This window comes from Geobacter hydrogenophilus (assembly GCF_018501225.1).
Lineage (GTDB): Bacteria > Desulfobacterota > Desulfuromonadia > Geobacterales > Geobacteraceae > Geobacter > Geobacter hydrogenophilus.
The window spans coordinates 57,672-113,018 of record NZ_JAHCZI010000003.1 but is presented as its reverse complement, the minus strand read 5'-3'; the positions used below and the strand labels follow the sequence as shown (position 1 = coordinate 113,018).

Below are 55,347 nucleotides of genomic sequence, written 5' to 3'. Positions count from 1 at the left end.
TCGCGTGCATCATTGTCGAGCCGATTGCCGGCAATATGGGGACCGTCCCTCCCCGCGCAGGATTTCTTGAAGGGCTCCGAGAGATCTGCACCAACGAGGGAATTATCCTCATCTTTGACGAGGTCATGACGGGTTTCCGCGTTGCATACGGCGGCGCCCAGGAACGCTATGGCATAACACCTGACATGACCACCTTGGGAAAAATTATCGGCGGAGGTCTTCCTGTCGGGGCATTTGGTGGCAAAAGAGAGATCATGCAGCAACTTTCGCCCTCGGGCGGGGTCTATCAGGCAGGGACTCTTTCAGGCAATCCGCTTGCCATGACCGCGGGAATAGAAACTCTCAAGCTACTCCAAGAAGACGGTTTCTACAGTCGCCTTGAAGAAAAGAGTCGTGCGCTGGCCGAAGGGATTGCAGACGCAGCCCGCCGTGCAGGCTACCCAATCTACTCGACACGGGTCGGCAGCATGTTTTGCGCTTTCTTCACAAACGGTGAAGTGCATGACTGGACGTCGGCTGCCAAGTGCGACACCAAGTCTTTCGCCACCTTCTTCCGATCGATGCTTGAAGAAGGTATCTACCTGGCACCATCGCAGTTTGAAACCGCCTTTGTCTCCATTGCCCACTCCAGTGAAGACATCGAAAAAACCATTGCAGCGGCATTCTCGTGTTTCAAAAAACTCTAGCTGTTAATTGTCATTGACACCGTCATAGAGGCTGTGGTAAGAAGCTGAGGTTTCCGTGCCACATTCCACCATACGTTTGCCCCATGGACGAAGAAAAACGAAACCTCATAAAGACCGTCGGTCTCGTTTCGAGCATGGGCATTTCGATGGCGCTCGCTATCATCATCGGCGTTGTCATCGGGAGACAACTCGATAAGTGGTTCGGCACACACCCTTGGTTCTTCTTCATATTTCTGTTTTTTGGCATCGCGGCCGGCTTCAGGAATATATATATAATTGCCGGCAGGGAAATACGAAAAGATGGGGAGGACAATAAGCGAGGATAGGCTCATTGCCACCGTCACAATTGGTGGCCTAGTTCTTCTTGCCGTTCTCTGTCTGACCGGCTATGTGTTTTGGTCTGGCAGATTTGCTGCTGGTATCCTTGCTGGCGGAATTCTTGCCCTCTTCAATTTTTACTGGATGAGAAAAACGCTGAAACGTGTCCTGAATCTTCATCCCCGGCAGGCAGGCAGTTTCGCCCAGTTCCGCTATTTGCTCCGGTTTGCCTTTGTTGCCCTTATACTTTATGTACTCATTGTCCACGCCGGAATCGACATCATAGGCCTTATCCTCGGTTTGTCGATATTCGTGGTCGTTATTATAGGACTTTCGATTTATATGTTGCTTGATAAAGGAGAATAACTCATGGTTCATCCGCTGCTGTTCCTGCAGTTCTTCAGAAAGCTCCTCGAACCGCTTCACATTTCGGAAGCGGGAGTTGACGCCATTGCATACACCTGGCTCATTATCGTATTTCTGCTAATCGTTTCGCTTATTGCCACCAAAGCGCTCAAAGCCGTTCCCACGGGAATGCAAAACTTCATGGAAGTGGTGGTTGGCGGCATCGAGAACATGGTGGAAGAAACCATGGGAGAAAAGGGACGGCCTTACTTTCCGCTCATTGCCACCCTTGCTCTCTTCGTTCTCGTATCGAACCTCATCGGTCTCATTCCCGGATTCTTCCCTCCGACTGCAAACCTGAATACGACCGCAGCGTGCGCGATCATCGTGTTCCTCTCGACCCACGTGGTCGGCATCAAGAAACACGGATTCCATTACCTTCAGCACTTCATGGGACCCATCTGGTGGCTGGCACCGCTCATGTTCTTCATCGAGATCATCGGCCACCTGAGCCGTCCCCTTTCTCTCTCACTGCGTCTTTTCGGCAACATGAACGGCCACGAACTCGTTCTCATGATCTTCTTCGCCTTGGCGCCGTTCCTCGTGCCGCTGCCGATGATGCTGATGGGGGTTCTCGTATCCTTTATCCAGGCGTTCGTGTTCATGCTTCTCGCCATGATTTATATTCAGGGCTCTCTCGAAGAGGCTCACTAATACTCAAATCCTATACTGTTTAGGAGACAACACCAAAAGGGAGGTAGTAAAAGATGGAATTTCTTACGATGTGCATGCTTGCAGCTGGTTTCGGTATGGCTATCGGTGCGTTCGGTACCGGTATCGGCCAGGGTCTCGCGGTAAAGAGCGCCGTTGAAGGCGTTTCCCGCAATCCGGGCGCTTCCGGCAAGATCCTGACCACCATGATGATCGGTCTGGCCATGATCGAGTCTCTGGCCATCTACGTTCTCGTCGTGTGCCTCATCATCCTGTTCGCCAACCCCTACAAGGACGTTGCGATCAAGCTTGCCGAGACCGTCGCGAAGTAATCGGTTTCAATCTCTGAAGAGCAAAAAGGGGTGTGTCTCAGTGGGCACACCCCTTTTTGTCTCCATCCAACCGTCAATCCCAAATTTCAGCCAAAAGTTTTCTGCAGAAATTCCACCAGGAGCCTCACGCCGACACCGGTCGCTCCCTTGGGGAGGTAAGGCTTCCCCTTCTCCTCCCACGCGGTGCCCGCGATGTCGAGGTGGGCCCATTTCGTCTTCCCCACATAGCGTTGGAGAAACCATGCCGCGGAGATGGTGCCGGCATGGGGTCCCCCGGCATTTTTCATGTCGGCGATGTCGCTTTTCATGAGTTCTCCGTACTCGTCCCAGAGGGGAAGCTCCCAGAGTCGCTCCCCCGTGGCTTCGCCTGAAGCCGTAAGCGCGCGGATGAGCGTCGAATCGTTCCCCATGACCCCTGTTGCGACGGTGCCAAGGGCCACGAGGCAGGCCCCCGTGAGGGTAGCCAGGTCGATGAGAGCAGCAGGACGATAGCGCTGCGCGTAATGAAGGGCGTCACAGAGGAGCATCCTCCCTTCCGCATCAGTGTTGACAATCTCCACCGTTTGCCCTGACATCGTGCGCACCACATCGCCAGGCCGATAGGCCCCACCGCCGGGCATGTTCTCCGCTACCGGGATGAGACCGACAACGTTGACCGGCATCCGGAGCCCGGACACAGCACTGATGGTACCCATGACCGCCGCGGCTCCCGCCATGTCGTCCTTCATCCTCTCCATCCCCTCCCGCGGCTTGAGAGAGATCCCTCCCGAGTCGAACGTCACCCCCTTCCCGACGAGAACAACCGGACGTTTTTTGGGGTCTCCCGCCAGATATTCGAGGATGATGAACCGGGGCGAGTGATGGGAACCCTTGGCCACGGACAGGATTCCCTCCATGGAAAGCCGCTCCATCTCCTCGCGCTCGAGCACGCGACAGGCGACGCCGAGTCGCCCTGCCATTTCGATGGCCCGGTCGGCGAGATATGCGGGGGTCGCCACGTTGCAGGGATGGGAAACCAGATCGCGGACAAAGCTTACCGCATCACAGACCGTCGTGCGCTCGCTCACCGCGCGCTCAGTCGGCGCCAGTTCGCCTTCCTCGTCCACAAGGACGGCCATCTCTTCGACGGCACCTTCATCATTTTTCGTGGTCTTGTAGATATCGAAACCGTAACCGCCAAGAAGATAACCTTCCAGTGAGGCGTCCAGTGATCGGGGCACGGAATCTGCCGAACGGTGCAAGATGGTGGCAAAGCGCGCCACGCCGGTGGCACGGACTGCCTTCACCGCGCTCCCCGCCGCCTGGCGAACCCGGTCGGGAGTGACCGCATCCCGCTTCCCCAGCCCGACAAAGAGAAGCCGTTCCGCAGGGAGACGGCCAAGGGTGTGTATGAGCTTGGTCTTGTTGAGCTTTCCGGTGAATTCTCCGGCTTCACGGATGGCGGACAGGCCTCTCCCCAATGCATCGTCAACGGCGCCCAGAAGAGTGTCCTCGCTGAATCGGTCTTCGTAGCAGCCCAGAACAAGCAGCGGACAGGGGTAGAGCAGGGCATCATGCAAAACGACCCGGACATTCATTGCAGTTCCTCCTGGATAAAAACGGGGTGCATTCGGTTCAGATTGCACCCAGTGACAACACTATTCTACTCGCAGAGCCAGATAGTAGTTGGAGTCTCCACGGCGCAACAGGAAGCGGACAACATCCCCCTTCCCGTATTCCTTGATCAGCTTCTCGTAATCCAGGACAGTCGCAACCGCCTTGCCGCCAATTTCGAGTATTATGTCCCCTGACTGGAAGCCTCCGAGCTCGGCAATGCTCCCCTGCTTCACACCGGTGACGACCACTCCCCGGGACTCCTTCAGCCCCAACCGTGCAGCGAGCTCCTTGGTCAGCTCCCGGACGGTGAGGCCAAACGTATCACCAGCGGTCTTCTGGCTGTTCTCGTCGCCCGACTCGGCGAGCCGGCCGACAGAAACGGTGAATTCCCTGGGTTTTCCCTCCCGGAGAACCTTGATTCTGACAGCCTTGCCAATGGGCTCGGCAGCCACCAGTCGCGGCAGCTCGCTCATTTCATTGATCTTTTTCCCATCAAACTCCAGAATTATGTCGCCGCTCCTGAGTCCCGCCTGGGCTGCCGGCCCGTCCTTGACAACATCCGTGACGAGGGCTCCTTTTTCGCCTTCGAGGCCGAACGACTTGGCCAACTCCGGTGACATCGGCTGCATGGTGACGCCAAGCCATCCCCTCGTTACCTTCCCCTTCTCTTCGAGCTGGGGAAGGACATCCTTGGCCATATTGACCGGGATGGCAAAACCGATCCCCTGTCCGCCAGCCACAATGGCGGTGTTGATCCCTATAACCTTCCCTTCTGCGTTGAAGAGGGGACCACCGGAATTTCCCGGGTTGATGGAGGCATCAGTCTGGATGAAGTCATCATAGGGGCCGCTGCCGATGACGCGCCCCGTCGCGCTGACAATCCCTGCGGTAACGGTCTGAGCCAGGCCGAAAGGGTTGCCGATGGCCATGACCCATTCCCCCACCTTGATCTGGGCGCTGTCCCCCAGTTCAGCCACGGGGAGATTCTCTTTGGCATCAATCTTGATTAAAGCCAAATCGAGCTTCTCATCGGAGCCTTTGACCTGCGCCTTGAATTCACGGCCGTCGGAGAGGCGGACCTTGATCTCGTCGGCCCCGGCAATGACGTGATTATTGGTAATGATGAACCCCTGCTTGCTGATGATGAAGCCCGATCCGAGGCTCCGCTCACGCTGGGGGCGGCGGGGCATTTCCTCGAAAAAATGCTCGAAAAAGTCCTGAAACGGGTCGGGGAAAGGAGATGGCTGGCGCCGCATTCGGAACTGGGGCGTTAACGTCTTCGTGGTACTGATGTTGACGACCGTAGGCTTGAGCTTCTCAGCGAGATCGACGAAATCGGGCGTCAAAACCTTTGCAGGGGATTCTCCCACCGCAAGCACTGCGAGACAGGCAGCGAAGACAATCTCTTTGAAAAACCGCAGTGAAAACAGTTTCATGGCTACCTCCGACAATGGATTTAACCTGATAACTGTAATAAGGGGGTGGCGGTTTGTCAACATGGGGGGTCTCCTGATGATAGCGCTCCGGCGGTGTTTTCGCTTGCCAGCCCTGAACATCTTGATTAGTATGAACCTCACTTTCGGCAGCGCTAAGTAGGCATTATGAAAAAGTTTTATTTCATAACCGCTCTTCTCCTCATTCTGAACTCACTGGCACTCGCTCGGATTGCGGCGGCCCTGGTGGGCTATCGCCTGTCCCATACCCTTCCGAGCACCGTCAATCGTACCCACAGCACCATGAAACCGGCCCAATCAGAGGCGCTGTCAGCGTATGCGCCCATTGTTGAAAAGGGGCTCTTCGGGCGGGCTGCACAGGGAAAATTGACACTCCTCACAGCAACAGCACCAGTTGCCAAGGGAAACAGCCCGCCATCCGCCCAGGGAGACCTTGTCCTCGTCGGCACGGTACGGGGCTCATTCCGTGAGACCTTTGCCCTGATCAGGCGTACCACGCCGCCCGAGGAGCGGGTTTTCAGGCTCGGCGACCAGGTTTTCGACCGGGGCCCCCTCGTGAGCGTCCAGAAGGAGAGTGTCGAGATTCTGTCCGGCGGGAAACGGGTCAAATTGCTGACGCCTCAGGCAACGCCGTCTGACTCACCAGCATCTCCTTCCCCCCAGGGGCCTGCCGTGACAGGCGGGGCGACCCAAACCGGCTCGGGGACCTTCGTCGTCGACCAACGACTCCTGAATGCGGCCCTCGACAACATCGGCCAGGCCATGACCGACGCCCGGCTTCTCCCCAGCGTCAAGGACGGCAAGGTGGAGGGGTTCCGCGTGTCGGAGGTGAAACCGTCAGGGGTCTTTGCCATGGTAGGCATCAAGAACGGCGATGTGCTGCACAAAATAAACGATCTCCCCGTTGACTCGCCAGAACGGGCTATCCAGTCCCTTGCCTCCCTCAAGGGGCAGAACCGGATCAAGCTCGATCTGGTACGGGACGGACAGCCGACAACCTTCAGTTACGACATACGCTAATCCAGGTCCGGGCCATCCCGAACCAGCAGACGCTTCACCCGGAGGCATTCGTGATCATACGCTTCTCAGCAAGGCTCGCCTCGGCGGCACTTCTCCTCTCTCTCCTGGCCCCCGTGCCGGCCATGGCCAAGGGGGTGGTTCTCAACTTCAGCGACGTGGATATCGCCACCATGGTGAAGTTCATCAGTGACCTCACCGGTAAGAACTTCGTCATGGACGAGCGGGTAAAGGGGAAGATCTCGGTCTATTCCCCTTCGAAGCTTTCTTCCGACGAAGCCTTCAACGTCTTCACATCAGTGCTGGAACTGAAGGGATTCACCATCGTGCCGGCGGGAAAGGTCTACAAGATCATCCCGACGTCCCAGGCGAAGCAGTCGGGGATGAAGCTTCTCACGGAGAAGGACCGGGGACCGGTGAGCGACGCCTACGTGGCAAGGATCATCCCCCTTGAAAGGATCTCGGCCCAGGAGGCGGTGACCTTTCTCCAACCCATCGTTTCCAAGGATGGCTACATCGCCGCCTTCGGCGCCAACAACATGCTCATGGTGGTGGACTCTGCCCTGAACATTCAGAAGCTGACCGGCATCCTCGCCCAGGTTGATTCCCTCCAGAAGCGCGAGGGAACCGAAACCATCTTCCTCAAGAACGCCTCGGCCGAAAGCGTGGCAACGGTGATCCGCGAGTGGCTCGGCGGCAAGGGGAGCCGGCCGGCCGCCGCTGGTCAAGGCGGGCAACAGACCACTTCCGCCGCCGGCGTGCTCGTCATTCCCGACAACCGGCTCAACGCCCTCGTCATCTCCGGCAACGACCGCGACAAGGAAGACATCAAGAAGCTGGTCGCCCTCATAGACGTTGTTCCCCCAACCTCAAGCAGCAAGATCAACGTTTACTACCTGGAGAACGCCGATGCCACCGAGGTGGGTAAAGTCCTCGACGGCATCATCAAAGGTGTCCCTCTCCCGGGCCAGCAGGGGGGAGCGCCCGCAGCGGCCCCTGCCCAGTCCCCCTTCGAGGGGGGCAAGATCTCCGTCACCCCCGACAAGGCCACCAACTCTCTGGTGATCATGGCCTCGCCGGTCGACTACCAGAACCTCCTCCAGGTGATCCAGAAACTGGACAAGCGGCGCCGTCAGGTATTCGTACAGGCGGTCATTGCCGAAGTCTCCCTCGACAAGGCGAAGGAACTGGGCCTCCAGTTGGCCGTGAGCGGCGGCGGGGCAGCCGGCAATACGGCCGGAGCCGGAGTCTTCGATCCCTTCAACTTCGTGGGGGGTGCTTCTCCGCAACAGGCCCTTATTTTCGACGTACTCCAGGGATTTGCCCAATCACAGGGGACAAACCTCCAACTGGGAGGGGTTCTCAAGGCTCTCATCTCCAACGGCGCCGTGAACGTCCTCTCCACACCCAACATCATGACCTCCGACAACAAGGAAGCCGAGATCTTCGTGGGCGAGAACGTGCCGTTCCTCACCCAGACAAACCTCACTTCCACGGGCCTTTCCCAGCAGTCCATCGAGCGGAAGGACACCGGCATCACGCTCCGGATCACCCCCCAGATCAGCGAGGGGGAATTCGTGAAGCTCGACATCTACCAGGAGATCTCGGCCGTCAAGGATAGCGTGGGGCAGGCCAAGGACCTGGTCACCACCAAGCGCTCGGCCAAGACCGCGGTGGTGGTGAAGGACAAGGACACCGTGGTCATCGGCGGACTCATCCAGGACCGCGACACCGAAACAATCAACAAGATCCCGATCCTCGGCGACATCCCGCTCCTGGGGTGGCTTTTCAAGACCAAATCGGCCCGGCGGGAAAAGACCAATCTGATGATCGTCCTCACCCCGCGGATTATCCGCGGTGCCCAGGAAATGGCCGAGGTGTCGAACCTTCAGAAGGGAACGTTCGACAACGCGGTGAGGATGGATATCCCCTTCAGCCTCGACCGGGAAGAACTGAAGACGAAGCAATGACCGATACCCACGACGTGGAACGCATAGCCGAAAGGCTCGGGATCCCTTTCACGGCGGAAGTCGAGGAAGGGGAGGCCGACGTAACGCTCCTGGCCCGGCTTCCCCTCGCTTTCGCCCGGGGACGGCTCGTGCTCCCCCTGCGGGAGCGGGACGGGAGACTGATGCTGGTGGCCGGGAACCCGGCCGACCTGGCCGCCGTTGACGAAGTGCGCGGGGTCTACGGTCTGCCGGTGGAGCTGGTGGCGGCGCCGCAAAAGGCGGTCCTCGATGCGGTGAACCGCCTCTATGGCCGCCTCGGGAGCACGGCCCAGGAGGTGGTGGAAGAGCTGGTTGGAGAAGACCTCTCCGTCATCGCCACCGAGCTCTCGGAGCCCAAGGACCTCATGGACCTGACCGACGAGGCCCCGGTTATCCGGCTCCTCAACTCCATCCTCTCCGAGGCGGTTAAGGAGCGGGCCAGCGACATCCACATCGAGCCCTACGAGCGGGAACTGGAGGTCCGGTTTCGCATCGACGGCATCCTCTACAAAAAGCTCGCCCCCCCCAAGGTGGTGCAGGAGGCCCTGGTCTCCCGGGTGAAGATCATGGCCGGCCTCAACATCGCCGAGAAGCGCCTCCCCCAGGACGGCCGCATCCGGGTCATCGTGGCGGGGCGCGACGTGGACATCCGGGTCTCCATCATCCCCACCTTCTTCGGCGAGCGGACCGTGCTCCGGCTCCTGGACAAGCAGAAGGGGATCATCTCCCTGGCCGACATCGGCATGGAAGAGCGGGGGATCGCGGCGATGGAACGGCTCCTCTCGCGCACCAGCGGCATCATCCTCGTCACCGGCCCCACGGGAAGCGGCAAGTCCACCACCCTCTACGCGGCCCTGAACCGCCTCAACTCCCCCGAGAAGAACATCATCACCATCGAGGACCCCATCGAGTACCAGATCAAGGGGATCGGCCAGATTCAGGTTAACCCCAAGATCGACCTCACCTTTGCCCAGGGGCTCCGGGCCATCCTCCGCCAGGACCCGGACATCGTCATGGTGGGGGAGATCCGGGACGCCGAGACGGCGGAGATCGCCATGCAGGCCTCCCTCACGGGGCACCTGGTCCTCTCAACCCTCCACACCAACGACTCGGCCACGGCCATCGCACGCCTCGTGGACATGGGGATCGAACCCTTCATGGTGGCGTCGTCCCTGTCCGCGGTCCTGGCCCAGCGCCTCGTGCGCCGCATCTGCCCCCACTGCCGGGAGCCCTATACGCCGGAACGCCAGTACGCCGGCATCACCCTCCCCGCCACCCTCTATCGGGGACGGGGGTGCGAGAAGTGCTACGGTCTCGGCACCTGGGGACGGGTCGGCATCTATGAACTCCTCCCCGTGGACGGGGAGATCTGCTCCATGATCATCCGGCGGGAGCCGGCGGGGACCATCAAGGAGTACGCCGTCTCCCGCGGCATGCGGACCCTGCGGGATGACGGCCTCGCCAAGGCGGCGGCCGGCATCACCACCATCGAGGAGGTCCTGCGGGTGACCCAGGAGGAGTATGCCGACCTTCCGGTATAGCGCCTATACGGCCGAAGGCCGTGACACCGTCGGCACCCTGGAGGCGGAGAGCCTCAAGGAAGCCCGCCAGCGGCTCAAGCGGGACGGCCTCTTTCCTCGGGAACTCTCACCGGCCGAAGAAGAGGGAGCGGCACCGGGACGCCGCCTCTTCGGGGGGCGCACCGGCCTTGCGGAGATCGCCCTCGTGACACGGCGGCTGGCAACCCTTGTGGGCTCCCAGGTGCCGATCTTCGAGGCGGTCACCACCCTCGGGGAGCAGGAGGAGCCGGGGGAGCTAAAAAAAGCCCTGGGCCGCATCAAGGAACGGCTGGCCGAGGGTGCGAGCCTCGCTCGGGCTCTCTCCCTGGAGCCGAGGCTTTTCAGCGAAAGCTACGTGGCCATGGTGGCGGCGGGCGAGGCAAGCGGTTCCCTCGAAACGGTGCTGGAAAAGCTCGCCCTCTTCCTGGAGGAGCAAAGGGCCATCCGGAGCAAGGTGACGGCGTCCCTCGCCTACCCGCTCCTCATGATCGTCGTGGGTGGAGGGGTGATGCTCTTTCTCCTGACCTTCGTCATCCCCAAGATCGTCACCATCTTCGAGGACAACAAGGCTGCCCTTCCCCTTATCACCATTGCGCTCATCAAGACGAGCGCCTTCCTGCGCCACTTCTGGTGGGCACTTCTGGGGCTCGCCGCCGGCGGAGTGTTCCTCTACCGCCGCCTCGCAACCCAGGAAGGGTTCCGACTCCGGCGGGACCGCTGGCTCCTGGGGCTCCCCGTGGTGGGGGGGCTCACCCGGCACCTGATCCTCTCCCGCTTCGCCAAGGTCCTAGGGCTTCTACTGGCCAGCGGCGTGCCGGTCATCAAGGCACTGGAGATCACCGCCCAGGTCCTGGTGAACCGGGTCTACCGGGGAGCCCTCCACGGCATCGCGACGGAACTGGCCGAGGGAGGGAACCTCTCGGGGGCCCTCCGCAAGGGGGCGCTCTTTCCGCCGCTCCTGGTCCACATGGTGGCGGTGGGAGAAAAGGGGGGAGAGCTGGAAGAGATGCTGGCAAAGGCGGGGAATGCCTTCGAGCGGGAGTTCGACACCGCTGTTTCGGGGCTCATGGCGCTGCTGGAGCCCCTCCTGGTGCTCGCCATGGGGCTTGCCGTGGGGCTCGTGGTCCTGGCAGTGCTCCTCCCCATCTTCGAATTGAACCAACTGGTCCGATAATCCTGACAGGAGGGCTTCCCCAATGAACCGGAAACCCATGAACAACCGCGGCTTCACTCTCATCGAGATCATGGTGGTCATCGCCATCCTGGCGCTCCTGGCGGCCCTCGTGGCGCCGAAGATCATCGGCCGCTCCGACGATGCCAAGATCGCCGACGCCAAGGTACAGATCAAAAATCTGGAGACGGCCCTCAAGCTCTACAAGTTGGACAACGGCGTCTTCCCCTCCACGGAGCAGGGGCTGGCGGCCTTGGTGGAGAAGCCGACGGTGGGGCAGATCCCCAAGAACTACAAGGCCGAAGGGTATCTGGAGAGCAAGAAGGTTCCCAAGGATCCCTGGGGGAACGATTTCGCCTATCTCTCCCCGGGGGAGCACGGCGACTACGACCTCTACTCCCTTGGCGCCGACGGCGTGAAGGGGGGCGAAGGAAAGAATGCCGACATCGAGAGCTGGAACCTCCAGTAACCGGCGCCCCTCATGCCGGGGCTTCACGCTCATGGAGCTTCTGGTGGTGATCGCCCTCCTCGGTCTGGTTGCGGTAATCGCCCTACCCCGGCTCACCGTGAGCCATGCCCTGGAGCTCAACCGCTCGGCCCGGCAGCTGGCGGCCACGATCCGCTATGTGCAGGACCGGGCCATTACGGGCAAGACCCCCCACCGGATCCGGCTTGAACCCGGCACCGGCACGGTCCGGGTAACCCGCCTTCTTGCCGATGGCACGGAAGGATCGACGGGAGAAAGTTTTCTCGACCGGCCGCTTCCGGCCGAAGGGGTCACCGTGGCCGACGTGACGACTTCCCGTGGGGGGAAGGTGACGACCGGTGAGGTAGTGCTGCGGTTCGACATGGCCGGTCTCGGCGACTTCACTGCAATCCACCTGAGAGGAGAGGACGATGCCGCCATGACGGTCATGGCCTACCCCTCCGGGAAGGTGACGGTTTCCGAGGGATACGTGGAGGAACCCCAGTGATGCGGCGCCCCACCCCGCCAGTCGGCGACGCGGGGGGATTCACCCTCCTGGAGGTCATGGTCGCCCTTGCCATCATGGCAGGCGTCGTCTTCACCGTCATCGGAGCGGTGAACTACCACCTCTCCATCGTTGAGCGGGACCGGCGGGAAACCGTGGCCGTCCTCCTGGCGCGGCAGAAGCTGTCCGATCTGGAAGAGGAAAGGGATCTCCCGGAAAAAAGGGAAGGGACCTTTGCCCCTGCGCGCCCCGAATACAGTTGGGAGATGACCGCGACACCCACGGAGTTGGAGAGCCTGCGCCGGATGACCCTTGTCGTGTCGTGGGACAACAAGAAGCGGAGCGTTGCCCTTGTCCGGTACCTGGCCCCCTAGAATGACTCGAACCGTGCGTGGGAACAGCGGCTTCACCCTCCTGGAAGTGCTGGTGGCGATGCTCCTCCTCGTCATCGTGGCCGGCGCCCTCTACTCCAGCTACTTTACCGTGCTGCGGGCCAGGGAGCGGGCGGAGGAAGGGGGGGAGCAACGCCGGGAACTCCGGGGAACCCTCGACCTCCTCCGGCGGGAGATCGACGGGGCCTTCTACCGGACCAACGACAAGCGGCTCCGCTTCGTGGTAAACGACCGGGACATCTTCGGCAAGCCTGCCTCCACCCTGGAACTGGTGACCGTTGCTCCGCCATCGACGGAGGATCGTCCCGCCTCGGACCTCGTTCTGGTGAAATACGAGGTAAAGGAGAAGGAGAAGCGGCTCAGCCTCAACCGGGAGGCCACGGACCTCTTCGGGAGCATGAAACCGATCCCCTATCCCCAGATGGACGAGATCGAGGGGTTCCTCGTGGAGTGCTACGACAGCGGCAAGTGGGTGCGGACCTGGAACACGGAGCTTTCTCCCAAGCTCCCGGAGCGGGTGCGGATCACCCTCACCGTCAGGGACGGGGAGAAGACCGCCGACTATTCCGTCACGGCCAAGCCGAGGCTGCGATGAGAACACTCCGCCAAGAACAGGGATTCGCCCTTGTCCTGACCCTGGTGGTGACCGCCCTGCTGGTGGTGGTGGCCGTCGAATTCATCCACGGCGTCTACGTGGATACGTCCCTGCAGCGCAACTTCGTGAACCTCCAGCAGGCAAGCCTCATGGCCGATAGTGGAGTAAAGGGAGGGATCGCCCTCATTCGAAGCCTGCGTCAGAGCGGGGACAACACGGCCCTGCTCCAAGTCCTGGAAATACCGCAGGAACTGGAAGACGAAAAGGGGAAGGTCTCCGTTACCATCGAGGAGGAGAACGGCAAGCTCAACCTGAACGCCGTCTCCGAATTCCACGACCAGGCCAGGCGGCGGCTGCTGCGGCTCCAGGGGCTCCCCGAAGGGATCAGCGACGCTGTGGCAGACTGGGTGGATGCGGATCAGGATCCCCGCCCCGACGGCGCCGAGGCCCCCTACTACCAGGCGCTGTCCGCTCCGTATCTTCCCCGCAACGGCCCCATGCAAACCTTCGGGGAACTGGGACTCGTCCGGGGCTTCACGCCGGCCATCGTTCAGAAATTGAGCCCCTATGCCACCGTCTACGGCGCCGACTGGGCCATCGACATCAACACCGCCCCGCTCCCGGTCCTCATGGCCCTCCACGACGACATGACCGAAGAGCTGGCCCGGGCCATCATCGAGCGGCGCCGCCAGACGCCCTTTGCCAGCACCGGAGAGCTCTCCACGGTGCCGGGGATGGACCGGATCGCCAACGCACCCGGCATGCAGCTGGGGGTGAGGGGTTCCACCTACCGGCTCGTCTCGCGGGCCACGGTGGGCGAAGCGGTCCGGATCACCGAGGCGGTAGTGGGACTCGAAGGAATGCAGCCGCAGTATCTCTACTGGAGAGAGTATTGATGACCTATCTGATTCTCGAATGGACCGGCGCCGAGCTGGTGGCAAGCCGGTTCCTGGAACGCCGCGGCGAGATCCTCTTCCAGGGGGCCGACAGCCGTCCCGCAACAACCGAAACCGAACTGGCCGAAGCCCTTCGGGAGCTCCCCCCTGCCGGCAACGACTCCCGAATCGCCCTTTCCCTCCCCCTGGCCCGCCTCTTCATGCGGGAGATGGGGCTCCCCATCCGGGACCGGAAGAAACTGCGGGAGGTGCTCCCCCTGGAACTCAGGGGGGAAACGGCCCTGGAGACCGACGAGCTGGCCTTTGCCGGACTCCCCCTTGCCGGGGAGGAGGTCCTCGCCCTCTGGGGAAGGAAACGGGAGCTTGCCGCCTGCATCTCGGCCACGGCAGCGGCCGGGGCCGAACCGGAGGTCCTCTCCTCGGCCCCTCTCCACTGGGCGGAACTCCTCCCTTTGGGAGATCATGGGACCGTGGCCCTCACCGACGGGTCGGCCCTGGCCCTCTTCCGGGACAGGGAACCCCTCTATTTCCGGGCCTTGACCGAGGGGGAGGAGTGCGCCCGCACCCTGGAGCTTCTGGAAATAAGCAAGGGGATCACCGTGGACCGGACCTGTCGCCTTGGTGCATCGCCCACGGGGGATGGCACCCCCCTTCCGGTTGAGGGGAGCCTTGCCGCAGCCTTTGGCGGCGACGAAGGAGCGGCCCGCCGCCATGGTTCCGCCTGGGCCTTGGCCACGGCCATGGCCCGGGGAGATGCGGTCGATTTCCGCGCCGGAGACCTGGCCTGGACAAAAGGGAGGAAAAAGGCACTGCGCCGGCTCCGCCTCCCCCTCGCCCTGGCAGCGCTCCTCCTTCTGCTTCTGGCGGCCGACGCCGGCATCCGCTATCTCCTCGTGAAGCGCGATCTGGCATCCCTCGACGCCTCCATCGGCGCCATCTATCGCGAGGTATTCCCCGGACGAAAGAAGGGAGTGGACGAGGCGGCGGAGATGCGGGCCGAACTCCGCAAGCTGGGCGCATCCGGTGGGAAGAGCCGGGTGCTGGAGACCCTCAACCGCCTGGCAGACGCCAAGGGTGACGACATCCTCGGCCTCTACGAGGTGGAGATCGACGGAGGCCAGGTGCGACTCAAGGGTGACGCCCGCTCGACCCAGGCGGTCAACGACTTCAAGAGCCGCCTGGCAGCCATGCTTGCTCCCGCCGAGGTGGGCCAGATAACCTCGAAGCCGGACGGCACTGTCACGTTCACCCTTCGGGGTACCATGAAGGAGGGGGGCCAATGACCGCGTTCGACCGCATCCGCGGCGCCTATGGGGCCATGGACAGCAAGACCCGCCTCCGCTGGGGATACGCCCTCATTGCGCTGCTGGCCCTGGCCGTGGCCTTTTCAGCCATCTACGACCGGATCGCCCTTTTGGAGAAAAAACGGGTCCGTCGGGAGGCAGACCTGGTGGAGATGATGGGACTCAGGAATAACGTTCGCGAGGCCCGGGCGGTCTCCCAGCGGTTCACCAACCGCCTGGCGGCCACACGCGGCGAAGAGACCCCGGCGAAGATCGTGGAAGAAACCGGAATCAAGGGGAAATCGACCCGCGTCACCCCCATGAAGGGGGAGGAGCGGGGAGGCTTCATGGAAGACGCCGCCGAGGTGAAGATCGAAGGGCTCACCGCCAACGAGGCGGTGAACCTCCTCCATCGGCTCGAAAAGGGCGCCAGGCCGGTCATCGTGAAAAAGGCCCTCCTCCGGACCCGCTTCGACGACCCCTCCCGCCTTGACCTGACCCTCACCGTGGCGCTCCTGCGGCAGGCCCCGGGTGCCCGATGACCCTCAACCGTCCCCTCCGCTGGGGTGCCGCCATCGTGGCAGGTATCCTCATGACCGTCGCCTTCACGGTGATCCTCATCCCCTCCCGGGAGCTTGAAGGGATCGCGTCTCGGCTTCTGGCGCGGGAGGGGTACACCTTCCACGCTGCCCGCTTCGGCAAGGCCTTCCCCCTGGGGATCTCGGCCAAAGGCGTCACCATTGCCACCGATGAGGGGCCGGTCCTGCGCTTCGACCGGGTCACGGCGCGGCTCGCCCTCCTCCCCCTCCTGACCGGAAAAGCGGTCGTCACCATGGACGCCGCTGTGGGGCCAGGCCATGTGAGCGGCTCCTACCTCCCCCGCAATGGCGGAAAGGGAACCCTTGAAGCACGGAACGTCCGGCTTGAGGATATCCCCTTTTTCAAGACCGTTGCCGGCGCCGAGGTGAAGGGGCTCCTGGCGGTGGATGCCTCCGTCACGGGGTCGGGGCCCCGGACCGCCGGGCAACTCCGCCTAGAGGTCAAGGGGGCCGATATCCGCGGGGTGGCCATCGGCGGCACCCCTCTTCCCGATGCCGCCTACGACACGGTCCGGGGAATGGTCCGCATGGCCTCCGGCCGGGCCACCCTCGACAGCTTCACCCTCCAGGGGGCGGACCTCTACATCCGCCTCAAGGGGGACATCCCCCTCGCCACTCCTCTCGGCGCATCTCCCCTCAACCTGACCCTGGAATTGATGCCTCAGCCGGCCTTTCTCGACCGGCAGAAGCTGGTCTTCGTTCTCCTCTCAAAGTACCTTGTTACCCCCGGCCACTACCAGCTGCCGGTGCGGGGAGCTCTGGCGAAACCGCTCCTCCAGTAGCCACCCGATAAGACGGAGAGGCGGGGGGGTTACTCTGGTACCTCTACCGTCTGCAAACGAGGGATGAGCGCCGGGTCCAGTTCCCCCATTCTCTCCTTGCCGAGCCGTTCCAGTGCAGAGCTCACTCGGTCAGCTTGGGCGATGAGCTCTGCCACATCAACCCACAGGCAGACCTCCGGCACGCGGAGCAAATAGCCTCTGCCGCCGGCCAAGAGGCTCAACGACCCGCCAAAGTTGCCGTTTCGCCAGTGATGAAGCGCGATGGCGATCTGGATGATCCCCTGGTAAAAATTTCGCACGTCTCCCGTTTCCTTGAGCCAGAGGGCTTCCAACGTCTCATGGCACTCAAACCACTCCTCCCTGTTGAACTGGCGGATGCCCAGCAGCAATTGTCCCGGCGGCGAACCCACACAGGCACGGCTGGTTTCTGGCGTCTTTTCCATGGATATCATTGCCTCATCGGGTCGCAACAAGAGGGGATGACTGCTTCAGGGACAAACAGCCACCCCCTCTTTTTTCAACCCGGCATCTCCCCATTATCGGATCATTTTCGGGAACTGCTTCGCGAGTCCGCCGGCCAGGGCATCGGCAATGACGTACATGTGGTTTTTCATGTCATCCCAGACCTTGGCTTCTTGTGCGAAGTCCTTCCCGGCCAGAGCGTCAAGCTGCACCATGTGGTGGCCGCCATGGGCGTACAGGAGCGTTTTGAGCGTCTCCTTCGGGAGATACGGGTTTGCTCCGCTCAGGAAGGCCGCGATTTCATCGGCATTCTTGACCAGCTTGTCCTTTGCCGCCTCCTTGCCCGCCTTGTCGCCCGCATAGGACGCTGTCATATACGCCTTTACCGCGCCGTAGTGCCCTGCAAGCAGGCCGAACAGCTTGTCGGACGCCGGTTTGCCGTAAAACGGCTCGATGGAGGCTGCAATGGCCTTCGCATTTTCAACGACCTTTCCTTCGGCTATTGCAGCGGCCGTACTGTCCCCATATTTCGTCGTCAATGCGACGTTTCTCACCCAGAACACATGACCGATCCACAGGTCTCGCAACCCCGCCTGCAAATCAGCCCGCGCCGTGACCGTTGCTGCCCCCTTATCTGCACCAGTATGGGAATGCTCGGCAGCATACGCCGTCCTTCCCATCGGAGCCAGGGCTGTAAGAGCCATGGCCAGCAGAATCAATAGTATCTTTTTCATGGCTTGCTACCTCCTTTGTGCCCTACCTACCTTTGACCTCATTATACCCTTTCTGGGAAAAACAGAACATGCGAAATACCGAATATATCACCCCCTTCTTCCTGCCCCTCTGACTATATCCCCACACTGATTAGCCCAGTGGATACCTTGACAACCGTCATGGAGCTGATAACAGATACCGAAAAGGTTATTCGCCAAAGCTCTAACCGTGCGTTACAAGCAATAGGGGAGGTGCGACAATGGAAAAAAGAGACATAGAGGGGGCAGCAAAGCACCGGGAGGCCAAAGGCGTACCGACTGTAGCCGACCGGTTTCGGGGGGCGGTCTGGGGACAGTTCGTGGGGGACGCGGCCTGCCTCGGAAGCCACTGGATCTACGAACTGGAAGAGTTGCAACGACGGTTTCAGGGGGGAGTGGTCGGGTTCGAGACGCCGGCAGACGGCCACTACCACACGGGCAAACGCTCCGGCGAACTGACCCACTACGGCGACGGAGCCTTGGTCATGCTGCGGTCTGTGGCTGAAAGGGGACATTTCGATCCCCAGGATTTCGGCCGCCGCTTCGTGGAACTGTTCAGTTCCGATTCGTACCGGGGGTATCTCGACCACGCCACCAGGGATACCCTTGCCCACTGGCAGGCATTCACCGAAACGCACCCCGGCGAGCCCTATGATTTCCAGGACGGGGCCGATGACGACCAGCCAGCCACCGCCACACGGCTTGTCCCGGTGGTGATCGCCCATTGGCGTGACGCATCGCTGCTCCGGGTGGTTGAAACCGCCACGCGGGTCTGCCAGAATAACGACCGGGCCGTGGCCTACATGAGGTGCCATGCCCTGATCCTGCGGGAGCTTTTCAACGGAACCGACTTGCACGAGGCGTTCCACCGGGCCGCGACGGAGATGGAGCGTGGATCCGGCTTCGGCCCGGAGGTGGCCAACAGCATCCGGAAAGCCTGCGCATCGCTCACCCTGAGCGTGCGGGACGCAACCCTCGCCTTTGGCCAATCATGCCCCCTCGCCTCCAGTTTCCCGGCAGCGGTGCACTGTGCATTGCGGCATTCGGTCGATTTTGCCGCCGCCGTCCTCGACACGGCCAATGCCGGAGGCGACAGCGCGGGACGGGCGGCGCTGATCGGGTCGTGGCTCGGGGCGTTCCACGGCATTGCCGGGATATCGGAGGCATGGCGCCACCGCCTTGCTGCCCGTTATGAAATCGAGAGGCACCTCGAAGAACTCGTGCAAAAGGCCCAATGACAGGGCGATCTGCGACGCCCCCGGCACGCGCCATGGCATACCGGAATGAGTACGTCGAGAAATCAGTTTACAACCGTGATTTCACTCAGGTAAGCTGGGATCATCTTATCCTTCGAAAGTACGATGATGCCCGTTACCGATTGGAAGCAACACCGGCGACTCCCCGCACAATGCACGTTCTTATTCCTCCTTACCATCCTAATCCTCACCACCCTCGGTTGTGCCACGGCCCCGAAGCCCCAGGAACCGTTCATCCCCGGCGCCACGGTTGAGACCCTGGCGTCGGGAATCTCCCTTTCGGTCACAAGCCCCGAGGGGAGCACCGGCGGCACCGGCTACCTCCTCTACCGGCGTCCCGACCGCTTCCACGTGGTCATGCTCACCCCCTTCGGCACCACGGCCCTGGAATTCTTTGCCAAGGGCGATACGGTGACGGTCCTTGTCCCTTCCAAGGGAATAGCTTATGTGGGCTCCTTCGGGGACCTTCCGGCAAAGGGAGGGCTTCAGGGATGGCGGATGATGCGGTGGGTGGTGGAAGGGGACCCTCTCTTCGCCCCCGGCACCACGGGAACCGTCGAACGGACCGATGCGGGGGGACGCACAACCGTTGCCCGCTACGACGGAGAGGGACTCCTGCAAGGCAAGACATCGGAAGGGAGTGAGGCGGTCTACCGCGACTACCAGTCGGTGGGAGGGGTCCCGTTTCCCGCGACTATTGAGCTCACTGATCGCCAGGGGGTTCAGGTGAAAATATCCTTCGATGAACCGGAGGTAAACGCTCCGGTTGACGACGGGGCGCTCACTCCGAAGCTGGAGGGTGTGACCATTCTGCCTCTGGCAAGCCTGGCAGGGGCGTCAAGCTCGCGGTAACCGCGCGAGGGGGATATAAAACGAGAAAAGGGTCGGCATGGTGCCGACCCTTTTCTACTGTTCGCCCAAATGTTGTTTTTCAGGATACCGCTTCGTCGAGGGTGATAATCCGAACTACCGTTGTTCCCCTGCCGAGGAAGCCGAGTTTCCTGGCCGCGGCCCGGGAAAGGTCAATGAAATGCGACACTTTCTTCCGGCAGCGATCGGTTATGGTGACCGTCACCTCCCGGTTGTTGGCCACGTTGACCACCTTGACCTTGGTTCCGAGAGGGAGGGTGGGGTGCGCGGCGGTAAGCTCCTGCGGATTGTACCGCTTCCCCGATGTCATTCTTCTTCCGTTATACCGCTTTGCATAGTATGAGGCGGTCCCTATGACCCCCTCATCCGCTTTCGTGGTCGCTGATGCGACCCCCTCCGTTGTTGCCTTTGCTGCAATTTCATCTGCTTGCAAGGACAGTGTCTGGATCTGGAAGAACGCCTGGCAAAGAATGATCAGGATGGCCAGACGCCCCTTCCGGTAAACAGATACCAATAGGCACCTCCTTCTGGGCGAGGCGCTTTAATAGCACAGACGGGGAATCCAGGTCAAGAAAAAAGAGCACACCACAAAGATAATATCCCGATATTTCAACAAGTTATCAGACTTCGAAAAGGGGTGCCGTGGAACGGGGAATGATCCCCGAAGCCTCGGCCCTTTGGAGGAGCGTGGCCACGGCCCCCTCCCCTTCGGGACCGAGTTGGAGGGAAAAATCATTCACATAGAGATCGATGTGGGCGGCGCAGATCTCATCGCTCATCTCCTGGGAATGGGCCCGGATGTAACCGGCAGCAGCGCCGGGATTGGTCCGGGCATGGACCACGCTCGCCCGAAGAGCCCTGTCGATGGCGGCAACGGCTTCCCGGCCGAGGGAGCGGCGGGCCACGATCCCTCCCAGGGGGATGGGGCAGCCGGTTTCCCCCTCCCACCACTCCCCCAGGTCGAGGAGCTTCGTGAGGCCGTACTCCGGAAAGGTGAAGCGGGATTCGTGGATGATGACCCCGGCGGCCACCTCGCCCCTGGCCACGGCCCCCATGATCTCGTGGAACGGGAGATAGACGAGGTTGTCGAGGGATGGGTCGAAGAGGCGCAGCAGGAGCACGGCGGTGGTGTAGCGCCCGGGGACGGCGATGGGCTTGCCGCGCAACTCAGCCATGGACGCTGCCCCTCGTGTCACGACCAGGGGTCCGCACCCCCGCCCCAGGGCACCCCCTGACCGCAGGAGCACATACTCGTCCCGGAGAAATCCGAGGGCATGGTAGGAGACCTTGCTCACGTCCAGAGCCCCTTCCAGGGCGAGGCGGTTCAGGGTCTCCACGTCCTCAAGCCGCTCCCGGAAGGCGAGCCCCCCCGTGTCGACCAGGCCGTGGACCAGAGCATGAAAGATGTAGGTGTCGTTGGGGCAGGGTGAAAACCCGAGGGTAAGGGGAACGGTGTCAGTCGTCATTGCAGGTTTCCAGGAATTTGAGTATGAAGCGCTGGGCCCTCTCCACCGCCAGGGGGATGTTCCAGCCGGAGAGGTCCCGGTCTTCCACCATATTGCTGATGCCGCGGAGCTCCAGGCAGTCGATCCCGTACCTGAGCGCCAAGTGGGCCGCCACGGCTCCTTCCATGTTCTCGCAGATAGCGTTGAAGCGGCGGGACAGTTCGTCTCCCCGGGCGGTGATGCCGCTGCAGGTGGATACGGTGACAAACCTTCCGCGCCGCACCGGCACCCCCAGCGCGGCGCCAAGCTGCACGACCCGCTCCGCCGGCAAAAGCGCCAGGGGAAACTCGTTGAAAAAACGGCTCCCTCCCCGCTCCAGCTGCGGGATGCCGATGATCTCAAGGGATTCCCAGCCAGACGGCGTCAGAACCCCCTCGTCGCCATAGACCTCAGTCGAGGCCACGGCCAGGTCTCCCACCGCCAGGCTGCTCCCGCCGTAGGCTCCGGCGCAGCCGGTATCGATGAGGAGCCGTGGAGTGTACCGCTCCAGAAGCGCGGTGAGCGCCGATGCGGTATTCGCCTTGCCGATCCCCGTCACGGCCAGAAGCACCGTGGTGCCGCCGACTGTCCCCCGGTAGGTATCGCGAAAGCCTTTTTTTCTCCTGACCTCGCGGGCGCCGATGCTCCGGACGAGGAGGGAAAGCTCCAGACTGGTTGCCGCGGCAATGATGATGGGATCCATGGAAGAGTGCGCTCCGTCAGACCGTACCCTGAAGGGGGAGATACACCGTAAAGACGCTCCCCTTCCCCACCTCACTCACCACGTCGATCTTTCCGCCATGGGCCTCCGTGATAGTGCGAACCAGAGAGAGACCGAGACCGCAGCCGCCGTCGGCCCGGTTTCGGGCTTTGTCGACCCGGTAGAATCGCTCGAAGATATGGGGGAGGTCATCGGCCGGGATGCCGACACCGCTGTCGATGACAGTCACCCGGGCAAATCCGCCGCTGGCGTCGAGGACCACCGACACCTCTCCGCCGGCAGGGGTATAGGTGACGGCGTTGTCGAGGAGGTTCATGAATACCTGACGCAGCCGGAGCCAGTCCCCCGTGACGGTGACCGGCGTCACGGCCGAGAAGGCAATCTTGAGTCCCTTTTCCGGGTCAATGAGGCGGGACTGCTGGACCAGCTCTCCCAGGAGGTCCTCCAGTTCAATGGGGGCACGCTCCAGCTTGAGCCCCCCCTCTTCGGCCCGGGATAGCTCCAGGAGCGCCTCGATGATCTTCGACATCCGGTTGATCTCTTCCAGGTTGCTCCGGAAAAGCTCCCGGAACTCCTCCGGCTCCCGGGCCCAGCGCAGCCCCACCTCGGTCTCTCCCCGGAGAATGGTGAGGGGGGTCCGAAGCTCGTGGGAGACGTCGCCGGTGAACTGCTTCACCCGCCGGAAGGCGTCCTCAAGGCGCTCAAGGGTGTCGTTGAAGGTTGTCGCGAGACGCCCGATCTCGTCTTGGGGATTGACCACTTCAAGCCGCAGCCCCAGGTTTTCGGCCGTGATCTTCTGGGCACTGCGGGTGATGAAATCGACCGGTTTCAGCGCCCGTCCCGCCAGGAACCATCCCCCGACGCTCCAGAGGATGAGCGCCAGGGGAATGGAAACGGCAAAGACGACGAGAACCTTGTCGAGGGTTTCGGCAGCGGCCCGCATGGAGGTACCGACCTGGACGATCTGCAGCAGCCTGCCGTTATCCATGATCGGATAGGTAATGGTGCGGACCGGATAGAGATCGAGGCTGACCTTGGTTTCGTAGGTTACCTTACCGGCCCATGCCCGGCGGGAAGCCCCCTTGCCAAGCGGGGTCCGGAGCCCCTCGGCCCCCTTGGACGACGCGGTGATCCGCCCTCCCCCGTCGAGGACCTGGACGAACTTGCCGGTCAGACGGGTGCCGATGAAGTCCTCCAGAACCTGGTCGAAGACCGACGGGCCCGCACGCCGGAAGGGCTCCAGCGTCGGGCTCGCCACGGCCTCGGCAACGGTCAGAAGCTCCCGGTCGATCTCCTTGGTGAGCTGGTTCTGCAGGATAAGGTAGATGAACGAGCTGAACAGAACGAGGATGACCGCCAGGGTGACCGCATACCAGAGGGTAAGGGAAAAGCGGATCGACCGGAAGAACAACGGGTCACTCCTCTTCCTTCAGAATGTAGCCCACGCCCCGTACCGTGTGGATCAGCTTCTTGTCGGCCTCGCGGTCGATCTTCTTCCGCAGGTAGTTCACATACACATCGATGATGTTGGTGAAACTGTCGAAGGTGTAGTCCCAGACGTGCTCGGCGATCATGGTCCGGGTCAGGACCTGGTTCGGGTTCCGCATGAAGTATTCCAGCAGCGAGTACTCCTTGGCGGTCAGGTCGATCTCCTTGTCCTTGCGCCACACCTTGTGGGTGACCGGATCGAGCCGCAGGTCGGCGAAGCGGATCTCGGCGCCCCGGTCCTGCTCGCTGCGCCGCACCAGCGCCCGCACCCGGGCCAGGAGCTCGGCAAAGGCGAAAGGTTTCGTCAGGTAATCGTCGGAACCGGAATCGAGCCCTGCCACGATGTCCTCAACGGAATCCTTGGCGGTCAGCATGAGAACCGGCGTTGCGTTTTTCCTCTCCCGCAGTTCCCGCACCACGCTCAGTCCGTCCTTCTTGGGGAGCATAACATCGAGGATAATCAGGTCAAACCCTTTCTCCAGGGCCATCTTGAGACCGTCCTCACCGTTGAAGGCAGCCTCAACCTCGTACCGCTCCTCCTCAAGACCGCGCTTTATGAAGCTCGAAACCTTCTTTTCGTCCTCTACCACGAGAATCTTCATTGTCTGCACCTCCCTTTCTCTGTTTTCCGATGCTGCGGACTCATGGTTTCTAGCTGCAGAGTTTCTGGATTATTTCCGCCGCCGACTCTTCCACCGATCGTTTCGTCACGTCGATAATGAGCCACTGGGGGTTGCGCCGGTAAAGCTGGCGGCAGGAGTTGAGTTCTTCCTCGATCTTTTCGTAGTCGGCGTAGCTTCCCCTGGACATCTGCCCCAGGTTCTTGAGCCGCGCCGACCGTATCTCCAGAAGCCGGTGGGGATCGATGAGAAGCCCCACGATCTTGTTCTGATCCACCTTGAAGAGCTCGGGAGGGGGATCGATCCCCTTTACCAGGGGGACGTTGGCCACCTTGTACCCCTTGTGGGCCAGATACATGGAGAGGGGGGTCTTGGAGGAACGGGAGACCCCCACCAGCACGAAATCGGCCTTGCTGAGCCCCCGGGGATCCTGGCCATCGTCGTGCTTCACCGTGAAGTCAACCGCCTCGACCCGCTTGTGGTACTCGGAGTTGAGCTCGTACAGGAGTCCCGGCTCATTCTGGGGGGCAACGCCGAAAAAAGCCGACAGTTTGAAGAGAAGCGAGCTGATGAGGTCCAGGGCGTCCAGACCGTGGGCCTCGGCCTCGTCCCGGAGCAGTTGCGCCAATTCGGTGTCAACGAGGGTATAGATAACAATCCCCGGCTCCTTGAGAACCTCCTCCAGGGCGGCGAGGACATCCTCCCGGGTCCTGATCTTGCTCATCCGGTGGATGCGGGCCTCCACGTCGCGAAACTGGGAGAGGGCGGCGCGCAGCACCCGCTCCACGGTTTCCCCCGTGGCGTCGGAAAAAAGGTAGATATGCCGCATTGATCCGTTCATGACCGTCCTATTCGCGTCGCCAGCATTTTCATTAAATACTATATACCATGTATTCTCACCATGGCAATGGCAGAATTCTCATGAGCGAAATTCCCGCCAGATTTCTTCACGGATATCCGGACGAGCGGCCAGTTCCGCCGCGGTCAGTGCCAAGGCCGTGGCCCCCTCCGCCACGGCGGCCTTTCCCTTCCCGGAGACCGTGGCCCGGGCGAATGCCTCGCTGTGGATATTGATGCCATCGCCAATGGGGACATGGGGGTGGATGGTCGGCACGATCTGGGAGACGTTGCCGATGTCCGACGACCCCTTGTTCTTATCGGGCTGGTTCTCCGATTCCTGAAGTCCCAAATACGCCAACTGGGCCGAGTAGAGGTCGGAGAAGATCCGGTTCACCTTGAGGGGGGCCATGATCCGGGGATCCGCGTCCACCTGGAGCCGGCACCCGGTGGCCAGGGCGGCCCCTTCGGCGCATGCGATAACCCGTGCCTTCGCCCGCTCCAACTCCGCCAGATCGTCGGCCCGGACATAAAAATGGGCCGAGGCCCGCTCCGGAATGATGTTGGGGGCAACGCCCCCCTCGGTGATGATCCCGTGGACCCGCACGTCCTGGCGGAGCTGCTGGCGCAGGGCGCTGATCCCGTTGAAGGTCTGGATGACACCGTCGAGGGCGTTGATACCCTCTTCCGGGTAGGCGGCGGCATGGGCCGGTTTGCCGAAAAAGGTTAAGCGAACCCTGGCGAGCCCCAGGTAGTGCTTGATCACGTACCGCCGCGAGGACGGATGCACCATCAGGGCGAACTCGACCCCGTCGAAGGCGCCGTTGGCGATCATGTCCACCTTCCCGATTCCCATTTCCTCGGCGGGGGTGCCGAGGACGACGATCCGGGCAGCCTCCGGAGGAAGAATGGAGCGCAGTGCCGTGGCAGCCCCGACGGCCGCGGCGGCGATCACGTTGTGGCCGCAGGCATGGCCCATGACCGGGAGGGCGTCCATCTCGGCCATGAGGGCAATGACCGGCCCCCCCTCGCCCGTCTCGGCCCGGAACGCCGTGGGGAGCCCGGCAATACCCCGCTCCACCCGGAACCCCTCCCGCTCCAGGAAATCGGCCAGGAGGGCCGAACTCCGCACCTCGTTCAGGCCGGTCTCGGGATGGAGGTAGAGATCCTCCGCAATAGCAGCAAATTCGCTCTTCCGCCCCTCAACAAAGGCGACAATCTCCCCCTTGATTCGATCCAGATCCATCACGGCCACCCCGAATTTATTTTAATGAAATTCAACCCCAGAGACGGGTGTTTGTCAAGGTTTTTATTGTCAAAGCCCTTTAGTTTTGCTACGTTGGCCCACCTTGCCTGAATCAATCCAAACGCAACCCCGAGGAGCATCCATGGACAAAACCTGGGCCGAAGTCGCCTGCGAGGTCCCCGCGGCAATGGTCGACCTTCTGGCCGACTTCCTCGTGGAACTCTCCGGCAACGGAGTGAGCATCGACAACCTGGAGCTGGACACCTTTTCCCTCGACACCATGGACGAGGCGCCGGTAAAGACCGTGCGGGCCTACTTCACCCCCGACGACGAACTGGAGGGGAAGCTGGACGCCCTGATCCGGTTCATCCAGGAGCACGCGCCCGCCTACGGCGACGCCGCTCCAGCCCCGCCCACCGTCACCACCATCAGGGAGGAGGACTGGGCCACGGGGTGGCGCCAGCACTTCGCACCGACCCGCATCGGCCGGAAACTCGTGATCAAGCCCACCTGGGAGCCGTTCTCGCCAGAGCCCGGCGACCTTGTCATCGAGTTGGACCCGGGGATGGCCTTCGGCACCGGCACCCATCCCACCACCCGACTCTGCCTGGAGGCCCTGGAAAAGCTCGGCACCGCCGGCGATGTCCTCGACGTGGGGACCGGCTCGGGAATCCTGGCCATGGCCGCCGTCAAGCTGGGGGCGCAACGCGTCGTGGGAACCGACATCGATCCCGACGCCGTGGCAGTGGCCCGGGAAAACTGCGCCATGAACGGGGTCACCGCCGAACTGGTCACCACTCCCCTGGCGGATATCCCAGGGCAATTCGCCGTGGTCCTCGCCAACATCCTTGCCGAGGACCTGGTGAGAATGGCGGCCGACCTGACGGCAAAGGTCGCTCCCGGCGGCTTCCTGATCCTGTCCGGAATCCTCGTGGAGCGCGAGTCCTATGTCATTGACGGCTTTGCCTCCACCGGCCTTACCCTTGCCGAAACCACCCGCGAGGGGGAGTGGAGCTGCCTCCTCTACCGGGCCGGACAATGAGCGCCCGCCGCTTCATGGCCCCCGGCGCCGACCTCGCCGGAGAGTCGGTGCGGATCGAGGGGGACCTTTTCCGTCACATGGTGAAGGTCCTGCGCCTGAAAATTGACACCCGCGTCAGACTGGCTGATGGCCACGGGGCCGAATGCGCGGGAATCATTCGGGAGATCGGCCGCGACCATCTCACCGTAGCCGTGGAGGAGCGCCATGCTGTGGCCCCCGCCAGCGGGTCACTGCAAATCACCCTCATCCAGGGACTCCCCAAGGGAGAAAAGATGGAACTCATCTTGCAAAAAGGGACTGAACTCGGGGTAAGCGCGGTGGTCCCCTTCCAGGCGGACCGGTCGGTTTCCCGTATCCCGGCCGACCGGCAGGATGAACGGCTGCGGCGCTGGCAGCGGATAGCCGCCGAAGCGGCCCGCCAGGCGGGACGTCCCGACCTTCCGACAGTTCGCTTGGCCCAGGGAATGGAGGGTGCCATCCGGGGGGGAGACCACGACCTGAAGCTGCTCCTCTGGGAAGAGGAGCGGGCCACGACCCTCAAGGGGGCCATTAAAGCCCGGCCCCGGCCCGCACGCATCGCCGTCATCGTCGGCCCCGAGGGGGGGCTCACGACGGAGGAGGCGGAAACGGCCCGACGGGCGGGCTTCATCCCCGTGACCCTCGGCAGGCGCATCCTCCGAACCGAAACAGCGGGAATCGCCCTCCTGGCAATTCTGCAGTACCTCTACGGCGACCTGGGAGAGGGAGAAAATCCCGAAGAAGGCCCCGGATCGTCACTCACGTCATAGCGGCCGGCCACCAGCGTGTTGTGCCGCACAAAGGAGCAGCAACCATGAAGTGTCCCAAGTGCGGGTACAACAGTTTCGAATATCTCGACAGCTGCAAGAAGTGCAAGACCGACCTGAGCGGCTTCAAGCAGGCCCACGGCATCCACTCCCCGGTGATTTCCCTCGCCGCCGCTGCGGCAGCACCGGCCGTTGCGGCGGCGACGGTCGCAGCAGCTGTAGCTGCTCCCCCGGCAGCCGCCGATGAGAACTTCACCTGGGACGAGCCAGCCGCCACGGCAGCTCCTGTTCCCCCTCCAATCAAGCAGGGAGACGACATCTTCCCCTCCATGGACCTGGACTTCGCCGCTCCGCCACCGGCGGCACAGGCGGCGCCCGCACCCGTCTCCTTCGACCTGGAACCCACCAGTGCGGCTGCCCCGCCGGTTCCCCCAGCCGCGAAAGAGGCAGACCTCCCCGATTTCTCCTTCGATGAACCGGCTGCCGATGCCTCGGCGGCCCCACCGCCCCTTTTCGGTTCTAAGCCGGCTGATGACGACGGGTTCGCGTCCCTCCTGGAGACCGGCGACAGCAGCGAAGAGACTGCGGCGGCAGCAGCCCCGGCTGCCACACCCGAACTGGAGTCCGCCTGGGAGACCCCTGCCAACGTATTCGGCGGCTTCGGCGAGGGGGAGAGCGAGGCTCCTCCCCCCGCTCCCCAGGAAGCCGGTGGGCTCGACCTGGAAAGCTTCAGTTGGGAGGAGGACGCGTCGAAGCAGCCATCCCCACCGCCCAAGGGCCCCCAGGTGGAGCTGGATGGATTCTCCCCCGCCGAGTTCGACTCCCTCTTCGGGGAGCCGAACAAGCCGTAACAGCGGCGTTACAACACACATAAAAAAACGGCACGGCGGAGCAGGAACTATCCTCTCCGCCGTGCCGTTCTCATTTTCTCCACCCCTCTGCTCTAGCGCCTGGCCTGAAGGGTCGCCACCATCTCGGCACCGAACTCCCGGCGCTGCCACGGACGAAGACCGGCGATCCCCTCCAACTCCTTCTCCGACCGGGGAAAGGTCAGGGCAATCTGCTCCAAAAGGGCGTTGTTGGCCAGGAAACCGGGCTCCACGGCGAACCGCCGGGCCTTATCCTCACGCCACCCCTTGAGAGCCTTGATGCGCCGCTCCTCGTCCCCCCCCACCTTCCGCCGCTCCTCCCGGGGAAAGGAGGGGAGCTCCTGCTCCGGCACCGCCAGCCCCTTCTCCACGGCCCGCACTACCCCCTCGCCGCACCGCTCCACCACCCGTTCCGTGATGCCCGTAATGCCGGTCAACTCGGCAAGGGATCGGGGCTTCTTCTCGGCCAGTTCCCGGACCGTTTCCGTGCCCAGCACCTTGAAGGGAGGGACGTCCATCTGTTGCGCCCGCCGATCCCGGAAGCGAAGGATTTCTTCCAGCACCGCCAGGGACCGGGAAGCCATCCGCGAGGCTCCCTTGAAGCGGAGGAACATCGGCTCGTCGTCGGAACGCTGGGCCACCCGCACCCGCGCCAGGAGGGCACACTCCTCCTCCACCCAGCCGCTACGCCCCTTCTCCCGGAGTTCCGCTTCAAGCCGCCCGCAGAGCTCGATGAGGAGCGTCGTATCCTTCACCGCGTACTCGATCATCCCCGCCGTCAAGGGGCGCCGGCTCCAGTCGGCCCGCTGGTACTGCTTGTCCAGCTCCACGCCGAAACGTTTCCTGAGCACCGCCGCCAGGCCGAACTCCCGCTCCCCCAAGAACTGGCACGCGATCATGGTGTCGAAGAGGTTGTTCACCTCGATACCGAAGTCCCGGTGCAGGGACCGGATGTCGTAGTCGGCCCCGTGGAATACCTTGCGGATGGAGGGATTGGCAAAGACCGGCGCCAGGGGGGCCAGGTCGGCAACGGCCAGAGGGTCCACGATGGTGGCAAGCCCCGGCACCGCGAACTGGATCAGGCAGACCTTCTCCTGGTAGTGGTGCATGGAATCCGCCTCCAGGTCGCAGGCCACATAGGGCTCCCGGGAGAGGCGGTCGGCAAGGCGGCAGACCCCGTCGGGGGTGGTGATAATCTCGGGTGAAACGGGTTGAACAGGCAAGGAAATCTCCAGTCGTGAGGATTGTCGGGGAGGGGGAAACTCTAAAATTCCCGAATTATAGTATACAGCGTCGTTCTCTGGGCAGGCATGAACCCCGCTTCGCGGATCAGCTCCACCATCTCTTCGAGGCTCATGCGGAAGGTGCAGCCGGCCGCGGCCACCACGTTCTCCTCCAGCATGGTCCCCCCCAGGTCGTTGGCCCCGAAGAAGAGGGCCACCTGGGCCATCTGGGCCCCCTGGGTCACCCAGCTGGCCTGGATGTTCGGCACGTTGTCGAGAACTATCCTAGAGAGGGCCAGGACCTTCAGGTACTCGACCCCGGTGGCGGTGTCGCCCCCCAGCTCGGTGTTCCCCGGCTGGTAGGTCCAGGGGATGAAGGCGGTGAAGGAGCCTCCGGCGGCCTGGAGCTCCCGGACCCGGAAGAGGTGCTCCACAATGTCCTCGGGCTTCTCGGTGCTGCCGAACATCATGGTGGCGGTGGTGGCCATCCCCTGCCGGGACGCCTCGCCCATCACCGCGGCCCACCCTTCCCAGCCGATCTTCTTGGGGGATATCTCCTTCCGGACCCGGTCCACGAGGATCTCTGCCCCCCCCCCGGGGACGGAATCGAGCCCCGCCTCCCGCAGGCGCCGCACCGTTTCCGGGATGGTGAGCTTCGAGACCGTGGCGATCTGGGTAATCTCCGCCGGGGAGAGGGAGTGGTTCTGGACCCGGGGAAACCGCGCCTTGATTCCCCGGAAGAGCTCCTCGAACCACTGGATCCCCAGCTGTGGGTGGAGCCCCCCCTGCATGAGGAGTTGGGTCCCGCCGTGCTCCACCAGCTCGGCGATCTTGGCGTAGATGGCCTCCTCGGCCAGGAGGTAGGCGTCAGGGGCTCCCTCGTCCCGGTAGAAGGCGCAGAATTTACACTTTGACTCGCAGACGTTGGTGTAGTTCACGTTGCGGTCCACCACGAAGGTGACCAGATCCTCGGGGTGGAGGCGTCGGCGGATGCCGTCGGCCAGGCGCCCCAGGGTGAGGAGGTCGGCCCTGGTCAGGAGACGTAACGCCTCGTCCCGGTCGACGGCCTCCCCTTGCTCGATTTTTTCGATCACGGTATCCATGGTCAGTACACCCTCAGCTCGTTGTAAAGCGTATCCCGCTCCACCGGCACCCGCCCCGCCTTGCGGATCAGGGTAACGATCTCGTCGCGCCCCATGGTCTGGGGGGTGGCGGCGCCGGCGTCGTGGCCGATCTTCTCCTCCACCACGGTGCCGTCCAGGTCGTTCACCCCGAAGGAGAGGGCCACCTGGGCGGTCTTCAGCCCGAGCATCACCCAGTAGGCCTTGATGTTGGCGAAGTTGTCCAGGTAGATGCGACCGACGGCCAGGGTCTTCAGGGCGTCGACCCCGCCGGGGCCGGGGCGCTTCAGGTGCCCCAGGGGGTTGTTCTCCTTCTGAAAGGCGAGGGGGATGAAGACCTGGAACCCGCCGGTCCGGTCCTGGAGCTCCCGCAGCCGGCGCATGTGATCGACCCGGTCGGCGTAGCTCTCGATGTGGCCGAAGAGCATGGTGGCGTTGGATTTCAGGCCCGCCCGGTGGACCTCCTCCATGACCGCCAGCCACCGCTCGCCGCTGATCTTCTCCGGGCAGAGCCGGTTGCGCACGTCAGGGGCGAAGATCTCGGCCCCACCCCCGGGCAGCGACCCGAGCCCGGCCCCCTTCAGCGCCGCCAGGGTCTCGGCCACGGAGAGGCCGGCCAGTTTCGAGAGGTACTCGATCTCCACGGCGGTGAAGGCCTTCAGATGGAGGTCCGGGGAAACCGATTTCACGGTCCGGAGCATCTCCAGGTAGAAGTCGAAGGGGAGGTCCGGGTGGAGGCCGCCCACGATGTGGATCTCCGTGGCCCCCTGGGCGTGGGCCTCCAGGGCGCGGTTGCGGATCTCCTCCAGGTCGTAGAGGTAGGCCCCCGGCTGATCGGCGGCGCGGTAGAAGGCGCAGAACGAGCAGCGGTTCACGCAGATATTCGTGTGGTTGATGTGGCGGTTCACGTTGAAGAAGACCCGGTCACCGTTCCGGCGCCGGTTCACGGCCGCGGCCAGCTCTCCCACGGCGATGAGGTCCCGGGACTCGAAGAGGAAGAGGGCCTCGTCGTCGGTAATCCGCTCACCGGCATGAACTTTTTCTGCAATGGACGCGAGTGAAATCATGGGGTCCCCCACCGGGTGAAGAGTTCATGGGGAACGCCGAGGGTGTCGAGCACCTTCCCCACCACGAAGTCCACCAGGTCGTCCATGGACTTGGGCCGGTGGTAGAAGGCGGGCATGGCCGGCACGACCCGCACCCCGAGCCGGGCCAGCTTCAGCATGTTCTCCAGGTGGATGGCGGAAAGGGGGGTCTCCCGGGGAACGATGACCAGGGGGCGCCCCTCCTTGAGCATGACGTCGGCGCAGCGCTCCAGGAGCGTCGTGGAAAGGCCGGTGGCGATGCGGGCCAGGGTCCCCATGCTGCACGGGGCAACCACCATGGCGTCGGGGGCCGCCGAGCCGCTGGCCGGGGGGGCGAAGAGGTTGTCGGCACCGTAGAAGGAGAGTTGCTCCGGCGAAGCCCCGAAGAGCTCCCGCAGCCGAGCGGCCGCCTCCTCTTCCCTGCCGGAGAGGTCGAGGTTGGTCTCCTCCCGCACCACGCCGATGCCGGTGCTGCTGGCGGTGACCACCACCCACTTCCCGGCCCTGAGGAGCTCCTCGCAGAGCCGAAGGCCATAGACGGAGCCCGAGGCGCCGGTGATCCCCACGAGAACCGTGCCGCTCATGCCCCCCCCTTCCGCGCCAGAACGTCCACGAAGGTTGCCACGAAGAGGGTGATGCTGATGTAGCCGTTCATGGCGAAGAAGGCGGCGTCCAGCCGGGAGAGGTCCCCCCCCCGCAGGAGCCAGTGCTCGTAGAGGAGCATGGTAACGCAGAGCCCGAGCCCCGCCAGGTACCAAACGCCGAGTCCGGCAGTCATGGAAAGCCCCGCCAGCAGCGCCACCATGGCCACGTGGAAGAGGCGGGCGGTCCAGAGGGAGCCGTTCACCCCAAGCCGGGACGGGATCGAGTGGAGTCCGGCCCCCTTGTCGAACTCCAGGTCCTGGAGGGCGTAGAGGATGTCGAAGCCGGCCACCCAGAAAAGGACCGCCAGGGCCAGGAGCAGCGCGGGAAGTTCCACCGTCCCCCGGATGGCGATCCAGGCCCCAAGGGGAGCCGCGGCCAAGCAGATGCCGAGGACCACGTGGGCCAGGGCCGTGAACCGCTTGCAGTAGGAGTAGAGGACCAGGAAAAAGAGGGCCACGGGCGACAGGTAGAGGCAGAGGGGGTTCAGCCGGTGGGCCGCATAGAGCAGGAGAAGGATGGAGATGACGATGAAGACGATCACGGTTCCCCGGCCGATATGCCCCGCCGGTATTGCGCGCCCCGCGGTGCGGGGGTTGCGGGCGTCGATCTCCGCGTCGATGACGCGGTTCAGCCCCATGGCCGCGGTCCGGGCCCCCACCATCGCCATGAGGATCCAGAACACCTGGTAGGCCGTCGGCACTCCCTGGGCGGCCAGCACCGCTCCCGTGAAGGCGAAGGGAAGGGCAAAGATCGTGTGGGAGAACTTGATCATCTCCAGAAACACCTTAAGCTTCCCGAACATCCCCATGGCCATCCTTTCCTCACCTACCATTCTTTTCCCCTCCCGACAACGACGTCTCCAGGTATCCCCGCATCCGGGCCAGTTCCAGGTTCACCGACGAGAGGTCGAACATGCTGGGGTAGTGCTCGTAGGGGTAGCGCTTCTTGAAGGAGAGGACTTTTCCCCCCTCTTCGTACACATAGCTGGAGCGGATCTCCAGGTCAACCGATTCCAGTTCCACCGCGGCCCCCTCTTCGCCGCCACCCACCGTCACCCGGAGCTTGTGATAGTAGAGGCGCCCTCCTTCCGGCAGGGTAACACCGCCGGACCGGGTTGCAAAGTGGCGGAACTCGGTCAGGAGGGTCCGCTCCTTCGGGTCCTCCTGCTCTATCACATAGCCGTCCTTCAGCAGCAGACTCTTCACCGTGGCGTAGACCTCATCGACAGGCCTCACCGTCACGAACCGCGGCTTCCGCAGGGGTTCGGCCGCCAGCCTGAAGTAGTAGCATCCCGGCGTCACCAGAAAGCAGAGCAGCAGGATCCATCCCCATACCCAACGTCGCGCCCTCAAAACCCGTACACCCTCCATTCGCAGCCGTTCGACAAAACCTTAGTTTTGTAGCATTTCCGGCCGGTTGGTGACAATCATTTTCTCCGGCGGCTTCGAGCGGCACTGCAGCCGTGTCGCGCCACCAGCAATGGAATCTGGCCCACTCAAGAAAGAAGTTTTTTCATCGATAAAAATCATCTAACATTACCGGGAAACTTTCTTTGTCGCGTTTTCGGATTACACTTCAACTGAGCCAACAAAACAGACGGAGGAGACCAGAATATGATCACCCTCAAGAACAGTTCCCTGCTGAAACAACAATGTTACCTTGCCGGGCAATGGTGCAGCGCCGACAGCGGCGCAACCATCAATGTGACCAATCCGGCCACCGGGGAGATACTCGGCGTTGTCCCCAAAATGGGTACCCAGGAAACACGGCGCGCCATAGAGGCCGCCAACAAGGCCCTGGACGGCTGGAAGGCGAGGACGGCAAAGGAGCGGAGCGCGATCCTCCGCCGGTGGTTCGAGCTGATCATGGAGAACCAGGAGGACTTGGCCGTCATCATGACCGCCGAACAGGGGAAACCCCTGGCGGAATCCAGGGGTGAAATCGCCTATGCCGCCTCGTTCATCGAGTGGTTTGCCGAGGAAGGGAAACGGGTTTACGGCGACACCATCCCCTCCTATGCCCGGGACAAGCGGATCGTGGTGATCAAGGAGCCCATCGGCGTCTGCGCCGCCATCACCCCCTGGAACTTCCCGGCTGCCATGATCACCCGCAAGGCCGGTCCTGCCCTGGCCGCCGGCTGCACCATGGTGGTCAAACCAGCCACCTCCACCCCGTTTTCGGCCCTGGCCCTGGCACTCCTCGGCGAGCAGGCCGGCATCCCGGCGGGAGTCTTCAGCGTGATTACCGGATCGTCAAAAGAGATCGGCGACGAGATGACCGGCAACCCCATCGTCCGCAAGCTGACCTTCACCGGCTCCACCGAGGTCGGCAAGCTGTTGACGGCCCAGTGCGCCGGCACCATGAAAAAGGTCTCCATGGAGCTGGGGGGGAATGCCCCCTTCATCGTCTTTGACGACGCCGATCTGGATGCCGCCGTGGAGGGGGCCATCGCCTCGAAGTACCGCAACACCGGCCAGACCTGTGTCTGCACGAACCGCATCCTCGTCCAGGAATCGGTCTATGGGGCATTCTGCGAAAAACTGGTCGCCGCGGTCTCGAAAATGACGGTGGGCGACGGCCTCAAGGGGGATGTGCAGCAGGGGCCCCTGATCGACATGGCTTCCCTGGAGAAGGTGGAGGAGCACATAGCCGACGCCGTTGCCAAGGGGGCCCGCGTCGTTCTGGGCGGCAAGCGCCACGCCCTGGGGGGGACCTTCTTCGAGCCCACCATCATCACCGAGGTGACCCCCGAGATGCTGGTGGCCCGGGAAGAGACCTTCGGCCCCCTGGCTCCCCTGTTCAAATTCACCACCGACGAGGAAGCGATCCGCATGGCCAATGATACCGAATTCGGCCTGGCATCCTATTTCTACAGCAGGGACATCCGGCGGGTATGGCGGGTGTCCGAGGCCCTCGAATACGGCATGGTCGGCATCAATACCGGCCTGATCTCCTCCGAAGTGGCGCCCTTTGGCGGCGTGAAGGAGTCGGGGGTGGGCCGGGAGGGGTCCAAGTACGGCATCGAGGAGTTTGTGGAGGTGAAATACCTCTGCATGGGGGGGATCTGATCTCTTCAGGGATGTGCGGAGTTTTCACCTTCGCCAATCAAAAAGAAAGGGGTTGCGGCGATTGCCGTAACCCTTTGATCTGCACCCTGAACGGCAAGAGCCATCAGCTGAATCTCAGGCAGTACCCGAAGGTTTCACTTGCTGAGGCACGGGAGAAATTTCAAGAAGCGGCATTGCTGGTCGGCAAGGGAGCAATGATTACCTCTCTCCTTTACCCGTCTTCTCCTGCCACACTTTAAATTCCGCCGGCCGCAGCCGAAAACGTGCAATGTTCCCCTCATGCAGGCCCTTCAATTCGGCATGCACAAGGCTGATGAACCGCTGCCGATTGTCCTCGGGGATGTGCTCCGTTGTCCACGCATTGACAAATTCTCGATCATCGCCCGTCGGCTGGAGGACCACGTGACGGATCACCTCGGTCAAGGCAGAGCGGTATTTCATCCGGAACGGATCCGGCTCCCCCAGTTCTTCCCGAGTACTCAGGTAGCGCTTGACCGAGCGCTCGTACCCCCAGACAAAAACATCCCGCAACAGCTCGATGCGATTCAGTTCGTAGACCCCAAGAATCCCTTCAACATAGGAACGTTTAGGGACATCGATGAACGACAGTGGGCAGAGATTGTGCTTTACCAGCGGGATATTGGCGGCAAGCCGTGCCACCCGCTTGTTGACATCCTCGAATGGTTGCAGATAGGAGAGATGCACCAGAGCGAAGAACGACTGTTCAAAGGGGTCAGTGATGGCAGTTGCCATATCAAGAGCCAGATGAAAGTATTCGTCCAATAGCTGTGGAGTGGACAGCGGCGAATAAACCGAGCCGCCGATACCGACGGCGATCTGCCGCAGTCTGCCGCAGGCCTCCGGATCGGGGAGAAGGTTATCGGACAGGATGGCGTGGAGGTTCAGGATGGAATACCTGTTGAAGCCGATTTCATCGGCGGCCTCCACGAGAAACTCGATGGCCTGCTTGTGATTCAGGATCATCTGTGTTTCCAGCACATCTTTCCCTTCTGCGGCCTGGCCGAAGGAGATCAGACGTTCCGTCTCCAGCATGGAGTAGGTATTTCCTTCCAGGTAGCTGGATGCCCAGGAAAGGTCGATCAGAAGCCTTCCCATGACCTGCCTGGCCATGGTCCCGGCAGGCAAGGCCTCCTGGTGTGAACGGCCGATTTGATGCAGATGTGCACGGGTGGCGTCGTCGAGATATGGTCCGGAATCGGGATAGGAGAGGAGAAAATCGCGCTGATAGCCGACCGGTTCGCGACGCTGAATCGGTTGGCTGACATAACTGCGGACTTCGCGACCAGCCTCGGAGAGGGGGATGAGTGATTCTTCCGGCTCTGCGGCCTCGGCAGACTCAGGCATGATCGGCCAGTAAACACGCCCCTTGAATGCTCCAGTGGCACGAATGCGGCTGCTCTCGATGAGGATGCTGAGCCGGCGCAAAAGGGAACGCCGATTCATGACGATTCCTGCCATGGAAAGGGCTTCCTCCAGGCCGGTTATGCCAACTCCTCGCGGATACGCCGCAATCCGCTCTTCGATCTGCCTCAGTTCCTGCTCTGCGATATGCTTCGGCACAGGACGCCCTTTCTGTCTCGTAACAGCTTTCGTGACGACATAATACGTTAACCGTCACGAAAATCAACAATTGCGACATTAAAAGTAGTCTCACAGCGCAAAGATTGGAGGACTTTGGGCGTTTCTCGTGTGATGCATCAGAGGGAACTACAAATTCCTCTTATCAGGAATAAGGGTTCACGAGAGGTTCCACAAAAGAAGAAAGGGGTTACAGCAAAAGCCGTAACCCCTTGATCTTTTTTATGGTCGGGGCGAGAGGATTTGAACCTCCGACCCCCTGCTCCCGAAGCAGGTGCGCTACCAGGCTGCGCTACGCCCCGACTAAGAAGCACTTTCTATATCACGCGGTGTGGCGCTGTGGCAAGATTTTTTTCTGTTTTGCCGTGGTCTATGCCTCTTTTCCCTCCCCCTCGACAACCACATAATTATGCGCTAATCTCGCCATCTACTTCGTTTTGCCATGCAATGACCCTTGGGGGACCCCATGCCCGAAGCACCCGCACCCGCCGCCGTCGCCGACTTCTTCCGCCGCTGGGAGGCATCCGGCGCGGCCGAGCGCGCCAACTACCAGCTGTTCCTCTCCGAGCTCTGCGACCTCTTCGGGGTACCGCGCCCCGAACCGACCCAACCCGATGACCGGAACAACGCCTACGTCTTCGAGCGGGCCGTCACCTTCCGCCACGGCACCGGGCTCACGAGCACCGGAAGGATCGACCTGTACAAGCGGGGGTGCTTCGTCCTGGAGGCCAAGCAGGGGAGCGACCGCCCCGGCGAGAGCCAGCCGCTTCTCGTCAAAGAAGATAAGCCGGCGTGGATGTCGGGCCGCCGGGGAACCGCCATGCGCGGCACCCGGGGGTGGGACGTGGCCATGCTCAAGGCCAAGGGGCAGGCGGAGCAGTACGCCCGCGCCCTCCCCGTGGAAGAGGGGTGGCCGCCGTTTCTGGTGGTGGTGGACGTGGGGCACGCCATCGAGCTTTACAGCGAGTTCTCCTGCACCGGCAAGGCGTACCTCCCCTTCCCCGACCCCGGCTCCTACCGCATCCACCTGAAAGACCTGGAAGCGCCCGAGGTACGCGAACGCCTCCGTCTGGTCTGGACCGATCCTCACCACCTGGACCCATCAAAGCATAGCGCCAAAGCAACCCGTAAGGTGGCCGACCGGCTGGCGCTCCTGGCCAAGTCCCTGGAGCAGGCCGGGCACAAGCCGGAGAAGGTGGGGAACTTCCTCAAGCGTTGCCTCTTCACCATGTTCGCCGAGGACGTGGGGCTGATCCCCAACGAAAGCTTCACCGGCCTGCTGGAAAGCCTCAAAGGTGAGGCCCACAAGTTCGCCCCCATGGCCGAATCCCTCTGGGCCACCATGAAGGAGGGAGGATTCTCCCCGGTCCTGCGGGAGAAGCTCCTCCGCTTCAACGGCGGACTCTTCGAGGAGGCCGAGGCGCTCCCCATCGGCGAGGAGCAGCTTTCCCTCCTGATCCGGGCCTGCAAGGCCGACTGGCGGGATGTGGAGCCGGCCATCTTCGGTACCCTTCTGGAGCGCGCCCTGGACCCGGAGGAGCGCCACCACCTGGGCGCCCACTACACCCCCCGCGAGTACGTGGAGCGGCTCGTGCTCCCCGCCGTGGTGGAGCCGCTCCGCTCCGACTGGGAGGCGGTCCTGGCCGCCGCCGTCACCCTGGACGGCCAGGGGAAGCGGGCCGAAGCCGTGGCCCTGGTCAAGGAGTTCCACCGCACCCTCTGCACCCTTCGCATTCTCGACCCGGCCTGCGGCAGCGGCAACTTCCTCTATGTCACCTTCGAGCACCTCAAGCGGCTGGAGGGGGAGGTGCTGAACGCCCTTGAGGGGTTCGGCGAAAGCCAGGCCCTCCTCGATCTGGCCGGCACCACCGTGGACCCCCACCAGCTCCTGGGGATCGAAGTCAACCCGCGGGCCTCCGCCATCACCGACATGGTGCTCTGGATCGGGTACCTCCAGTGGCACTTCCGCACACGGGGGCACGTGCTGCCGCCGGAGCCGGTCATCAAGAAGTTCCGCAACATCGAGTGCCGCGACGCGGTGCTGGCCTACGACGGCGTGGAACCGGTTGTGGACGGCGACGGCCAGCCGGTCACCCGCTGGGACGGCCGCACCACCAAGGCCCACCCGGTCACGGGGGAGCAGGTGCCCGACGAAGCGGCCCAAGTCCCGCTTCTCCGCTACCTGAACCCGCGCCCGGCAGCGTGGCCCGAGGCCGATTTCGTAGTGGGGAATCCGCCGTTCCTGGGGGCCGCCACCATGCGCCGCTCCCTGGGGGACGGCTACGTGGAGGCCCTCCGTGCGGCATGGAAGGAGGTGCCCGACTCGGCGGACTTCGTCATGTACTGGTGGCAGCAGGCGGCCGAACTGACCCGCCGGGGGAAGCTGCGTCGCTTCGGGTTCATCACCACCAACAGCATCCGGCAGGCCTTCAACCGGCGGGTGATCGAGCAGCACCTGGCGGCGGCTCCTCCCCTCTCCCTCGCCTTCGCCATCCCCGACCACCCGTGGGTGGACTCCGCCGACGGGGCCGCCGTCCGGATCGCCATGACGGCGGGGACTGCGTCTCCCCTCACCCCCGCCCCCTCTCCCGAAGGGCGAGGGGAGCACGGCAAACCCTCTCCCCCCGGGAGAGGGTGGCGCGAAGCGACGGGTGAGGGGATACTCGGCACCGTTGTTGCCGAGGAACCCGGCGACGGCGAAGGGGTGGACGTAGAGCTGGCCACGCGGCGAGGGGTGCTGCACGCCGATCTGACGATTGGGGCCAACGTGGCCGGGGCCGTGCCGCTGCGAGCGAATAATGGGATGAGCAATCCGGGGGTCAAACTCCACGGCGCAGGGTTCATTGTAACGCCCGACGACGCCGCAAGGCTGGGGCTGGGCCGGATTCTCGGGCTTGAGAACCACATCCGCCCCTACCGGAACGGCCGCGACCTGACCGCCACACCCCGCGGCGTGCTGGTGATCGACCTGTTCGGCCTCACCTCGGAGGAGGTGCGCGACTGGTTTCCCGAGGTCTACCAGTGGGTGTACGAGCGGGTCAAACCAGAGAGAGACCAGAACAAACGCGAAAGTAGGAAGCTCAACTGGTGGCTCTTTGGGGAACCAAACCCCTTACTCAGAAAGCAACTTGCCGGCCTCCCCCGCTACATCGCCACCGTCGAGACAGCTAAACACCGCGTCTTCGTCTTCCTCGACCGGAGCATCCTCCCCGACAACATGCTGGTCAACATCGCCAGCGACGACCCCTTCGTCCTGGGTGTCCTCTCCAGCCGGGTTCACGTCGCCTGGGCATTGGCCGCCGGCGGAACGCTGGAGGACCGACCGCGCTACAACAAGACCCGCTGTTTCGAGCCCTTCCCCTTCCCTGCCTGCGACGAGACGACGAAAGAGCGCATCCGCACTCTTGCCGAACAGCTGGACGACCACCGCAAACGGCAGCAGTCCCTCCACCCTGACCTGACCCTGACCGGCATGTACAACGTGCTGGAGAAGCTGCGGAGCGGCGAGGCACTGACCGCCAAGGAGAAGACCATCCACGAGCAGGGGCTCGTTGCGGTGCTCCGGCAGCTCCATGACGAGCTGGACGCCGCCGTGGCCGAGGCCTACGGCTGGCCGGCGGACCTGACCGACGAGGCGATTCTGGAACGGCTGGTGGCCCTGAACCGGGAACGGGCCAGGGAGGAGGAACAGGGCGTGGTGCGCTGGCTGCGGCCCGAGTACCAGAAGCCGCAGGGGGAAGAGGTTTCCCCTCACCCGGCCTTCGGCCACCCTCTCCCCGGGGGAGAGGGGTCGCAAATCTCCCTCTCCTTGGGGGAGAGGGCCGGGGTGAGGGGTAAAGGGGAAAAACTCCCCTGGCCCAAGACCCTCCCCGAGCAGGTCCAGGCGGTCCGCGCCGCCCTGGCCGCCGCCGGCGGCCCTGCCACCGCCGACACTATCGCCCGCACCTTCCAGCGCGCCCGCACCGACAAGGTGGCGGAACTGCTGGCAACCCTCGCCGCCATCGGCCAGGCCCGGGAAGTGGAGCCGGGCACCTACAGCGGCTGACGGCGCAGGCCGCCGCCCCAAATACATCCCTCAAGAGGAGATACGTTCCATGCCGCACCTGAACCTTGGCGAAAACAGACAGATCTACTACGAGCTTATCGACGGGGACCAGAACCGCCCCCATCTGGTCTTTCTCCATGAAGGGCTCGGCTCCACGGCCATGTGGAAGAAGTTTCCCCATTTGCTCTGCCAGCAAACCGGCTGTCCCGGCATTGTCTACGACCGTCTCGGCTACGGCAGTTCATCGCCGCTCCCCGCCCCCATGACCCTCCACTATCTGCATAGCTATGCGCTGCTTGAGTTGCCGGACGTCGTTGCACGGCTGATCCCGGAGAGGGATTACATCCTGATCGGCCACTCGGACGGCGGAAGTGTCGGCCTTATTGCCGCGGCGGAGAAGCCTTCGCGGCTCAAGGGGTTCATCGGCGAGGCGGCCCATGTTTTTGTGGAGAAGGAGACGTTAGCCGGCATCCGGGCCACGACGGATACCTTCAACGGGGGAGGATTGCGCGGGCTCTTCAGGTATCACGGGGACAAGACGGAAGGGCTTTTCAAGGCATGGTCCGACATCTGGCTCAGCGAGGGGTTCAAGCACTGGAATATCGAGTATGCGTTGCCGTCCATAGAATGCCCGGTCCTGCTGGTGCAAGGCACGGAGGACAACTATGGCACGGTGGCCCAGGTGGACGCGATCGCGGCAAAGGTACCGGATGCCCGGAAGGCGATGGTGGAGGGGTGCGCCCATGTGCCGCACCATGAAATGACTGATGTTGTTTTGCGGCTGATGGCGGAGTTCGTGGAGGGGCTGACGGCGTGAACTATCGTTCGGGCCGACTCTCCCTCGTAATAGGAGAAGCCGGCCCGAAAGGAAAAGACCCTACTGCCCCGGCTTCTCCGCCAGGTACTGCTCGAACTGCTTCTTGTCCTGGGCGCAGCGGTAGGCCTCCTCGGCGGTGATCCGCTTGGTCTTGAAGAGGTCCAGCAGGTGCTGGTCCATGAGCTGCATTCCGTCCCGCTTGGCGGTCTGGATGATGGAGGGGATCTGGAAGGTCTTCCCCTCCCGGATCAGGTTGCCGATGGCCGGGGTGCCGAGCATGATCTCCAGGGCCGCCACCCTCCCCTTGCCGTCGGCGGTCTTCAGGAGCTGCTGGCAGACGACCCCCTTGAGGGATTCGGAGAGCATGGCCCGGGTCTGCTCCTGCTGGTCGGTGGGGAAGACGTCGATGATCCGGTCGATGGTCTTGGCCGCGGAGTTGGTGTGGAGGGTCCCGAAGACCAGGTGCCCGGTCTCGGCGGCGCTCATGGCGAGGCCGATGGTCTCCAGGTCCCGCATCTCGCCGACGAGAATGACGTCGGGGTCTTCCCGAAGCGCGGCTCTCAGGGCGGCGGTGAAGGTCATGGAGTGCTCGCCGATCTGCCGCTGGTTCAGGAGCGACAGCTTGTTCTCGTGGATGAACTCGAGGGGGTCCTCCAGGGTGAGGATGTGCTCCTTGCGGGTGGCGTTGATGAGGTCGATCATGGCGGCGAGGGTCGTGGATTTTCCCGAGCCGGTGGGGCCGGTGACCAGCACGAGCCCCTTCTTGAACATGGTCATGCGGCGGACCCCGTCGGGGAGGCTGAGATCATCGGCCGAGAGGATCTTGCTGGGGATGATCCGGAAAACGGCGGCTATCCCCCGGTGGGTCATCAGGTAGTTTCCCCGAAACCGGGCAAGACCGGGAATGGCGTAGGCGAAGTCGAGGTCGTGGCGCTCCTCGAAGTCGGCCTTCTGCTTGTCGGTGAGGATCTCGTAGAGGATGACCATCAGCTCGTCGTGGCTGAGGGGCTTGAAGTTCTGCCGGGCCATCTCGCCGTGGAGCCGGAAGATGGGGGGCGCCCCGGAGGAGAGGTGGAGGTCGGAGGCCCCCTGTTCCTTGAGCATTTTGAAGAGTGTGTCGATGCGTGCCATGTGACTTCTCCGTCAGCTGAGTAGGGAGGCCATGAAATCCTCCCGGGAGATTACCCCCTGTGCAACCAGCGCCCGTCCCTCCTCGGCGATTCCCCGCCAGCCATGCTCCCGCAACAGCTCGATCACGCCGCTGCCGTCGCGGGCCGTCTCGAAACGTTCCCGCACCCGCTGGTCGAAGGTGATGACGTCCATGAGGAAGCGGGTCCCGCCATAACCGGTCTGGCCGCAGGCCGGACACCCGGCGGCCCGGAAGGAGGGCTCCGTTTCGTCAGGTGGTGCCGGGGCGGCCGCGCGGCAGTCGGGGCAGAGGGTGCGGACCCCGGCGCAGACGATGACCCCCCGCAGATGGGCCGGGGTGAGGAGGTGCCGGTCCCGGAAGGCGATGAGCTGCTGCAGGGCTCCGGCCCCGTCGCCGCAGCCGAGCCCCGCCACAACCAGCGTCCCCCGCTGGGCGGCACGGCAGGCGGCCGCGAAGACCTTGCCGTCGGCCACATCTTCGAGGATCAGGATATCGGGATCGTGCTCCAGGGCCGCCATGACCACTGCCCCCACCTCGGTGCCGGCGGGCACCGGCACCCGGGGAAAGCGCCTCCCCCCCTGGGGCGGTCCGCTCCCCACCATGATGACTGTCTTGCCGCCGGTGTCGCACTCCTGGAGGTAGAGCTCCATGAGCCGCCCTCGCATCTCCTCTTCCCGGGCGCCCATGACCACCATCCCCCGCCCCGCCGCGGCCAGTTCGGCAAAGCGGGCCGTCGTTGCCTCCGGGAGCCCCATGTCGGCCACGGAGTCGGGGAAAGCGGCATCGACGCGCATCCGGAAGGTGAGGTAGTCACCCCCCTCTCCCCGCAGGAGCGCCACCTGGAACGGGATCGTGCGCCCCTTCCAGCCGAAGGCGAAGGTACCCTTGGCGGTGAACTCTCCCCCCGTCAGTTTTGCCAGTTTCTTTACCCGCATGACCACCTCGGGGTAATGGGTGGGTGAGAGCCGCCCCGCCTCGCGCCCGACCCCGCCCCGGCGGCAGACCATCGCAATCCCGTCTCCCAAGGGCTGCAGGGAGAGGGACGAGAGCTTCTGCTGGACCACGAAGAGGAGGAGGTAGTCGACGAACTTCGCCCCGGTCAGGTCGTGGTTGATGGCGCTGAGGGCGCTGGCCGGAAAGGCGGCCGACTCGAAACCGAGGGTGTCGGTCTCATCGGGCGGGCCGTAGAAGATCTCCTGCATCTCGCGGATCTCCCGCAGAAGCGCCACGGACACCGAGACAGGGCAGCCGGCGGCCTTCTCCACGGCCGACAGGGCGGCGGTGTTGAGGGGATCGGCGATGGCGACACTGATCTCATCGCCGGTGACGATGAGGGGAATGAGGTTGTGCTGGCGCGCTAGGGGCGCCGGGATCAGGGCCACGGCCTCCGTGTCCACCATGGTCGGTTTGAGCCGGACGTAGGGGATGTTGAGCTGGTTGGAGAGGGCCCAGTCGATGTCCTCCTGGGCCACGACCCCCAGTTTCACCAGGGCCTCGCCGAAGCGGCACCCCGACGCCTGCTGCTCGTCGAGGGCGGCGCGGATATCGTTCTCACTGATGATCTGGCACCGGAAGAGTATGTCCCCCAGGGACCCCGGCCGTACGATGCTTTCCATGGCTATCCTCCCTCTTGACTACATCGGTCAGGTTCGCACAATTCTTGAGGAATATTTTCGGCTTGCCCGTTTCTCATCCTTTACACGACAGACACCCCTGTGCTAGGCTCATGAAAAATTTTCGGCTCCGTGACCGGCCCCGCGTCTGCCGACGCCCGTCATGGCGCCCCAGGAGCGTTCCATGAAAAGAAAAGCCCTCGCCCTCCTCTCCGGGGGGCTCGACTCTACCCTTGCGGTCAAGGTGATGCTTGAGCAGGGGATCGAAGTCGAAGCCCTCAACTTCACCTCCCCCTTCTGTACCTGTACCGGAAAAAACGCTGGATGCAAATCGGAAGCGATCCGGGTGGCCGAAGAATTCGGCATCCCCATCAAGGTGATGAACAAGGGTGTCGACTACCTTGAGGTGGTCCGAAAGCCCAAGCACGGCTACGGCAAGGGGATGAACCCCTGCATCGACTGCCGGATTTTCCTGCTGCGCAAGGCCAAGGAGTACATGACCGAGAGCGGCGCCGACTTCGTCATCACCGGCGAGGTGCTGGGGCAGCGCCCCATGAGCCAGCGCCGCCACACCCTCGACATCATCGAGCGGGAAAGCGGCCTGGCGGGACGGCTGCTCCGCCCCCTGTCGGCCAAGCACTTCGAGCCCACCCTCCCCGAGCAGGAGGGATGGGTGGACCGGGAGAAGCTCCTGGCGATCCAGGGACGCTCCCGCAAGGAGCAGATGCAGCTGGCCGAGGATCTCGATGTGAAGAACTACCCCTGCCCCGCCGGCGGCTGCCTCCTGACCGAGGTCTCCTTCGTCTCCAAGGTGCGGGACGTGTTCGACCACTCGGACCAGCTGAACCTGCGGGATTTCCGCCTCCTGAAGGTGGCACGCCACTTCCGGGTCGGTCCCCGGACCAAGGCCCTCATCGGCCGCAACGAGGCGGAAAACGAGCTCCTCTCCCGCAACATCCAGCCGGGGGAGGCGACGCTCCGCTGGATCGACGGATCGAGCCCCCTGGGAGTCCTCATGGGGGTCGTGGACGATGCGCTCCTGGAGACCTCCGCGAAGATACTCCTGCGCTACACCCGGGCCGAGCCGGGAGCGGAGTGCCGGGTGAATGTGGTGATCGACGACAACGAGCGGATCATCGCGGTCCCCAACGAGTTCTCGGATCCGTCCATCGAGGGGTACCGGGTTTAGATGTGGTTGGGTAAGGGCGAAGCAGATGATTCGCTTGCTTACTCAAGCCTACGCGGTCTGTTGCAGCACGATCTCATGAATAGGAAAGGGCGGGGAAATCCCCGCCCTTTCCTATTTCTGCTCTTCCTGGACGGGGAATGCTCCCCCCTTCCCCTCTTCCGCCGGAGCCGCCCCGGCCGGCTCCGGCGTTGGCTCTGCCGGCGACGCTTCCCGTGCAGGGCTCTCCCCTTCGGGCGGTGGCACGGCGGTCGGCTCCTGGGGTCCGGCAACCCCGGAGAAGTTCTGGAACGCAGCCGCCTCCTTCTCGATGCTCTGGTCCACCTTCCGCTGGAGCCCGGCGATGTTGGGCTCCTGCCCCATGGCCTGCTGGTACTCTCCGACCGAGAGGACACCCTTGTTCCGCAACAGCCGCAGGATCATGGTGGAGCGCTTCAGCACCTTGTCCAAGTTCTTGTAAGGATTGTAGGCCACCCGGGGCCCCGGAAGCATGGCGGCCAGAAAGGCGCACTCCCGGGGGGTCAGGGCCGAGGCCGGCTTGCCGAAGTAGTATCGGGCCCCGTGACCGATGCCGTAAACCATGGGCCCCAGCTCCACCACGTTCAGGTAGAGCTCGATGATCCTCCCCTTGGTCAACTCCTCCTCCATCCGCTTGGCCAGGACGATCTCCTTCACCTTGCGGGAGATGGTCTTCTCCCGGGAGAGAAAGAGGTTCTTGGCCACCTGCTGGGTGATGGTGGAGGCCCCCCGGGCAAAGCTCTTCTTTTCGAGGTCGTACTTGATGGCGTTCTTGATCGCCTTCACGTCGATCCCCTCGTGCTTGTAGAAGTTGGAGTCCTCGGCCAGGATCACCGCCCACTTCATCTCCGCCGGGATGCTCCCTGACGGGGTCCAGTAGCGGTTCTTGGGCCCCACGGTGAAGGGGTGGTAGTCGCCGTGCCAATCCTTCACCTGGATGGTCATGTTCGTGCGGCGGTTCTTGAGCTCTTCCACGGACGGGAGGAACATGAGGGATATGGCGATATAGGCGCAATAGGCCACCACGGCCCCGATTGCCAGATAGAGCAGCTTTTTCATGGTCACGGCTTTCCGTCCCCCGATCCCTTGACCCGCGCCATGTCCGCCGCCATGAGGATGGCAGCCTTCATGCTATCCGCCGATGCCCTGCCGGTCCCCGCCAGGTCGTAGGCGGTGCCGTGATCCACGGAGGTGCGGATGATGGGAAGCCCCAGGGTCACGTTGACCCCGTCGTCGAAGTGGAGGAGCTTCAGGGGGATGAGTCCCTGATCGTGGTACATGCAGACCACCGCGTCGTAGCCCCCCTGGATGGCAAAGTGAAAGAGGGTATCGGCGGAGAGGGGGCCGAGGGCGTCGATCCCCTCCTGCCGGGCTGCCTCAACAGCCGGAGCAATGATTCGCGCCTCCTCGTCCCCGAACATCCCCCCTTCGCCGCAGTGGGGGTTGAGGGCCAGCACCGCGATGCGGGGGTTCCTCCTGAAGTAGCGGTGCACATCCCGGTGGGTGATCCGGATCGTCTCCAGCACCCGCTCGAAGGTCACCAGCCGCGGCACATCCGCCAAGGCCTCGTGGATGGTAACGAGGGTGACCCGCATCCGCGAGCCGGCCAGCATCATGACGACCCGTTCCGCACCGGCCAGTTCGGCCAGGAGCTCCGTATGACCGGGATAGTGATGCCCGGCCCGGTTAAGGGCCTCCTTGCTGATGGGAGCGGTCGCCATGGCATCGGCATTTCCCTCAAGGCAGAGCCGCGCCGCCTCGCAGATGGCCCGATACATGGCGTCGCCGCTGGCAACGGTGGGGCGGCCATACTGCATGTCCGTATCGGTGAGAGACGAAATCTCCCAAAGGGGGAGCACCCCTTCCTTGCTTTCCTCCCAGTTCAGGGCATCGGTCCGCTCCACCTTGAGCGCGGCCCCCGCAACGGCGATTCCCCGTGCCATGGCAGCCCTGTCGCCGAGAACGAGGAACCGGCAGTGCTTCCGCACTTCCGGATCGGCAAGAGTTGCGGCGATTATCTCGGGGCCGACCCCGGTGGGATCCCCCATGGTTATGACGATGCGTGGCTTAGTGTTTGGCATGTCCGGATCATAGCAGGATTCAGGGCCTGCTTCAGTGAAAAAAAAAGAGCGGCAGAGGCCGCTCTTTTCGGTACATGGTGATGTGTCGCTACTTCCGGGTGGTCTTGCCCGCCACCTGCATACGGATCAGTGCCCGCTCCAGGGCAGCCTCCTGGGTCTTGTAGCTCTTGTCTTCGGGGGAAAGACGCTTGAGTGCCTCTTCCGCGCGCCCCAGGGCAGCCTTGGCCCGCTCCAGGTCGATCTCGTCGGCCCGCTCCGCGGTTTCGACGAGCACCGTAACCTTGTCATCCTCAACCTCAAAGTAGCCCCAGTTGACCGCCAGATGGAACAGCTGGCCACCCTTCTTGTAGGTGAGCTCTCCGATCTTCAGGGAGGTGAGAAACGGCGCGTGGCCCGGAAGGACGCCGAACTCGCCGAGGGCGCCCGTGGCGGTGATCTCATCGACCTCTTCGGACAGGATCTTCTTATAGGGTGTTACCAGATCGACTTTCAGTTTTTCAGCCATCTATCTTCATCCTTTTGGCAGGGAAGCCGTCACGGCTTCCCTGCGACGAGGTCATGTGTACCTTAGGCAGCAAGTTTCTTCGCTTTTTCCAGGGCCTCTTCGATGGTGCCGACCATGTAGAAGGCCTGCTCGGGGATATCGTCGTGCTTGCCGGCAACGATCTCCTGGAACCCCTTGATGGTGTCCTTCAGCTCCACGTACTTGCCGGGGCTGCCGGTGAAGGCCTCGGCAACGTGGAACGGCTGGGAGAGGAAGCGCTGGATCTTACGGGCGCGGGCAACGACCTGCTTGTCCTCTTCGGAGAGTTCGTCCATACCGAGAATGGCGATGATGTCCTGGAGGTCCTTGTACTTCTGGAGAACGTACTGAACCTGGCGGGCGATGGCGTAGTGCTCCTCGCCGATGACCTGGGGATCGAGAATCCGCGACGTGGAGTCGAGGGGGTCAACGGCGGGGTAGATGCCGAGCTCGGCGATCTGACGGGAAAGAACGGTCGTTGCGTCCAAGTGGGCGAAGGCCGTTGCCGGGGCCGGGTCGGTAAGGTCGTCGGCCGGAACGTAGATGGCCTGAACCGAGGTGATGGAGCCCTTGGTGGTGGAGGTGATTCGCTCCTGGAGTTCACCCATCTCGGTGGCCAGCGTAGGCTGGTAACCAACGGCGGAGGGGATCCGGCCAAGAAGCGCGGAAACCTCGGAACCTGCCTGAGTAAAGCGGAAGATGTTGTCAACGAAGAGAAGAACGTTCTGCCCTTCCTCATCACGGAAGTACTCGGCGATGGAGAGGGCGGAGAGGGCAACCCGCGCACGGGCCCCGGGAGGCTCGTTCATCTGGCCGTACACGAGGGCGGCCTTATCGAGAACGCCGGACTCCTTCATCTCCATCCAGAGGTCGTTCCCTTCACGGGTACGCTCGCCCACACCGGCGAACACGGAGAAACCACCGTGTTGCTTGGCGATGTTGTTGATGAGTTCCATGATGAGAACGGTTTTGCCGACGCCGGCGCCGCCGAAGAGGCCGATTTTACCGCCCCGGGCGTAAGGAGCGAGGAGGTCAACGACCTTGATGCCGGTGGTGAAGGCTTCTACCTTGGTGGACTGGTCCACAAACGCAGGGGCTTCACGGTGGATGCCGTATTCCTTCTCGGCGTTGACCGGACCCATCTCGTCAACGGGCTCGCCGATGACGTTCAGGATGCGGCCCAGGGTCTTGCGGCCGACCGGCACGGAGATCTGCTTGCCGGTGTCGAGGACGGACTGGCCGCGGACGAGGCCGTCGGTGGAGTCCATGGCGATGGTCCGGACGGAGTTCTCGCCCAGGTGCTGGGCAACTTCGAGCACCAGGTTGTATTCTTTATCGTCAATGGCCGGGTTGGTAACCCGGAGGGCGTTGTAGATGGGAGGCAGTTTGCCCGGCTCGAACTCGACGTCGATAACCGCGCCGATAACCTGCGAAATTTTACCAAAGTTCTGACTCATGGTGCCTCTTCCTCCTGCGGCCCGTGCCGGGCCTCTATTTTATAATCGTGAGATTAACTTATCCCTTGATCGACTCGGCGCCGGAGATGATCTCCATGAGCTCGGTCGTGATTGCTGCCTGGCGGGCCCGGTTGTACTGAAGGGTCAGCTTGCCGATCATCTCGGTGGCGTTCTTGGACGCGCTGTCCATGGCGGTCATCCGGGCGCCATGCTCCGATGCCACCGACTCCAGCAGCGCCTTGAATACCTGCACCTCGATGTGCTTGGGAAGGAGCTCGTCAAGGAGCTCCCCCTTGGAGGGCTCGTAGATGTACTCGGGAACGTACTCCTCTTCGGCTGTCTCCTCGGGAACAATCGGGAGGAGCTGCTGGAGGGTGATGTCCTGGGACATGACGCTCCGGAACGCGTTGAAGAGGAGATATACCTCGTCGTATTCCTCCGCCACGTATCCCTCGACCACTTCCTGGGCCAAGAGCGCAGCGGTGGGGTAGCTGAGGTTCGAAAGGACGTTGCCGTAGTTCTTGTTGATCTTCTGCCGGTTCTTGAGGAACTCGAAGCCCTTGCGGCCGACGGTGGTCACGGAGATCTCGGCGAATTCAGCCTTCTTCTCCCTGATGAAGCGCTCCGCAGCCTTACAGATGTTGGCGTTGAAGCCACCACAGAGACCCCGGTCGGAGGTAACCACCACGAGAAGGGCCTTCTGGCTGATACGCTTCTGCAGCAGGGGGCTTGAGCTTCCGTCCTGGCTCTTGGCCAGGCGACCCAGAACCTCCCCCAGCTTCTTCGCATAGGGGCGGGCGGCAACCACGTTTTCCTGGGCACGGCGCAGCTTCGCAGCCGAGACCATCTTCATGGCCTTGGTTATCTGCCTGGTGTTTTTGACCGAGACAATACGCTTTTTAATGCTTTTCAGGCTTGCCATATCTGGAGGACCGTCCTTAGATTACGCGGTAAATTCCTTCTTGAATTCGTCAAGGGCGGCAACGATCTTGCCCTTGAGGTCGTCATCGATCGCCTTCTTGTCGCGCAGTTCGGCGAGGATATCGGTCTTCCTTCCGTCGAAGAAGGAATAGAGCTCACTCTCGTAACGGCGCAGGGAGGCGACGGGGTAGTCATCGACGTAGCCATTGTTGGCGGCGAAGATGATGAGGACCTGCTTCTCGTTGGGAATCGGACGGTACTGGGGCTGCTTGAGAATCTCGACGAGGCGCTCGCCGCGGGCCAACTGCATCTGGGTCGCCTTGTCCAGGTCGGAACCGAACTGGGCGAAGGCCGCCATTTCCCGATACTGGGCGAGGTTCAGACGAAGCGTACCGGCAACCTGCTTCATGGCCTTCACCTGGGCGGAACCACCGACCCGGGAGACCGAGAGGCCGACGTTGATGGCCGGGCGGACGCCGGAGTAGAACAGGTCGCTCTCCAGGTAGATCTGGCCGTCGGTGATGGAAATGACGTTGGTCGGAATATACGCGGAAACGTCGCCGGCCTGGGTCTCGATGATCGGCAGTGCGGTGAGCGAACCAGCGCCGCAGTCGTCGGAGAGCTTCGCAGCACGCTCAAGGAGGCGGCTGTGGAGGTAGAAGACGTCGCCCGGATACGCTTCACGCCCCGGCGGACGGCGAAGGAGCAGGGAAAGCTGGCGGTAGGCAACGGCCTGCTTGGAGAGGTCATCGTAGATGATCAGGGCATGCTTGCCGTTGTCCCGGAAGTACTCGCCCATGGTGACGCCGGTGTAGGGGGCGATGAACTGGAGCGGTGCCGGCTCGGAGGCGGAGGCGGAAACGACGATGGTGTAATCCATGGCGCCGTGCTCCTGGAGCTTGCTCACCACCTGGGCAACGGTGGAACGCTTCTGGCCGATGGCGACATAGATGCAGATGAGGTCGCCACCCTTCTGGTTGATGATGGTGTCGATGGCAACGGCGGTCTTGCCGGTCTGGCGGTCGCCGATGATGAGCTCCCGCTGGCCGCGGCCGACCGGAACCATGGCATCGATGGCCTTGAGGCCGGTCTGCATCGGCTGGTGGACCGACTTCCGCTTGACGATGCCGGGGGCCTTCACCTCGACCTTACCGAAGGTGGTGGTGTTGATCGGGCCCTTGCCGTCGATGGGTTGGCCGATGGCGTTGACAACGCGGCCAATGAGGGCCTCGCCCACCGGAACCTCGACGATCCTGCCGGTCCGCTTGACGGTGGTCCCTTCCTTGATGTTCTCGTTGTCTTCACCGAGGATCGCCGCACCGACGTTGTCCTCTTCGAGGTTGAGAACCATGCCGGAGACCCCGCCGGGGAACTCCAGGAGCTCGCCGGCCATGGCCTTGTCCAGGCCGTGGATGCGGGCGATACCGTCACCGACGGAGATGATGGTGCCGGTCTCGGCCACCTCGACCTCCTTGCCGTACTCCTTGATCTGCTTGCGGATAATTTCGCTGATTTCTTCGGCTCTGATTTCCATGGAACCTCTCACCCCTTCTGTAATATATCCTGAATCCTGTTCAACTGGGTCCGTACGCTGCCGTCAAAAACCTTGTCGCCGATCTTGGTGATCACCCCGCCGATGAGCGAGGGCTCCACCTGGACCGACAGCTGCACCTTCTTACCCGTTGCCTTGACCAGCGCGCCCTTCATGCTCTCCACCTGGGCATCCTCAAGAGGAAAAGCCGAGGTGAGCACCGGGCGGATAACGCCGGAAAGCTCGTCGGCGAATGCGGCATAGCTGTGGGCAATCTGGGGAAGAAAACCGATTCTCCCCCGGTCGAGGAGAACCTGGAGAAAGTTGGAGACCGTGCCGGAGAGGCTCAGCTTCGCAAGGACGTCCTTGAGAATTTCCCTCTTGGCTTCAATGCGGTACGCAGGGCTTTTCAGGACGGAATCGATGTCGGCGTTTCCTTCAAGCAGGGCTGCGAACTGCCCCAACTCGGCACCGAACCGGTCGACCGCGCCTTCCTCGGCCCCGAGCTGCACCAGCGCCTTGGCGTAGCGACGTGCAATAGCGTTCGAGATCAATGTAAGTTCTCCACCTTCGTAAGATAGTCGTTAACCAGCCGATCCTGGTCGTCTTTCTTGATGTTCTCGCGCAGGGACTGCTCAGCCATCTGGACGGCAAGGCGCGCAGCCTCCCCGCGAAGCTCCGCCTTTGCCTTGAGGACCTCTTGGGAGGCAGTGGCGGCGGCCTGCTCGCGAATCTTGTCGGCGGTCATTTTCGCCTCGGCAATGATCCGCTCCTTCTCCGACTCGGCTTCCTTGCGGATTGCGGCGTAAATCCCGTCGATCTCCTGGTTGGCTTTTTCCAGCTTCCCGCTGTACTCGGCAAACTTCTTCTCGGCAGCCGCCCGGGCCTCCTCGGCTTCGCGCAGGGCCTTCTCGATGTTGGCGGTGCGGTCTGCCAGGGCACCCTTGGCATTGGCCTTCTTGAGGGCCCAGATGATGACACCGAGAAGGGCGGCAAAGTCGATGACCCTCCACATGAAATCCTTCATCTGCTTGCCGGTGTCAACGTGGTGGGCACCCTCGCCCCCCTCGGCGGCAAACCCGAGGGCTGCCAGACCGATCACGGCGACACAGACCGCGGCAGGCACCATCACGGACTTCAGGAGCCCCTTTTTCTTGAATGCGTATGCCATGTTACAGACTCCTCCCAAGGACTTTCTCGCAGATTTCAAGGGACAGGGTACGGACCTGGGCTGCCAGCAGCTCCTTGGCGTCGGCGGCCTCTTTCGCCACCCTGTTCTTGATGGAGGAGAGAGAATCGGCAGCTTCCTTGCGGGCCTTCTCGATGACAGCAGCCTCTTCCTGAAGCGCGCTGTTGCGGAGAGTCTCGCGCTCGGCATTGGCCTTCGCCTTGATTTCGCGCAGGCGAGCTTCATAGAGGGCCATTTTTTCCTGCACGTCCTTGTCAACCGCAGCGGCCCGCTCTTTTGCGCCGTCAATCTGCGCCTTCCGGTCCGCCATGATTTTCCTGATCGGCTTGTAGAGGAAGATGTTCAGAATCAGGAGGAGGACCAGGAAGTTTACGAACTGAATCACAAAGGCAAGATCTAAACTTATCACGCTACCGCTCCGTAAAATCCACCACTTGTAGTTTGTATTCCGTATACGGGGTACTGTATCAAAAAAATATGCGGTCGTAAGGCCGCAAAACAGACGTTAGCTATCACACGTATTGGCGCTTGTCAACAAATTTATCCAAAAAACGACACGGCCTGCTTTCGCCCGACCGTATCGCACGCCCTTTAACCAAGCAGAAGATCGACGATTCTTGCAAGTTCGTCGCGGCTGCCGTAGGCAATCTCGATCTTGCCCCCCTTGCCGCTCTTGCGAACCGCAATTTTTGTCATGAAGCGACGCTGCAACTGCTCCACGAGGTCAGCGGCATGGACCTCCACGGCTGCAGCCTTAGGCTTGGGCTTCTGCTCCCCCTTCAACCTTTTCACAAGGCTTTCCGCCTCGCGCACGGTGAGGTTTCCCTTCACGACGGCATCCCGGGCCTCCCGCATCTGGAGGTCGGTATCGAGGGCAAGAATCGCCCGCGCATGGCCCATGGCCAGGCGCTCCTCAACGATGTCCTTCTTCAGTTCGGCGGGAAGCTT

The 55,347-nt window shown here is 62.7% G+C and carries 56 protein-coding genes and 1 tRNA gene (2 of these 57 running past the window's edge); 26 read left to right on the top strand and 31 right to left on the bottom strand.

Annotation, left to right across the window (positions count from 1 at the left end):
- The 5 genes from hemL to atpE form a co-directional block, all read left to right on the top strand.
- Window positions 1-686, top strand: the 3' portion of a protein-coding gene (hemL, locus tag KI811_RS06475; RefSeq protein WP_214185656.1) for a glutamate-1-semialdehyde 2,1-aminomutase. Its footprint begins 598 nt before the window's first position; 686 of the gene's 1,284 nt are visible here — the last part of the coding sequence; the start codon falls outside the window, past its left edge; it ends in the stop codon at window positions 684-686.
- 83 nt (window positions 687-769) lie between these two features.
- Window positions 770-1,012, top strand: coding sequence for an AtpZ/AtpI family protein (locus KI811_RS06470; protein ID WP_011366182.1), 243 nt, complete (start codon window positions 770-772; stop codon window positions 1,010-1,012).
- On the top strand, window positions 987-1,370 hold the full coding sequence (locus KI811_RS06465) for an ATP synthase subunit I (protein ID WP_214185655.1): 384 nt from the start codon (window positions 987-989) through the stop codon (window positions 1,368-1,370). Before KI811_RS06470 ends, KI811_RS06465 begins: the two co-directional genes overlap by 26 nt.
- A gap of 3 nt (window positions 1,371-1,373) precedes the next feature.
- Window positions 1,374-2,063 carry a F0F1 ATP synthase subunit A gene (gene atpB / locus KI811_RS06460; RefSeq protein WP_214185654.1) on the top strand — a complete coding sequence of 230 codons (690 nt, stop codon included), beginning with the start codon at window positions 1,374-1,376 and terminating at the stop codon, window positions 2,061-2,063.
- A gap of 53 nt (window positions 2,064-2,116) precedes the next feature.
- A complete protein-coding gene (gene atpE / locus KI811_RS06455; protein WP_214185653.1) occupies window positions 2,117-2,392 on the top strand; it encodes an ATP synthase F0 subunit C in 276 nt (91 codons plus the stop codon).
- 86 nt (window positions 2,393-2,478) lie between these two features.
- Here the strand turns inward: atpE and KI811_RS06450 are convergent, their stop codons facing one another.
- Together KI811_RS06450 and KI811_RS06445 are read right to left on the bottom strand one after the other, a co-directional pair.
- A complete protein-coding gene (locus KI811_RS06450; protein WP_214185652.1) occupies window positions 2,479-3,969 on the bottom strand; it encodes a leucyl aminopeptidase in 1,491 nt (496 codons plus the stop codon).
- Window positions 3,970-4,029: 60 nt separating this feature from the next.
- The gene (locus tag KI811_RS06445; protein ID WP_214185651.1) at window positions 4,030-5,424 is read right to left on the bottom strand and encodes a DegQ family serine endoprotease; all 1,395 of its coding nucleotides are present in this window, start codon (window positions 5,422-5,424) and stop codon (window positions 4,030-4,032) included.
- 165 nt (window positions 5,425-5,589) lie between these two features.
- Here KI811_RS06445 and gspC point away from each other — a divergent pair, with 165 nt between their 5' ends.
- Genes gspC through gspN form a run of 12 tightly spaced genes read left to right on the top strand, consistent with a single transcriptional unit; the run spans window position 5,590 to window position 16,695 of the window.
- Complete coding sequence (gene gspC, locus KI811_RS06440) at window positions 5,590-6,462, top strand: type II secretion system protein GspC (RefSeq protein WP_214185650.1); 873 nt, start codon at window positions 5,590-5,592, stop codon at window positions 6,460-6,462.
- A gap of 50 nt (window positions 6,463-6,512) precedes the next feature.
- Window positions 6,513-8,429 (top strand): type II secretion system secretin GspD, encoded by a 1,917-nt coding sequence (gspD, locus tag KI811_RS06435; protein ID WP_214185649.1) that lies wholly within the window; start codon window positions 6,513-6,515, stop codon window positions 8,427-8,429.
- The gene (gene gspE / locus KI811_RS06430) at window positions 8,426-9,988 is read left to right on the top strand and encodes a type II secretion system ATPase GspE (protein ID WP_214185648.1); all 1,563 of its coding nucleotides are present in this window, start codon (window positions 8,426-8,428) and stop codon (window positions 9,986-9,988) included. The genes gspD and gspE overlap by 4 nt, the downstream gene beginning before the upstream one ends.
- Window positions 9,969-11,180 carry a type II secretion system inner membrane protein GspF gene (gene gspF / locus KI811_RS06425; protein ID WP_214185647.1) on the top strand — a complete coding sequence of 404 codons (1,212 nt, stop codon included), beginning with the start codon at window positions 9,969-9,971 and terminating at the stop codon, window positions 11,178-11,180. Before gspE ends, gspF begins: the two co-directional genes overlap by 20 nt.
- 22 nt (window positions 11,181-11,202) lie before the next feature.
- Window positions 11,203-11,646 carry a type II secretion system major pseudopilin GspG gene (gene gspG / locus KI811_RS06420; RefSeq protein ID WP_214185646.1) on the top strand — a complete coding sequence of 148 codons (444 nt, stop codon included), beginning with the start codon at window positions 11,203-11,205 and terminating at the stop codon, window positions 11,644-11,646.
- A complete protein-coding gene (locus KI811_RS06415) occupies window positions 11,615-12,151 on the top strand; it encodes a pilus assembly FimT family protein (RefSeq protein ID WP_214185645.1) in 537 nt (178 codons plus the stop codon). The genes gspG and KI811_RS06415 overlap by 32 nt, the downstream gene beginning before the upstream one ends.
- Window positions 12,151-12,522, top strand: a complete 372-nt coding sequence (gene gspI / locus KI811_RS06410; protein ID WP_214185990.1) for a type II secretion system minor pseudopilin GspI — start codon at window positions 12,151-12,153, stop codon at window positions 12,520-12,522. Before KI811_RS06415 ends, gspI begins: the two co-directional genes overlap by 1 nt.
- A gap of 1 nt (window position 12,523) precedes the next feature.
- The gene (locus tag KI811_RS06405) at window positions 12,524-13,135 is read left to right on the top strand and encodes a type II secretion system protein GspJ (protein ID WP_214185644.1); all 612 of its coding nucleotides are present in this window, start codon (window positions 12,524-12,526) and stop codon (window positions 13,133-13,135) included.
- Window positions 13,132-14,031 carry a type II secretion system minor pseudopilin GspK gene (gene gspK / locus KI811_RS06400; RefSeq protein ID WP_214185643.1) on the top strand — a complete coding sequence of 300 codons (900 nt, stop codon included), beginning with the start codon at window positions 13,132-13,134 and terminating at the stop codon, window positions 14,029-14,031. Before KI811_RS06405 ends, gspK begins: the two co-directional genes overlap by 4 nt.
- A complete protein-coding gene (gene gspL, locus KI811_RS06395) occupies window positions 14,031-15,314 on the top strand; it encodes a type II secretion system protein GspL (protein ID WP_214185642.1) in 1,284 nt (427 codons plus the stop codon). Before gspK ends, gspL begins: the two co-directional genes overlap by 1 nt.
- Window positions 15,311-15,856 carry a general secretion pathway protein GspM gene (locus tag KI811_RS06390; RefSeq protein ID WP_214185641.1) on the top strand — a complete coding sequence of 182 codons (546 nt, stop codon included), beginning with the start codon at window positions 15,311-15,313 and terminating at the stop codon, window positions 15,854-15,856. Before gspL ends, KI811_RS06390 begins: the two co-directional genes overlap by 4 nt.
- Entirely contained in the window at window positions 15,853-16,695 is an 843-nt protein-coding gene (gene gspN, locus KI811_RS06385) for a type II secretion system protein GspN (RefSeq protein ID WP_214185640.1), read from the top strand. The genes KI811_RS06390 and gspN overlap by 4 nt, the downstream gene beginning before the upstream one ends.
- A gap of 29 nt (window positions 16,696-16,724) precedes the next feature.
- Here the strand turns inward: gspN and KI811_RS06380 are convergent, their stop codons facing one another.
- Entirely contained in the window at window positions 16,725-17,138 is a 414-nt protein-coding gene (locus tag KI811_RS06380; RefSeq protein ID WP_214185639.1) for a DUF309 domain-containing protein, read from the bottom strand.
- A gap of 93 nt (window positions 17,139-17,231) precedes the next feature.
- On the bottom strand, window positions 17,232-17,891 hold the full coding sequence (locus tag KI811_RS06375; protein ID WP_214185638.1) for a hypothetical protein: 660 nt from the start codon (window positions 17,889-17,891) through the stop codon (window positions 17,232-17,234).
- A gap of 239 nt (window positions 17,892-18,130) precedes the next feature.
- Between KI811_RS06375 and KI811_RS06370 the strand changes: the two genes are divergently transcribed.
- Together KI811_RS06370 and KI811_RS06365 are read left to right on the top strand one after the other, a co-directional pair.
- Window positions 18,131-19,147: an ADP-ribosylglycohydrolase family protein gene (locus tag KI811_RS06370; protein ID WP_214185637.1), complete on the top strand. Its 1,017-nt coding sequence runs from the start codon at window positions 18,131-18,133 to the stop codon at window positions 19,145-19,147.
- Between the two features lie 126 nt (window positions 19,148-19,273).
- Window positions 19,274-20,017: an outer membrane lipoprotein LolB gene (locus tag KI811_RS06365; RefSeq protein WP_214185636.1), complete on the top strand. Its 744-nt coding sequence runs from the start codon at window positions 19,274-19,276 to the stop codon at window positions 20,015-20,017.
- A gap of 79 nt (window positions 20,018-20,096) precedes the next feature.
- Here the strand turns inward: KI811_RS06365 and KI811_RS06360 are convergent, their stop codons facing one another.
- The 7 genes from KI811_RS06360 to KI811_RS06330 form a co-directional block, all read right to left on the bottom strand.
- Window positions 20,097-20,549 carry a septal ring lytic transglycosylase RlpA family protein gene (locus tag KI811_RS06360; RefSeq protein ID WP_214185635.1) on the bottom strand — a complete coding sequence of 151 codons (453 nt, stop codon included), beginning with the start codon at window positions 20,547-20,549 and terminating at the stop codon, window positions 20,097-20,099.
- A 106-nt stretch (window positions 20,550-20,655) separates the two neighbouring features.
- Window positions 20,656-21,501, bottom strand: coding sequence for a 1,4-dihydroxy-6-naphtoate synthase (locus tag KI811_RS06355; RefSeq protein WP_214185634.1), 846 nt, complete (start codon window positions 21,499-21,501; stop codon window positions 20,656-20,658).
- Window positions 21,491-22,222 (bottom strand): futalosine hydrolase, encoded by a 732-nt coding sequence (mqnB, locus tag KI811_RS06350; RefSeq protein WP_214185633.1) that lies wholly within the window; start codon window positions 22,220-22,222, stop codon window positions 21,491-21,493. The genes KI811_RS06355 and mqnB overlap by 11 nt, the downstream gene beginning before the upstream one ends.
- A gap of 16 nt (window positions 22,223-22,238) precedes the next feature.
- On the bottom strand, window positions 22,239-23,651 hold the full coding sequence (locus KI811_RS06345) for an ATP-binding protein (protein WP_214185632.1): 1,413 nt from the start codon (window positions 23,649-23,651) through the stop codon (window positions 22,239-22,241).
- A 4-nt stretch (window positions 23,652-23,655) separates the two neighbouring features.
- Entirely contained in the window at window positions 23,656-24,330 is a 675-nt protein-coding gene (locus KI811_RS06340) for a response regulator (protein WP_004512609.1), read from the bottom strand.
- 49 nt (window positions 24,331-24,379) lie between these two features.
- Complete coding sequence (locus tag KI811_RS06335) at window positions 24,380-25,189, bottom strand: pyruvate, water dikinase regulatory protein (RefSeq protein WP_214185631.1); 810 nt, start codon at window positions 25,187-25,189, stop codon at window positions 24,380-24,382.
- A 78-nt stretch (window positions 25,190-25,267) separates the two neighbouring features.
- Complete coding sequence (locus KI811_RS06330; protein WP_214185630.1) at window positions 25,268-26,431, bottom strand: M20 family metallopeptidase; 1,164 nt, start codon at window positions 26,429-26,431, stop codon at window positions 25,268-25,270.
- A gap of 142 nt (window positions 26,432-26,573) precedes the next feature.
- On the opposite strand from KI811_RS06330, the gene prmA reads away from it, so the two are divergent.
- Genes prmA through KI811_RS06315 form a run of 3 tightly spaced genes read left to right on the top strand, consistent with a single transcriptional unit; the run spans window position 26,574 to window position 29,109 of the window.
- Entirely contained in the window at window positions 26,574-27,473 is a 900-nt protein-coding gene (prmA, locus tag KI811_RS06325) for a 50S ribosomal protein L11 methyltransferase (protein ID WP_214185629.1), read from the top strand.
- Entirely contained in the window at window positions 27,470-28,261 is a 792-nt protein-coding gene (locus KI811_RS06320) for a 16S rRNA (uracil(1498)-N(3))-methyltransferase (RefSeq protein ID WP_214185628.1), read from the top strand. Before prmA ends, KI811_RS06320 begins: the two co-directional genes overlap by 4 nt.
- A gap of 44 nt (window positions 28,262-28,305) precedes the next feature.
- Window positions 28,306-29,109, top strand: a complete 804-nt coding sequence (locus KI811_RS06315; protein ID WP_214185627.1) for a hypothetical protein — start codon at window positions 28,306-28,308, stop codon at window positions 29,107-29,109.
- Window positions 29,110-29,201: 92 nt separating this feature from the next.
- On the opposite strand, the gene KI811_RS06310 is transcribed toward KI811_RS06315, so the two are convergent.
- From KI811_RS06310 to KI811_RS06285, 6 genes are read right to left on the bottom strand one after another with little or no spacing between them, the layout of a single operon-like run.
- Window positions 29,202-30,350, bottom strand: a complete 1,149-nt coding sequence (locus tag KI811_RS06310; protein ID WP_214185626.1) for a ribonuclease D — start codon at window positions 30,348-30,350, stop codon at window positions 29,202-29,204.
- Between the two features lie 41 nt (window positions 30,351-30,391).
- On the bottom strand, window positions 30,392-31,453 hold the full coding sequence (gene mqnC, locus KI811_RS06305) for a cyclic dehypoxanthinyl futalosine synthase (RefSeq protein WP_214185625.1): 1,062 nt from the start codon (window positions 31,451-31,453) through the stop codon (window positions 30,392-30,394).
- Between the two features lie 2 nt (window positions 31,454-31,455).
- Window positions 31,456-32,538: an aminofutalosine synthase MqnE gene (gene mqnE / locus KI811_RS06300; RefSeq protein WP_214185624.1), complete on the bottom strand. Its 1,083-nt coding sequence runs from the start codon at window positions 32,536-32,538 to the stop codon at window positions 31,456-31,458.
- Window positions 32,535-33,140 carry a flavin prenyltransferase UbiX gene (locus KI811_RS06295; protein WP_214185623.1) on the bottom strand — a complete coding sequence of 202 codons (606 nt, stop codon included), beginning with the start codon at window positions 33,138-33,140 and terminating at the stop codon, window positions 32,535-32,537. Before KI811_RS06295 ends, mqnE begins: the two co-directional genes overlap by 4 nt.
- Window positions 33,137-34,033 (bottom strand): 4-hydroxybenzoate octaprenyltransferase, encoded by an 897-nt coding sequence (locus KI811_RS06290; RefSeq protein ID WP_214185622.1) that lies wholly within the window; start codon window positions 34,031-34,033, stop codon window positions 33,137-33,139. Before KI811_RS06290 ends, KI811_RS06295 begins: the two co-directional genes overlap by 4 nt.
- Window positions 34,023-34,553, bottom strand: coding sequence for a hypothetical protein (locus KI811_RS06285; protein ID WP_214185621.1), 531 nt, complete (start codon window positions 34,551-34,553; stop codon window positions 34,023-34,025). The genes KI811_RS06290 and KI811_RS06285 overlap by 11 nt, the downstream gene beginning before the upstream one ends.
- Window positions 34,554-34,814: 261 nt before the next feature.
- Here KI811_RS06285 and gabD point away from each other — a divergent pair, with 261 nt between their 5' ends.
- Window positions 34,815-36,269 carry an NADP-dependent succinate-semialdehyde dehydrogenase gene (gabD, locus tag KI811_RS06280; protein ID WP_246551479.1) on the top strand — a complete coding sequence of 485 codons (1,455 nt, stop codon included), beginning with the start codon at window positions 34,815-34,817 and terminating at the stop codon, window positions 36,267-36,269.
- A 198-nt stretch (window positions 36,270-36,467) separates the two neighbouring features.
- On the opposite strand, the gene KI811_RS06275 is transcribed toward gabD, so the two are convergent.
- Both KI811_RS06275 and KI811_RS06270 read right to left on the bottom strand, forming a co-directional pair.
- Window positions 36,468-37,850 carry a Fic family protein gene (locus KI811_RS06275; protein WP_281874958.1) on the bottom strand — a complete coding sequence of 461 codons (1,383 nt, stop codon included), beginning with the start codon at window positions 37,848-37,850 and terminating at the stop codon, window positions 36,468-36,470.
- Window positions 37,851-38,093: 243 nt separating this feature from the next.
- Window positions 38,094-38,170, bottom strand: a tRNA-Pro gene (locus tag KI811_RS06270).
- Window positions 38,171-38,334: 164 nt separating this feature from the next.
- Between KI811_RS06270 and KI811_RS18580 the strand changes: the two genes are divergently transcribed.
- Both KI811_RS18580 and KI811_RS06260 read left to right on the top strand, forming a co-directional pair.
- Window positions 38,335-41,913 (top strand): class I SAM-dependent DNA methyltransferase, encoded by a 3,579-nt coding sequence (locus tag KI811_RS18580; RefSeq protein ID WP_246551477.1) that lies wholly within the window; start codon window positions 38,335-38,337, stop codon window positions 41,911-41,913.
- A gap of 49 nt (window positions 41,914-41,962) precedes the next feature.
- Window positions 41,963-42,730, top strand: coding sequence for an alpha/beta fold hydrolase (locus KI811_RS06260; protein WP_214185620.1), 768 nt, complete (start codon window positions 41,963-41,965; stop codon window positions 42,728-42,730).
- A gap of 60 nt (window positions 42,731-42,790) precedes the next feature.
- Here KI811_RS06260 and KI811_RS06255 read toward each other — a convergent pair whose 3' ends face one another.
- Both KI811_RS06255 and KI811_RS06250 read right to left on the bottom strand, forming a co-directional pair.
- On the bottom strand, window positions 42,791-43,861 hold the full coding sequence (locus tag KI811_RS06255) for a type IV pilus twitching motility protein PilT (protein ID WP_214185619.1): 1,071 nt from the start codon (window positions 43,859-43,861) through the stop codon (window positions 42,791-42,793).
- A gap of 12 nt (window positions 43,862-43,873) precedes the next feature.
- Window positions 43,874-45,496 (bottom strand): GspE/PulE family protein, encoded by a 1,623-nt coding sequence (locus KI811_RS06250; RefSeq protein ID WP_214185618.1) that lies wholly within the window; start codon window positions 45,494-45,496, stop codon window positions 43,874-43,876.
- 181 nt (window positions 45,497-45,677) lie between these two features.
- On the opposite strand from KI811_RS06250, the gene KI811_RS06245 reads away from it, so the two are divergent.
- Window positions 45,678-46,682, top strand: coding sequence for a hypothetical protein (locus tag KI811_RS06245; RefSeq protein ID WP_214185617.1), 1,005 nt, complete (start codon window positions 45,678-45,680; stop codon window positions 46,680-46,682).
- Between the two features lie 111 nt (window positions 46,683-46,793).
- Here KI811_RS06245 and KI811_RS06240 read toward each other — a convergent pair whose 3' ends face one another.
- From KI811_RS06240 to KI811_RS06195, 10 genes are all read right to left on the bottom strand, one after another.
- Entirely contained in the window at window positions 46,794-47,756 is a 963-nt protein-coding gene (locus KI811_RS06240; RefSeq protein WP_214185616.1) for a transglycosylase domain-containing protein, read from the bottom strand.
- A gap of 2 nt (window positions 47,757-47,758) precedes the next feature.
- Entirely contained in the window at window positions 47,759-48,778 is a 1,020-nt protein-coding gene (pdxA, locus tag KI811_RS06235; RefSeq protein WP_214185615.1) for a 4-hydroxythreonine-4-phosphate dehydrogenase PdxA, read from the bottom strand.
- 88 nt (window positions 48,779-48,866) lie between these two features.
- On the bottom strand, window positions 48,867-49,283 hold the full coding sequence (locus KI811_RS06230) for a F0F1 ATP synthase subunit epsilon (protein WP_214185614.1): 417 nt from the start codon (window positions 49,281-49,283) through the stop codon (window positions 48,867-48,869).
- Between the two features lie 62 nt (window positions 49,284-49,345).
- Complete coding sequence (gene atpD / locus KI811_RS06225) at window positions 49,346-50,758, bottom strand: F0F1 ATP synthase subunit beta (RefSeq protein WP_214185613.1); 1,413 nt, start codon at window positions 50,756-50,758, stop codon at window positions 49,346-49,348.
- Between the two features lie 58 nt (window positions 50,759-50,816).
- Window positions 50,817-51,680: an ATP synthase F1 subunit gamma gene (atpG, locus tag KI811_RS06220; protein WP_214185612.1), complete on the bottom strand. Its 864-nt coding sequence runs from the start codon at window positions 51,678-51,680 to the stop codon at window positions 50,817-50,819.
- Window positions 51,681-51,701: 21 nt separating this feature from the next.
- Window positions 51,702-53,213, bottom strand: a complete 1,512-nt coding sequence (gene atpA / locus KI811_RS06215) for a F0F1 ATP synthase subunit alpha (protein ID WP_214185611.1) — start codon at window positions 53,211-53,213, stop codon at window positions 51,702-51,704.
- An 8-nt stretch (window positions 53,214-53,221) separates the two neighbouring features.
- Window positions 53,222-53,764: an ATP synthase F1 subunit delta gene (gene atpH, locus KI811_RS06210; protein ID WP_214185610.1), complete on the bottom strand. Its 543-nt coding sequence runs from the start codon at window positions 53,762-53,764 to the stop codon at window positions 53,222-53,224.
- Complete coding sequence (locus tag KI811_RS06205) at window positions 53,761-54,381, bottom strand: F0F1 ATP synthase subunit B (RefSeq protein ID WP_214185609.1); 621 nt, start codon at window positions 54,379-54,381, stop codon at window positions 53,761-53,763. The genes atpH and KI811_RS06205 overlap by 4 nt, the downstream gene beginning before the upstream one ends.
- 1 nt (window position 54,382) lies before the next feature.
- The gene (locus KI811_RS06200) at window positions 54,383-54,808 is read right to left on the bottom strand and encodes a F0F1 ATP synthase subunit B (RefSeq protein WP_214185608.1); all 426 of its coding nucleotides are present in this window, start codon (window positions 54,806-54,808) and stop codon (window positions 54,383-54,385) included.
- A 182-nt stretch (window positions 54,809-54,990) separates the two neighbouring features.
- Window positions 54,991-55,347, bottom strand: the final stretch of a protein-coding gene (locus KI811_RS06195; protein WP_214185607.1) for a ParB/RepB/Spo0J family partition protein. It continues 483 nt past the right edge of the window; only the last 357 of its 840 coding nucleotides appear in the window; its start codon lies off the right edge, out of view; the stop codon is at window positions 54,991-54,993.

Excerpts from the sequence above, each read along its gene's own strand:
- KI811_RS06320 (WP_214185628.1), top strand. The coding sequence starts at position 27,470 with ATGAGCGCCCGCCGCTTCATGGCCCCCGGCGCCGACCTCGCCGGAGAG.
- KI811_RS06240 (WP_214185616.1), bottom strand. The coding sequence starts at position 47,756 with ATGAAAAAGCTGCTCTATCTGGCAATCGGGGCCGTGGTGGCCTATTGC.
- atpB (WP_214185654.1), top strand. The coding sequence starts at position 1,374 with ATGGTTCATCCGCTGCTGTTCCTGCAGTTCTTCAGAAAGCTCCTCGAA.
- KI811_RS06445 (WP_214185651.1), bottom strand. The coding sequence starts at position 5,424 with ATGAAACTGTTTTCACTGCGGTTTTTCAAAGAGATTGTCTTCGCTGCC.
- KI811_RS06465 (WP_214185655.1), top strand. The coding sequence starts at position 987 with ATGGGGAGGACAATAAGCGAGGATAGGCTCATTGCCACCGTCACAATT.
- KI811_RS06290 (WP_214185622.1), bottom strand. The coding sequence starts at position 34,033 with ATGGTAGGTGAGGAAAGGATGGCCATGGGGATGTTCGGGAAGCTTAAG.
- KI811_RS06315 (WP_214185627.1), top strand. The coding sequence starts at position 28,306 with ATGAAGTGTCCCAAGTGCGGGTACAACAGTTTCGAATATCTCGACAGC.
- gspC (WP_214185650.1), top strand. The coding sequence starts at position 5,590 with ATGAAAAAGTTTTATTTCATAACCGCTCTTCTCCTCATTCTGAACTCA.
- KI811_RS06415 (WP_214185645.1), top strand. The coding sequence starts at position 11,615 with ATGCCGACATCGAGAGCTGGAACCTCCAGTAACCGGCGCCCCTCATGC.
- KI811_RS06260 (WP_214185620.1), top strand. The coding sequence starts at position 41,963 with ATGCCGCACCTGAACCTTGGCGAAAACAGACAGATCTACTACGAGCTT.
- KI811_RS06255 (WP_214185619.1), bottom strand. The coding sequence starts at position 43,861 with ATGGCACGCATCGACACACTCTTCAAAATGCTCAAGGAACAGGGGGCC.
- gspE (WP_214185648.1), top strand. The coding sequence starts at position 8,426 with ATGACCGATACCCACGACGTGGAACGCATAGCCGAAAGGCTCGGGATC.
- pdxA (WP_214185615.1), bottom strand. The coding sequence starts at position 48,778 with ATGCCAAACACTAAGCCACGCATCGTCATAACCATGGGGGATCCCACC.
- atpG (WP_214185612.1), bottom strand. The coding sequence starts at position 51,680 with ATGGCAAGCCTGAAAAGCATTAAAAAGCGTATTGTCTCGGTCAAAAAC.
- atpE (WP_214185653.1), top strand. The coding sequence starts at position 2,117 with ATGGAATTTCTTACGATGTGCATGCTTGCAGCTGGTTTCGGTATGGCT.
- KI811_RS06245 (WP_214185617.1), top strand. The coding sequence starts at position 45,678 with ATGAAAAGAAAAGCCCTCGCCCTCCTCTCCGGGGGGCTCGACTCTACC.
- KI811_RS18580 (WP_246551477.1), top strand. The coding sequence starts at position 38,335 with ATGCCCGAAGCACCCGCACCCGCCGCCGTCGCCGACTTCTTCCGCCGC.
- KI811_RS06405 (WP_214185644.1), top strand. The coding sequence starts at position 12,524 with ATGACTCGAACCGTGCGTGGGAACAGCGGCTTCACCCTCCTGGAAGTG.
- KI811_RS06355 (WP_214185634.1), bottom strand. The coding sequence starts at position 21,501 with ATGACGACTGACACCGTTCCCCTTACCCTCGGGTTTTCACCCTGCCCC.
- mqnC (WP_214185625.1), bottom strand. The coding sequence starts at position 31,453 with ATGGATACCGTGATCGAAAAAATCGAGCAAGGGGAGGCCGTCGACCGG.
- KI811_RS06470 (WP_011366182.1), top strand. The coding sequence starts at position 770 with ATGGACGAAGAAAAACGAAACCTCATAAAGACCGTCGGTCTCGTTTCG.
- KI811_RS06205 (WP_214185609.1), bottom strand. The coding sequence starts at position 54,381 with ATGGCATACGCATTCAAGAAAAAGGGGCTCCTGAAGTCCGTGATGGTG.
- KI811_RS06375 (WP_214185638.1), bottom strand. The coding sequence starts at position 17,891 with ATGAAAAAGATACTATTGATTCTGCTGGCCATGGCTCTTACAGCCCTG.
- atpA (WP_214185611.1), bottom strand. The coding sequence starts at position 53,213 with ATGGAAATCAGAGCCGAAGAAATCAGCGAAATTATCCGCAAGCAGATC.
- atpD (WP_214185613.1), bottom strand. The coding sequence starts at position 50,758 with ATGAGTCAGAACTTTGGTAAAATTTCGCAGGTTATCGGCGCGGTTATC.
- KI811_RS06450 (WP_214185652.1), bottom strand. The coding sequence starts at position 3,969 with ATGAATGTCCGGGTCGTTTTGCATGATGCCCTGCTCTACCCCTGTCCG.
- KI811_RS06370 (WP_214185637.1), top strand. The coding sequence starts at position 18,131 with ATGGAAAAAAGAGACATAGAGGGGGCAGCAAAGCACCGGGAGGCCAAA.
- KI811_RS06230 (WP_214185614.1), bottom strand. The coding sequence starts at position 49,283 with ATGGCTGAAAAACTGAAAGTCGATCTGGTAACACCCTATAAGAAGATC.
- KI811_RS06390 (WP_214185641.1), top strand. The coding sequence starts at position 15,311 with ATGACCGCGTTCGACCGCATCCGCGGCGCCTATGGGGCCATGGACAGC.
- KI811_RS06335 (WP_214185631.1), bottom strand. The coding sequence starts at position 25,189 with ATGAACGGATCAATGCGGCATATCTACCTTTTTTCCGACGCCACGGGG.
- mqnE (WP_214185624.1), bottom strand. The coding sequence starts at position 32,538 with ATGATTTCACTCGCGTCCATTGCAGAAAAAGTTCATGCCGGTGAGCGG.
- mqnB (WP_214185633.1), bottom strand. The coding sequence starts at position 22,222 with ATGGATCCCATCATCATTGCCGCGGCAACCAGTCTGGAGCTTTCCCTC.
- KI811_RS06380 (WP_214185639.1), bottom strand. The coding sequence starts at position 17,138 with ATGGAAAAGACGCCAGAAACCAGCCGTGCCTGTGTGGGTTCGCCGCCG.
- KI811_RS06340 (WP_004512609.1), bottom strand. The coding sequence starts at position 24,330 with ATGAAGATTCTCGTGGTAGAGGACGAAAAGAAGGTTTCGAGCTTCATA.
- KI811_RS06365 (WP_214185636.1), top strand. The coding sequence starts at position 19,274 with ATGCCCGTTACCGATTGGAAGCAACACCGGCGACTCCCCGCACAATGC.
- gspG (WP_214185646.1), top strand. The coding sequence starts at position 11,203 with ATGAACCGGAAACCCATGAACAACCGCGGCTTCACTCTCATCGAGATC.
- gspI (WP_214185990.1), top strand. The coding sequence starts at position 12,151 with ATGCGGCGCCCCACCCCGCCAGTCGGCGACGCGGGGGGATTCACCCTC.
- gspL (WP_214185642.1), top strand. The coding sequence starts at position 14,031 with ATGACCTATCTGATTCTCGAATGGACCGGCGCCGAGCTGGTGGCAAGC.
- gabD (WP_246551479.1), top strand. The coding sequence starts at position 34,815 with ATGATCACCCTCAAGAACAGTTCCCTGCTGAAACAACAATGTTACCTT.
- gspF (WP_214185647.1), top strand. The coding sequence starts at position 9,969 with ATGCCGACCTTCCGGTATAGCGCCTATACGGCCGAAGGCCGTGACACC.
- KI811_RS06250 (WP_214185618.1), bottom strand. The coding sequence starts at position 45,496 with ATGGAAAGCATCGTACGGCCGGGGTCCCTGGGGGACATACTCTTCCGG.
- gspN (WP_214185640.1), top strand. The coding sequence starts at position 15,853 with ATGACCCTCAACCGTCCCCTCCGCTGGGGTGCCGCCATCGTGGCAGGT.
- KI811_RS06330 (WP_214185630.1), bottom strand. The coding sequence starts at position 26,431 with ATGGATCTGGATCGAATCAAGGGGGAGATTGTCGCCTTTGTTGAGGGG.
- KI811_RS06295 (WP_214185623.1), bottom strand. The coding sequence starts at position 33,140 with ATGAGCGGCACGGTTCTCGTGGGGATCACCGGCGCCTCGGGCTCCGTC.
- prmA (WP_214185629.1), top strand. The coding sequence starts at position 26,574 with ATGGACAAAACCTGGGCCGAAGTCGCCTGCGAGGTCCCCGCGGCAATG.
- gspK (WP_214185643.1), top strand. The coding sequence starts at position 13,132 with ATGAGAACACTCCGCCAAGAACAGGGATTCGCCCTTGTCCTGACCCTG.